This is a genomic window from Burkholderia sp. APQ4-4ca, from assembly GCF_057837105.1.
The window spans coordinates 1-44,396 of record NZ_JBYQCG010000219.1; the positions used below are offsets into that span (position 1 = coordinate 1).

The 44,396-nt window shown below is 68.0% G+C and carries 39 protein-coding genes and 2 rRNA genes; 16 read left to right on the plus strand and 25 right to left on the minus strand.

From position 1 onward, the window contains the following. Together groL and AC3IFE_RS23425 are read right to left on the minus strand one after the other, a co-directional pair. Positions 1-1,518: chaperonin GroEL (gene groL / locus AC3IFE_RS23420; protein ID WP_489192283.1), on the minus strand; the 1,518-nt coding region annotated here is incomplete at its 3' end. Positions 1,519-1,598: 80 nt separating this feature from the next. Then, on the minus strand, positions 1,599-1,916 hold the full coding sequence (locus tag AC3IFE_RS23425) for a co-chaperone GroES (RefSeq protein ID WP_006482399.1): 318 nt from the start codon (positions 1,914-1,916) through the stop codon (positions 1,599-1,601). 443 nt (positions 1,917-2,359) lie between these two features. Here AC3IFE_RS23425 and AC3IFE_RS23430 point away from each other — a divergent pair, with 443 nt between their 5' ends. Both AC3IFE_RS23430 and AC3IFE_RS23435 read left to right on the plus strand, forming a co-directional pair. Beyond that, entirely contained in the window at positions 2,360-2,674 is a 315-nt protein-coding gene (locus AC3IFE_RS23430; protein WP_489192286.1) for a hypothetical protein, read from the plus strand. A gap of 2 nt (positions 2,675-2,676) precedes the next feature. Beyond that, a complete protein-coding gene (locus tag AC3IFE_RS23435; protein ID WP_301740140.1) occupies positions 2,677-2,955 on the plus strand; it encodes a hypothetical protein in 279 nt (92 codons plus the stop codon). Between the two features lie 232 nt (positions 2,956-3,187). On the opposite strand, the gene AC3IFE_RS23440 is transcribed toward AC3IFE_RS23435, so the two are convergent. Genes AC3IFE_RS23440 through AC3IFE_RS23450 form a run of 3 tightly spaced genes read right to left on the minus strand, consistent with a single transcriptional unit; the run spans position 3,188 to position 6,802 of the window. Continuing rightward, positions 3,188-4,159, minus strand: a complete 972-nt coding sequence (locus AC3IFE_RS23440; RefSeq protein ID WP_489192288.1) for a PDR/VanB family oxidoreductase — start codon at positions 4,157-4,159, stop codon at positions 3,188-3,190. Between the two features lie 22 nt (positions 4,160-4,181). Next, complete coding sequence (locus AC3IFE_RS23445; RefSeq protein ID WP_489192290.1) at positions 4,182-5,579, minus strand: SLC13 family permease; 1,398 nt, start codon at positions 5,577-5,579, stop codon at positions 4,182-4,184. Next, entirely contained in the window at positions 5,576-6,802 is a 1,227-nt protein-coding gene (locus AC3IFE_RS23450; protein WP_301740143.1) for an aromatic ring-hydroxylating dioxygenase subunit alpha, read from the minus strand. Before AC3IFE_RS23450 ends, AC3IFE_RS23445 begins: the two co-directional genes overlap by 4 nt. A 273-nt stretch (positions 6,803-7,075) precedes the next feature. On the opposite strand from AC3IFE_RS23450, the gene AC3IFE_RS23455 reads away from it, so the two are divergent. Beyond that, complete coding sequence (locus tag AC3IFE_RS23455) at positions 7,076-7,636, plus strand: SLOG cluster 4 domain-containing protein (RefSeq protein WP_301740144.1); 561 nt, start codon at positions 7,076-7,078, stop codon at positions 7,634-7,636. 57 nt (positions 7,637-7,693) lie between these two features. On the opposite strand, the gene AC3IFE_RS23460 is transcribed toward AC3IFE_RS23455, so the two are convergent. The 6 genes from AC3IFE_RS23460 to AC3IFE_RS23485 form a co-directional block, all read right to left on the minus strand. After that, positions 7,694-9,010, minus strand: a complete 1,317-nt coding sequence (locus tag AC3IFE_RS23460) for a hydantoinase/carbamoylase family amidase (protein WP_489192293.1) — start codon at positions 9,008-9,010, stop codon at positions 7,694-7,696. Further along, the gene (locus AC3IFE_RS23465; protein WP_489192295.1) at positions 9,010-9,987 is read right to left on the minus strand and encodes a dihydroorotate dehydrogenase; all 978 of its coding nucleotides are present in this window, start codon (positions 9,985-9,987) and stop codon (positions 9,010-9,012) included. The genes AC3IFE_RS23460 and AC3IFE_RS23465 overlap by 1 nt, the downstream gene beginning before the upstream one ends. Next, positions 9,980-10,840 (minus strand): dihydroorotate dehydrogenase electron transfer subunit, encoded by an 861-nt coding sequence (locus tag AC3IFE_RS23470; protein ID WP_489192297.1) that lies wholly within the window; start codon positions 10,838-10,840, stop codon positions 9,980-9,982. The genes AC3IFE_RS23465 and AC3IFE_RS23470 overlap by 8 nt, the downstream gene beginning before the upstream one ends. Before the next feature lie 39 nt (positions 10,841-10,879). Further along, positions 10,880-12,127: an MFS transporter gene (locus AC3IFE_RS23475; protein ID WP_089471007.1), complete on the minus strand. Its 1,248-nt coding sequence runs from the start codon at positions 12,125-12,127 to the stop codon at positions 10,880-10,882. A 151-nt stretch (positions 12,128-12,278) separates the two neighbouring features. Next, a complete protein-coding gene (locus tag AC3IFE_RS23480) occupies positions 12,279-12,602 on the minus strand; it encodes a hypothetical protein (RefSeq protein ID WP_489192300.1) in 324 nt (107 codons plus the stop codon). A gap of 104 nt (positions 12,603-12,706) precedes the next feature. Next, a complete protein-coding gene (locus AC3IFE_RS23485) occupies positions 12,707-13,780 on the minus strand; it encodes a porin (RefSeq protein ID WP_489192302.1) in 1,074 nt (357 codons plus the stop codon). 332 nt (positions 13,781-14,112) lie between these two features. Between AC3IFE_RS23485 and AC3IFE_RS23490 the strand changes: the two genes are divergently transcribed. Continuing rightward, a complete protein-coding gene (locus AC3IFE_RS23490; RefSeq protein WP_006754637.1) occupies positions 14,113-15,027 on the plus strand; it encodes a helix-turn-helix domain-containing protein in 915 nt (304 codons plus the stop codon). 259 nt (positions 15,028-15,286) lie between these two features. Here the strand turns inward: AC3IFE_RS23490 and AC3IFE_RS23495 are convergent, their stop codons facing one another. Beyond that, the gene (locus AC3IFE_RS23495) at positions 15,287-16,228 is read right to left on the minus strand and encodes a LysR family transcriptional regulator (RefSeq protein ID WP_089471003.1); all 942 of its coding nucleotides are present in this window, start codon (positions 16,226-16,228) and stop codon (positions 15,287-15,289) included. A 137-nt stretch (positions 16,229-16,365) separates the two neighbouring features. Here AC3IFE_RS23495 and AC3IFE_RS23500 point away from each other — a divergent pair, with 137 nt between their 5' ends. The 6 genes from AC3IFE_RS23500 to AC3IFE_RS23525 all read left to right on the plus strand — a co-directional run bounded on the left by AC3IFE_RS23500 (position 16,366) and on the right by AC3IFE_RS23525 (position 23,612). Beyond that, a complete protein-coding gene (locus AC3IFE_RS23500) occupies positions 16,366-17,664 on the plus strand; it encodes an MFS transporter (protein WP_489192338.1) in 1,299 nt (432 codons plus the stop codon). 67 nt (positions 17,665-17,731) lie between these two features. Further along, positions 17,732-18,655: an amidohydrolase family protein gene (locus AC3IFE_RS23505; RefSeq protein ID WP_489192304.1), complete on the plus strand. Its 924-nt coding sequence runs from the start codon at positions 17,732-17,734 to the stop codon at positions 18,653-18,655. A 370-nt stretch (positions 18,656-19,025) separates the two neighbouring features. Further along, positions 19,026-19,556, plus strand: a complete 531-nt coding sequence (msrB, locus tag AC3IFE_RS23510) for a peptide-methionine (R)-S-oxide reductase MsrB (protein WP_489192306.1) — start codon at positions 19,026-19,028, stop codon at positions 19,554-19,556. Positions 19,557-19,591: 35 nt separating this feature from the next. Next, on the plus strand, positions 19,592-21,436 hold the full coding sequence (locus AC3IFE_RS23515) for a cytochrome c biogenesis protein DipZ (protein ID WP_489192308.1): 1,845 nt from the start codon (positions 19,592-19,594) through the stop codon (positions 21,434-21,436). A 60-nt stretch (positions 21,437-21,496) separates the two neighbouring features. Next, on the plus strand, positions 21,497-22,240 hold the full coding sequence (msrA, locus tag AC3IFE_RS23520) for a peptide-methionine (S)-S-oxide reductase MsrA (protein ID WP_489192310.1): 744 nt from the start codon (positions 21,497-21,499) through the stop codon (positions 22,238-22,240). A gap of 256 nt (positions 22,241-22,496) precedes the next feature. Then, positions 22,497-23,612, plus strand: a complete 1,116-nt coding sequence (locus tag AC3IFE_RS23525; protein WP_089470998.1) for an aromatic ring-hydroxylating oxygenase subunit alpha — start codon at positions 22,497-22,499, stop codon at positions 23,610-23,612. Positions 23,613-23,645: 33 nt separating this feature from the next. On the opposite strand, the gene AC3IFE_RS23530 is transcribed toward AC3IFE_RS23525, so the two are convergent. The 8 genes from AC3IFE_RS23530 to AC3IFE_RS23565 form a co-directional block, all read right to left on the minus strand. Beyond that, the gene (locus tag AC3IFE_RS23530) at positions 23,646-24,035 is read right to left on the minus strand and encodes a cytidine deaminase (RefSeq protein ID WP_489192312.1); all 390 of its coding nucleotides are present in this window, start codon (positions 24,033-24,035) and stop codon (positions 23,646-23,648) included. Between the two features lie 25 nt (positions 24,036-24,060). After that, on the minus strand, positions 24,061-25,377 hold the full coding sequence (gene deoA / locus AC3IFE_RS23535) for a thymidine phosphorylase (RefSeq protein ID WP_489192314.1): 1,317 nt from the start codon (positions 25,375-25,377) through the stop codon (positions 24,061-24,063). 39 nt (positions 25,378-25,416) lie between these two features. Further along, on the minus strand, positions 25,417-26,691 hold the full coding sequence (locus AC3IFE_RS23540; RefSeq protein ID WP_011545785.1) for a NupC/NupG family nucleoside CNT transporter: 1,275 nt from the start codon (positions 26,689-26,691) through the stop codon (positions 25,417-25,419). Between the two features lie 248 nt (positions 26,692-26,939). Beyond that, positions 26,940-28,397 (minus strand): dihydropyrimidinase, encoded by a 1,458-nt coding sequence (gene hydA, locus AC3IFE_RS23545; protein ID WP_301740149.1) that lies wholly within the window; start codon positions 28,395-28,397, stop codon positions 26,940-26,942. A gap of 65 nt (positions 28,398-28,462) precedes the next feature. Beyond that, a complete protein-coding gene (locus AC3IFE_RS23550) occupies positions 28,463-29,971 on the minus strand; it encodes an NCS1 family nucleobase:cation symporter-1 (RefSeq protein WP_489192316.1) in 1,509 nt (502 codons plus the stop codon). A 100-nt stretch (positions 29,972-30,071) separates the two neighbouring features. Continuing rightward, on the minus strand, positions 30,072-31,388 hold the full coding sequence (preA, locus tag AC3IFE_RS23555; RefSeq protein ID WP_489192318.1) for an NAD-dependent dihydropyrimidine dehydrogenase subunit PreA: 1,317 nt from the start codon (positions 31,386-31,388) through the stop codon (positions 30,072-30,074). A 57-nt stretch (positions 31,389-31,445) separates the two neighbouring features. Next, a complete protein-coding gene (locus tag AC3IFE_RS23560; protein ID WP_489192320.1) occupies positions 31,446-32,783 on the minus strand; it encodes an NAD(P)-dependent oxidoreductase in 1,338 nt (445 codons plus the stop codon). A 129-nt stretch (positions 32,784-32,912) separates the two neighbouring features. Next, complete coding sequence (locus tag AC3IFE_RS23565; protein ID WP_089470991.1) at positions 32,913-34,193, minus strand: Zn-dependent hydrolase; 1,281 nt, start codon at positions 34,191-34,193, stop codon at positions 32,913-32,915. Positions 34,194-34,513: 320 nt separating this feature from the next. Between AC3IFE_RS23565 and AC3IFE_RS23570 the strand changes: the two genes are divergently transcribed. Beyond that, positions 34,514-35,206: a TetR/AcrR family transcriptional regulator gene (locus AC3IFE_RS23570; protein ID WP_489192322.1), complete on the plus strand. Its 693-nt coding sequence runs from the start codon at positions 34,514-34,516 to the stop codon at positions 35,204-35,206. 121 nt (positions 35,207-35,327) lie between these two features. Here AC3IFE_RS23570 and AC3IFE_RS23575 read toward each other — a convergent pair whose 3' ends face one another. Genes AC3IFE_RS23575 through AC3IFE_RS23585 form a run of 3 tightly spaced genes read right to left on the minus strand, consistent with a single transcriptional unit; the run spans position 35,328 to position 38,985 of the window. Beyond that, the gene (locus AC3IFE_RS23575; protein ID WP_089470989.1) at positions 35,328-36,518 is read right to left on the minus strand and encodes an acetyl-CoA C-acyltransferase; all 1,191 of its coding nucleotides are present in this window, start codon (positions 36,516-36,518) and stop codon (positions 35,328-35,330) included. 18 nt (positions 36,519-36,536) lie between these two features. Further along, positions 36,537-37,304 (minus strand): 3-hydroxyacyl-CoA dehydrogenase, encoded by a 768-nt coding sequence (locus AC3IFE_RS23580; protein ID WP_489192324.1) that lies wholly within the window; start codon positions 37,302-37,304, stop codon positions 36,537-36,539. Positions 37,305-37,317: 13 nt separating this feature from the next. Then, positions 37,318-38,985, minus strand: coding sequence for an acyl-CoA synthetase (locus AC3IFE_RS23585; protein ID WP_489192326.1), 1,668 nt, complete (start codon positions 38,983-38,985; stop codon positions 37,318-37,320). Between the two features lie 142 nt (positions 38,986-39,127). Here AC3IFE_RS23585 and AC3IFE_RS23590 point away from each other — a divergent pair, with 142 nt between their 5' ends. From AC3IFE_RS23590 to AC3IFE_RS23610, 5 genes are all read left to right on the plus strand, one after another. Next, complete coding sequence (locus AC3IFE_RS23590; RefSeq protein ID WP_489192328.1) at positions 39,128-40,171, plus strand: AraC family transcriptional regulator; 1,044 nt, start codon at positions 39,128-39,130, stop codon at positions 40,169-40,171. 79 nt (positions 40,172-40,250) lie between these two features. Continuing rightward, positions 40,251-41,504 (plus strand): SMI1/KNR4 family protein, encoded by a 1,254-nt coding sequence (locus AC3IFE_RS23595; RefSeq protein WP_489192330.1) that lies wholly within the window; start codon positions 40,251-40,253, stop codon positions 41,502-41,504. Positions 41,505-41,694: 190 nt separating this feature from the next. Then, entirely contained in the window at positions 41,695-42,294 is a 600-nt protein-coding gene (locus tag AC3IFE_RS23600) for a hypothetical protein (protein ID WP_489192332.1), read from the plus strand. A 53-nt stretch (positions 42,295-42,347) separates the two neighbouring features. Further along, entirely contained in the window at positions 42,348-42,719 is a 372-nt protein-coding gene (locus AC3IFE_RS23605; protein ID WP_489192334.1) for a nuclear transport factor 2 family protein, read from the plus strand. Between the two features lie 154 nt (positions 42,720-42,873). Next, the gene (locus AC3IFE_RS23610) at positions 42,874-43,338 is read left to right on the plus strand and encodes a GNAT family N-acetyltransferase (protein WP_489192336.1); all 465 of its coding nucleotides are present in this window, start codon (positions 42,874-42,876) and stop codon (positions 43,336-43,338) included. A gap of 227 nt (positions 43,339-43,565) precedes the next feature. On the opposite strand, the gene rrf is transcribed toward AC3IFE_RS23610, so the two are convergent. Continuing rightward, a 5S ribosomal RNA gene (gene rrf / locus AC3IFE_RS23615) occupies positions 43,566-43,678 on the minus strand. 225 nt (positions 43,679-43,903) lie between these two features. Continuing rightward, positions 43,904-44,396: ribosomal RNA gene (locus AC3IFE_RS23620) — 23S ribosomal RNA — on the minus strand; the annotation flags it as partial.

Sequence of the window (44,396 nt, forward strand, 5' to 3'; positions counted from 1 at the left end):
GTTCTGCAGCGCGGTACGCGTGACCTTGGTCGGGTCGACCACGCCCGCATCCACCAGATCGCCGTACTCGCCGGTCGCCGCGTTGTAGCCGAAGTTCCCGGTGCCTTCGAGCACCTTCGAGATCACGACCGACGGTTCGTCGCCCGCATTGGCCGCGATGACGCGCAGCGGCGCCTCCAGCGCGCGCAGCACGATCCGGATGCCGGCGTCCTGGTCCGCATTCGCGCCCCGGATGTCCGACAGCGCCGCGCGCGCACGCAATAGCGCGACGCCGCCGCCCGGCACGATGCCTTCCTCGACCGCGGCGCGCGTGGCGTGCAGCGCATCGTCGACACGATCCTTCTTCTCCTTCATTTCGACCTCGGTGACCGCGCCGACCTTGATCACCGCCACGCCGCCCGCGAGTTTCGCGACACGCTCCTGCAGCTTTTCGCGATCGTAGTCGCTCGTCGCTTCGTCGATCTGCACGCGAATCGACTTCACGCGCGCGTCGATGCGCGCCGCATCGCCCGCGCCGTCGATGATGATCGTATCGTCCTTGCGCACCTCGACACGCTTCGCACGACCAAGATCCTCGAGCGCGGCCTTGTCGAGCTGCTTGCCGGTTTCCTCCGAGACGACCGTCGCGCCGGTCAGGATAGCGAGATCCTCCAGCATGGCCTTGCGTCGATCGCCGAAACCCGGCGCCTTGACGGCGGCGACCTTCAGGATGCCGCGCATCGAATTCACGACGAGTGTCGCGAGCGCTTCGCCTTCGACATCCTCGGCGACGATCAGCAACGGCTTGCCGGCCTTGGACGCCGCTTCGAGAATCGGCAGCAGATCACGGACACTGGAGATCTTCTTGTCGTGCAGCAGAATCAGCGCATCGTCGAGATAGGCCGCTTGCTTCGCCGGATCGTTGATGAAATACGGGCTCACGTAACCGCGATCGAACTGCATGCCTTCGACCACGTCGAGCTCGTTCTCCAGCGACTTGCCGTCCTCGACGGTGATCACGCCGTCCTTGCCCACTTTCTCCATCGCATCGGCGATGATCTTGCCGATCGCTTCGTCCGAGTTCGCGGAAATCGCACCGACCTGCGCGATTTCCTTATGGGTCGAAATCGGCCGGGACAGCGCGCGCAGCTCGTCGAGCACCGCGCCGACGGCCTTGTCGATGCCGCGCTTCAGATCCATCGGGTTCATCCCGGCCGCGACGTGCTTCATGCCTTCCTGCACGATCGCCTGCGCGAGCACGGTGGCGGTGGTCGTCCCGTCGCCGGCCACGTCGGCCGTTTTGGACGCGACCTGCTTGACGATTTGCGCGCCCATGTTCTCGAAGCGGTCCTTCAGCTCGATTTCCTTCGCGACCGACACGCCGTCCTTCGTGATCACGGGCGCGCCGAAGCCGCGTTCGATCACGACGTTGCGGCCCTTCGGGCCGAGCGTCACCTTCACCGCGTCGGCCAGCACGTTCACGCCCTTGACGATCTGCTGGCGCGCGCCGTCGCGGAATTTCACGTCTTTTGCAGTCATTTTCCTGCTCCGGATACAGTCGTTGAACGGGATGCCGCGCGCATCGGGCAGCCACCCGTGCGACGCGGTCGAATCGGCATTCAGGCCGCTTTCCTGGCGGCCGGCGATTCGGGTTCGAGTACGCCCATGACGTCCTCTTCGCGCATCACGAGCAGTTCCTCGCCGTTCACCTTCACGGTCTGGCCTGCATATTTGCCGAAGAGAACCTGGTCGCCGACCTGGAGCTGCAGCGGACGCTGCGAGCCGTCCTGGAGCAGCCGGCCGCTGCCGACCGCAATCACTTCACCCTGCTCGGGCCGTTCGGCGGCCGAATCGGGAATCACGATGCCGGAGGCCGTCGTCCGCTGCTGTTCGATTCGCTTGACGATAACCCGGTCGTAGAGGGGACGAATCTGCATTTTCATCTCCTGAGCGATGAGATCACCTGGAAAAGGGAATCCGCTGGCGCCCGCACGCGCAAAAGCTGCGATGCGCCGGCGTGCCGTCGATTGGCGAAAAGCGAAATAGTGGCGCAGGACGCGTGCTTCAAGAGGCCGAAAAAAGCCTGTTTGTAACAAAATGTTTCACCAAGGAAGCGCCTTTTTGATGATCGTCGGTTGTCTCGCGACGCCCCGCGACGCGCGGCAAGAAGGCGTCGCCGGCCGCCGCACCGGGACATGCGAACCGTCGCGGAGCGGTGCTTGAAATCCGCGCTTCCCATCCTATTTTGGGTATCGCTCAAGCAGCCGCGGCTTATGCGCTGCGTGTTTCGATTTGTTTGTCAACGAGGCCTCTCGTGGATCGACGAACTGGAGCGCGTGGTCCGGTTCGTCCCCGTGCGAGGCCCAATCGGGAGCGAATCATGAACGATCCTTTCCTTGTCTTCGATCGGCTGCCGGAGGTCGGCCGCCGACCACGACGCGCCGCCCGCGCCTTCAAGGGTCTGCCGGCCGGCCTGCGGATGGCGCGCAACGGTACGGGCCGCGCGGCGCCGATCGGCGCTCGGGTACGTGCTGCCCGCAAGCCGTTCGCGTTGCGCGGCGCGGCCCAACCGGCCGCGATCGGCCGACCGAAGCTGCCGCGCCGTCGGGTCGCCGCGCGTGGGTGGGCGCTGCACCCTATTTCGTTTTTCTGGGCCGCGCCTAAGCGCGGCGGTGCCGTGCGCGACGGGGGGTAGCCATGCTGAGCCCGCACGAATTCGCGACGCTGATGCTGGTGTGCCAGGCACCGGATCAGCTCGACATGAATCGCGCCGAACTCGATGCGTTGCTCGAACGACAGCTCGTCATGCTCGAACATCGCGCGCCCGGCCGCCGACGCGCGTATCTGACGAAGAAGGGTCGATCGATTCTCCATGCGCTCGGGGCCGATATCGCTTCCCGCGGGAGCCACGGGGCGACGGCGAAGCGCGGCGGTCAAGGCGAAGCGCCCGGCGCGCTATCGGACGAGGCGGGATGACGCGGCTCGGTCGCCGACTCGGCGACCGACGTGCACATGGTCTGCCCGACGTACGCAGGGGCCGCGAAAACGCGCCGCCGACACGGAGCCTGCCAGCCGGCGACATACGGGCCCCGTGCGGCCTGCCTCATCGCGCAGGACGGGATCGAAGGCGCGCCGGCATGCGCGCCCCACGCGCCACATCCGTGGCTACCGACACACTTCCCCGGCCTCGCTCAGCCCCCGTGACGGCTCAGAGATCCAGCACCAGCCGTTCGCCGCGGCATCGCGACACGCACGGCATCATGCAATCGTTGCGGGCCTTTTCCGCCGCACTCAGGAACGCGTCCCGATGATCGGGCGTGCCCTCGAGCACGGTCGTCCGGCATGCGCCGCACACGCCCGCCTCGCACGACGTGGCGACCGCGATGCCGTGCTCGTACAGCACATCGGTGATCGACTGCCCCGGCGGCACGAGCAACGCGCGCCGCGAGCGCGCGAGCTCGATCCGGAACGCGTCGGCCTCGCCGTCGGCGGGCTCCGCGGCCGGCGCGGAAAAATACTCGTGATGAAGCCGCGCATCGCCGAGCGCCGGCCGCGCGATCGTGTCGACGGCCGCCATGAACGGCGCCGGTCCGCAGAAATACAGATGCGAGCGCGGCTCCATCGCGCCGACGATCGTCGCGATCGCGTCGCGGGTCGCGTCGGGCGTCAGCCCCGTGTGCACCGTCGCGACGTCCGCGAGCCGCGACGCGAGCGTCGCCCCGTACGCGGCCGCGTCGGCCGAACGCACAAAGTAGTGGAACGCGAGCGGCCGGCCCGCGCGCACCAGGCTATGCGCCATCGCGAGCAGCGGCGTCACGCCGATCCCGGCGGCGAGCAGCACGGCCGGGCTGTCGTCCGGCGCGAGCGGGAAGTAATTCAGCGGCGCGCCGATCCGCAGCACGTCGCCGACCCGGATCGCATCGTGCACGTACGCGGAGCCACCGCTCGACGCCGGCTCGCGCTTGATCGCGATCTCGTACACGCCGTGCTCGACCGGATCGTTGCACAGCGAATACTTGCGCGTGAGCCCGTCGCGCAGATGCAGGTCGATATGCGCGCCGGCTTCGAACGCCGGCAGGCAGCGACTCGGCGCGTCGCTGACGAGCCGCAGCGAAATCACGTCGCACGCGACGCGCTCGCGCGCAATCACGCGCGCGGCAAGCAGATCGTTTTCGATCATTGGATTCACCATTCAGGAAAACTCACAACAGCCCGATCAGCCGCCACCACAACGCATTGATCGGGATCACGAACACCACGCCCAGCAGCGCCGTCGCGATGCAGTACCGCAGCACCGCACGCCGGTCCAGCTGCGCGAGCGCGTTGCCGAACACGATCGGCGGCGACTGGTACGGCAGGACCGTGGTCGCATAGCCCATCACCTGCGCGAGCAGGCCGGCCTTCAGGTGCAGCCCCTGCGCGAGCAGGCGCGACACGATCGGCACGTATAGCGCCGGTTCCGCATTCGACGTGACCGCGAAACAGACGACGATCGACAGCGCGGTCAGCGCGAAGTACATGAGCATCGGGCTGTCGCGCAGCGCGTCGAGCGCGAGCGTGTCCGGCACGCGCATGTCGAGATGGTTGACGAGCGCGGTCAGCCCGATGATCGCCGCGATGAACCACAGCAGGTCCATCTTCAGCGTCGCGGTGAAGCGCTCGAGCTGCGCGGGCGGCGACGTGCCGAAGTAGACGAGCGCGAAGCCGAGCCCGACCCAGCCTGGCGCGATGCGATGCACGGCGTCGGTAAACCAGAACGCGAGCGTGATCGCCAGCAGCACGATCGCGTGCCATTCGCGCCGGCCGAGCGCGCCGCGCACCGCCGGTATCTCGACTTCGCCCACCGTATCCGCGAACAGCCACCAGGACGCGAGCACCAGCACCGCGCCGCGCACGATCACGCCGGCCGGAAAGAACAGCAGCAGATACTCGGAGAAGCGCAGATGCATCCCGTGCGACTGCTCGAGAATCCCCGCCATGATCACGTTCGGCAGGTTCGCGGGCAGCACCGCGGCCGCCAGCTCGTACGAGCCGACGATCACGAGCAGCAGGATGCCGCGCCGCCCGTTCGCGTGCGCGCCGAGCTTCACGACGTCGCAGTAGCCGATCGCGATCGGAATCAGGATCGCGATCCGCCCGAACGTCGACGGCATCACGAGCGACAGCAGGAAGCTCAGGATCGCGAATGCGAGCAACGCCTTCAGGTACGAGCCGCCGATCCGGCGCGCGAGCGCGATGCCGATCCGTTCGCTCAGGCCGCTCTCCTTCAGCGCGAAGCCGATCGCCGCGCCGCTGAACACGAGCCAGAACGCGCTCGACCCGAAGCCGGAGAAGATCTCGGCGGTGGGCACCGTCGTGCAGGTCGCCGCGAGGAAGAAAAACAGCAGCGACACCCACAGGCTCGCGACCGCGCCCGTCGCCCACAGCACGATGCAGGTGAACACGATCGCGACGATGCGTGCGTCGCCGGCCGACAGCGCGCCGCGCGCGCCGAGCGCGGCGACGCTCGCGAGCCCCGCCGCGAGCAGCGCGGCCGTGACGCGGCCGGCCGTCAGCATGCCGGCGCCGCGGCCCGGCCCGCCGAGCGCACCGCCGCTCAAGCGCGCATCACCGGCGAGTTCGCCGGGATCTCGTATTCGACGTGCGACTCGTCGAAGATGTCGCCGAATTCGCGCTGCTGGCGGAACGTCGGGTCCGGCGCGCAGCTCATCGGCAGATAGCCGCCCATCCATGCGCGCAGGTCGGTCACGTCCGGCGCGCCGCCGTACACGTTCGCGACCGGCCGCTCGCCGCGCGCGACCGCGTCGATCTGCTCCTGCAGCATCTGGCGGAACATCACGATCCCGCGATCGGACGCGCCGAGGTTCTCGCGCGAACGATCGAAGATCGGGCCCTGCGTCTCCACCGCCATCGCATCCTGGCTCATGAACGTGTTCATCAGGTAGCGGCCCGCCGCGTCGGTGCGCGCCGGCTGCCGGACGATCTTCGGCGCCTCGTCCGCGGGCGGCCGCGCGCCGTCCGCGTTCGGCGTGAACGACACCCAGACGATCCGCGTCGTCGTATCGTCGACCGGCACGCGCCAGTGCATCTCGGTCATGATCCGCAGCATGTTCGGGAACACCATCAGGTTGCCCCAGCCACGACCCTCGCCTTCGTATTCCCAGCTCTTCACGATGCCCCAGTCGAAGCGCTGGAAGCCGAACCGCTTGAACGGCTTGCCGAACCCGGACGCGTCGCGCATGCCGAGGTGCTCGAAGTATTTCGAGTGCGTATAGAAGGTGTGCGTGACGTCGACCGCGTTTTCCTGCACCTGGAACCAGTTGCACGCGAGATCGTCCTGCACCTCGAAATGGCGGACGCCGTCGTTGCGCACGAGGATGTCCCAGTTCGGAAACGCGGGCTTCTGCTCCGCCGGCCCCATGTAGGCGAAGATCAGCCCGCCGCATTCGTGCGTCGCATAGCTGTCGATCAGCTTCTTGCACACGCGGCTCGCCTTCGCCGATTCGAACGGCCGCTCCACGCATTCGCCGGCCGCGTTGTACTGCCAGCCGTGATACGCGCAGCGGATCGTGGCTTCCTCGACGAAGCCGTACAGCAGCGATGCGCCGCGATGCGGACAACGCTCCTGCACGAGCAGCACGCCGCCGTTGCCGGTGCGCGCGAGCACCAGATCCTCGCCGAGAATCCGCACGCGTTTCGTCTGGCCGGCTTCGGCCAGCTCCGACGAATAACCGACCGGATGCCAGTAGCGACGCAGCAATTCGCCGCACGGCGTGCCGGGCCCCACGCGGGTCAGCAATTCGTTGGTGGCGTGGTCAAGCATGAATACACCTCTCTCTCAGGTTGTAGCGGGCTGTATCGCCCCGGAGACGTCCGCGTACCGGCGAACCCTCAGTTCCGATACGCCCGTCGATAAATCTATTTTTTTAGACTAAATAAAGTGAAGGAAAAATGCAAGGCGGGAAAATCCACAATTTTCAGCCCGTCATCGCCGCCGCATCGCCAGAAATCGATCGATGTGTATAATTAAAAAGACGAACGGTACGCGCGATCGCCGAGATCGACGCGCCGCGCGTCGGCCAACCAGGAGGACAAGATGGCGATCATTGGCGTGATGGGCTCGGGCACGAACGAATGGCCGGAGTGGGCGACGCCGCTCGGAACGTGGATCGCCGCGCAAGGGTTCGACCTGCTGACCGGCGCCGGCCGCGGCGTGATGCTGTCGGTCGCGCGCGCCTACGCGACGACGCCGGGGCGCCGCGGCCGCTCGATCGGCATCGTGCCGAGCGAAGCGCACCCGCTGTTCGGCTTCGTGCCGATCGCCGGCTATCCGAATCCGTTCATCGACCTGCCTATCGTCACGCCACTGCCGCGCAAGGAAGCGGACGCGCCGGACGACGCATTGAGCCGCAACTACGTGAACGTGCTGACGAGCGACGTCGTCGTCGCGCTGCCGGGGAGCAAGGGCACGCTCGACGAGATCCGCCTCGCGACGCGCTTCGCGAAACCGTTGATCTGCACCGGGCCCGCGAGCGCGTTCGATGGCGTCGCGGCCGGCACGCGCATCGTGTCGGCGCTCGATGACGTCTATGCCTTCGTGCTCGCGCAGGTGAACCGCGCGCAAGGCGGCGCGGGCGCGCCCGTTCCGTCGGCGTGAACCGCGCGCCCTCCGGATCCCCGGCGCGTCGGCCGCCATCGTTTCCCGTGTCGCCGGTCACAGCCGCGCGATCGTGTCGGCGAGCACGCGCACGCCCAGCATGAAATCATCGATCGACATCGCCTCGCGCGGGTTGTGCGACCCGTGATCGTTGCGCACGAACAGCATCCCGCTTGGCACGCCCGCGTTCGCGAACAGCGCCGCGTCGTGGCCCGCGCCGCTCGGCAGCGTCGCATACGGCACGTCGAGCCGCGTGCACGCGTCGGCAAGCGCGGCGCGCAGGGTGGCATCCATCCGCGCCGGCGCGCTCGCCAGCCGCCGGTCGAAATCGAATCGCACGCCACGCTCGCGCGCGATCGAATTGCATTCGGCGATCAGCAGCTCATGGAAGACGTCGAGCGTCTCCGTGCTCTCGCTGCGCGCCTCGAAGCTGAAATGCACCTGGCCGGGAATCCGCGAAATCGAATGCTCGTCCTGATCGGTCGACACGATGCCGGTCGTCACGACGAGATCGATGTTGCGTTCGAGCAGCCGGCGCCAGTGCTCGTCGAGCCGCGTGATCAGCTCGGCGACCGCGAAGATCGCGTCGTGCCGCAGGTCGCGCGGCACCGCGCCGGAGTGGCCGGCCTCGCCGATGCAACTGATGGAGTTGTGCCGCACGTTGCCGCGAATGCCGGACACGACCGCGACCGGCAGCCCGCGCGCGACCATCACGGGCCCCTGCTCGATGTGGAGCTCCAGATATGCATGCGCGCCCCGCACGTCGAACAGCGGCTTGCGCGCCCGCACCGCGTCGATGTCGACGCCCGCCGCCGCCATGCAGTCGGCCAGCGGCCGGCCGGTGCTGCGATGCTTCATCGCGAGATCGTCCGGCGTCAGCCGGCCGAACAGCGCGCTCGATCCCATGTAGGCCTTGCCGAACCAGGCGCTTTCTTCGCCGCGCAGCGCGATCACGTTCAACGGGCGCGGCGACGTCGAGCCGCTGCGCCGTTGCGCGACGAGGCACAGCAGCCCCGCGACGATGCCCGCGAGCCCGTCGTAGTTGCCGCCATGCGGCACCGAGTCGAGATGCGAGCCGACCCAGATCGCACGCGCATGCGGGTCCGCGTCGGGCAGGCTGAAGACCAGGTTGGCCGCGCGATCGGCGCGCACCGCGATGCCCTCGCGTTCGGCGTGCGCCGCCAGCCGCTGCGCGGCCGCCGTTTCGCTGTCGCCGTAGCTCTCGCGCGTGACGCCCACGCCGTCGGCCGACAGCACGCGGATCTCGTCGAACCACTGCTCGGCGAGCGCCGTCAGTTCGGCAAGCGGCAGCGCCGCCGCATCATGCGCTTCGATGTCCGCCTGCGCGTCCGGCGTGTCGGTATGCGCGTTCATCAGGCCCCCGCCGTCGTGCCGCCCGCGCGCGCCGGCGCCGCGCAAAAGCGCCGCCAGCGCTCGCTCAGCTCCGCGTCGAGCCTGACCTGCCCGGTCAGCGACGCGATCGCGCCGATGCCCTCGTCCGCGCAAAACTGCTCGAGCCCGTCGACGATCGTGCGCATCACGCCCGGATCGCGGAACGACGCCGTGCCCACCTGCACCGCGCTTGCGCCGGCGAGCAGGAACTCGATGGCGTCGGCGGCACTCCGGATGCCGCCGCAGCCGATCACCGGAATCGACACGGCGCGGTAGCACTGGTGGACGAGCCGCAGCGCGATCGGCTTGATCGACGGCCCGGACAGGCCGCCCATCACGTTGCCGAGCGACGGCCGGCGCGTGCGCACGTCGATCGACATGCCGAGCACCGTGTTGCCCATCACGATCGCATCGGCGCCCGCGTCCTGCGCCGCTTGCGCGATCTTCGCGATGTTGCCCGCGTTCGGCGTCAGCTTCACCCACAACGGATGCCCGGTGCGCGCGCGGATCGCGTCGACGACCTGCCGGGTCATGCCCGCGTCCATTCCGAACGCCATGCCGTCCGCCTCGAGATTCGGGCACGAGATATTCGCCTCGATCGCCGCGACGTCCGGCCGCGACAGTGCCTCGCACGCGCGCGCGAACGCGTCCGCCGTATCGGCGGACACCGACGCGACGACCGGCGTGCCGTGGCCCGTGTACGCGGGCAACACGTGTTCGAGATAGTCGTCGATGCCGCGGCTCGGAATGCCGATCGAATTCAGCATGCCGTCACCCGCATCGGCGACGCGCGGCGTCGGGTTGCCCGGGCGGCTGGCGGGCGACACGCTCTTGATCACGAGCGCGCCGAGCCCGGTCAGGTCGAGCGCATCGCGATACTCGATCGCGAAACAGCCGGATGCCGGCATCACGGGATTGCGCAGGCGCAACTCGCCCACGCGTACGCTCAGGTCAGCCAACTTCCACCTCCGTCACCACGTCGCGAATCGCGAACACCGGGCCCTCGCGGCACACGCGCCGGAATGCGCGGGTCGCGCCGTCGTCGAACATCCGCACGCACGACAGGCAGACGCCCATCCCGCATGCCATCCGCTGCTCGAGCGCGACCTCGCCGCGCATCGACGGATGGTCGGCGAGCACGCGCTGCAGCAGCGCGAGCAGCCGTTGCGAGCCGCACGTATAGACCGCGTCCGGCCGGTCGCGCGCGATTGTCGCGCGCAGCAGCGCGTCCACGTTCGCGACCGCCGACGAGCCGTCGCTGTCGAACACCGCATGCACGTCGGCCGGCGCGCCGCGCAGGAATTCCGCGGTCATCAGGTCGTCCGGCGTGCGCGCCGACATCACGATCGTCAGCGCGATGCCCGCCGCCGCCGCGCGCTGCACGAGCGGCGCCATCGTCGCGAGACCGACGCCGCGCGCGACGAGCAGCAGCCGTCGCGCGCCGGCGTCGAGCGTGAACGGGCGGCCGAGCGGCCCGACGATCGACAGCCGCGCGCCGACGTCGAGCTGCGCGAGCGCACGCGTGCCTTCGCCGGTCACGTTGTACAGGAACTCGATCTCGCTGGCGCCGGGGCCGACGCCGTACACGCTCATCGGGCGCGGCAGGAATGGCCGGTGCAGATCGCTGACGGGACAGACGAGCTGATAGAACTGGCCGGCCTGCGTGACGCTCGCGAGCGGCGCGTCGGCGCGCACGCGCAGATAGCGATAGCGCCGGTTCACCGCGCGATGCGCGACCACGTCGCACGCATGCGCGGCGACCGTGGCCGCCCACGGCTGCGCGCAGGCGCGCGCCCCGTCGATCACGTCCATCGTTCTCTCCTCGTTACGGTTGGGCGGGAGGCACGCGCGTCAGTCGAGCGCGCGGTCCTTCAGTTCCGGAATCAGCGTGACCGTGACGATCATGTCGAGCACGTACAGCGCGGCCAGCATCGCGATCGCGATCTGAAACGAATAGCGCGCGGCGAGCGCGCCGACGACGAGCGGCCCGAGGCCGCCGATCGCACGGCCGACGTTCCACAGCACGTTCTGCGCGGTCGCCCGCACCGCGGTCGGGTACGCTTCGGACATCAGCGTGCCGTAGCCGCCGACCATCCCGTTCACGAACATCCCCATCAGCGCGCCGGCCCACAGCATCGTGGCCGGGTCCGTCAGCCGCGAATACGCGAACACCATCGCCACCGCGCCGAGCTGGTACAGCAGGAACGTCGGCTTGCGGCCGATCCGGTCGGCCAGGTGTCCGAACAGCCAGACGCCGACCATCATCCCGAGCACGGTCACGGCGGTCCACAATCCGGATTTCGTCAGCGAGAAGCCGAGCTGCTTCGACAGGAACGTCGGCATCCAGATCATGATCCCGTAGTAGCCGAAGTTCTGCACCGCGCACAGCACGACGATGCCGATGCTCGTGCGGGTCGTGCGCGCATCGGCGAACAGCAGCCGGAAACGCGCGCCCGTGCGCGCCGGCTGCCGGCTCCGGACGAACACTTCCGGCTCGTGCAGCTTGTTGCGCAGCACCCAGGCGACGATCGCGGGCAGCACGCCGATCGCGAACATGCCGCGCCAGCCGACGCTCTGCAGCAGCAGCGGCGTCAGCAGCGACGCCGCGAGCACGCCGCTCTGCCAGCCGAGCGCCACGTACGACGACACGCGGGCGCGCTTGGCTGCAGGCCACGCTTCGGCCGCGAGCGCCATGCCGATGCCGAATTCGCCGCCGAGGCCGATGCCGGCGATGGTCCGGTACGCGAGCAGATCCCAGAAGCCCTGTGCGAACGCACACAGCCCGGTGAACACCGCAAAAAGCAGGATCGTCCAGGTCAGCACGCGCACGCGGCCGTAGCAATCACTGAGCGCGCCGAAAATCACGCCGCCCGCGACCGCGCCGACCAGCGTCCACGTGACGAGCGCCCCCGCCTGCTGCGCGCCGAGTTGCAGCGATGCCGAAATTGCCGGCAGCATGAAGCCGAGGATCAGCAGGTCGAAGCCGTCCATCGCATAGCCGATGGCCGAGCCGGCCAGCACTTTCCACGCGTAGCGCGACACCCGTTCGGGCGGTGCGCCGGCGGGCGCGGCCGCCGAGGGTCGAAGGTTCGCTTCCATGATTGTCCGTATCGTGAGGAGGGAATATCGATGCCGGTGGTCCGCCTCGCGGTCGTTTGTCGTTTTTTTTGGACAGACTGACCGCAACCCGATCGTCGGCATCGCGCAACTTAAGGGCGTGGCCCGCGCAGATTCGCGCCGGCGCCGCGCATCAGACGACCAGTTCCTTCGACACCCGCGCGGCGACGCCGTTGAGCGCCGCGAGCAGCGCGTCGTCCGAGCCGCGGCTCGCATCGCTCAGCCGCCGCGCGTGCTCGCGCAGCTCGGCGAGAAACGCCTGCACCGTCTCCGTGCAGACCGCCACGCCCTCCTGCCGTTCGGCGAACGTCGCGGCCGCCTGTGCGAGCAGCACCAGCGCCGCCGATTCCCGCCCGTGCGGCGCCGCCGCGTCCCGGCAGCGCGTCGCGAACCGGTGAATGTCGGAAAAGCCGACGACGTCCTGTGCCAGCCACTGCGTGGCGTCCATAAGGTTCATGCTTTCCTCCTCGTCTAAATATTTAGACTACCCGCATCAAAAACGGAATGCAAGCGTCCGATGTATCGGGGTAAACCGCGAAGCCTCGCATCGCGACGCCTGCGTCAGAAACGCGTGCGCAGGCCCGCGCCGTACGTGATGCCGGTCGACAGCCCGCCGACGTGATCGACCCTGATCGCCGAATAGAGGTCGGTGCGCTTCGACAGCAGATAGTCGTAGCCGAGCGCGCCGGTGTTGCGATGCGCGCCGTCGGCGAGCGCCCCGCTCGAATGCGTATATGCGTAGCTCGCCAGCAGCGAACCCACGCCGATCGGCACGCTGACGCCGGCCTGCAGCGTATCGCCGTGGAAGTTGCCGCGCTGCGCGCGGTTCGCGACGTTCATGTACTGCGCGAACAGCTTCACGACACGCCAGTCGTACCACGCGCCGACCTGCACCGTGCGCTGGCTCGACAGGCCCGGCGCCGCGGCGAGCGCGCCGCCGAGATCGCCGGGCGTCGCGCTGAAGTTCACGTACTGGAAGACCACGGCGGCCGCGAACGCGCCGCGCGCGTAGTTCGCGTTGACGCTCCATTTCTTCGCGCCGTTCCGGCCGGCCGTATTGCCGAGTGCATACAGCAGCCCCGCATTGAATCCGCCGAACGTCGGGCTCGTATAGGCGAGCGCGTTGTTCCAAGCCGAATCGCCGACCACGCCCTCGGCGCCCACGCCCTTGAACGTGTGGAAGATCATCGGCGAGAACGTGTACGAATTGAACAGCGGGTTGAACTGGATCGTCGCGAGATACAGCGGCGTCGTGATCCGGCCAAGACGAAGCTGGCCGAACCGCGTCTGCAATCCCGCGTACGCATTGCGCGAAAACAGGCTGTCCCCGGCGTAGCGGCCGTACGCGCCGCTTTGCGGTTGAAAGTAGCTTTCGAGCACGAAGAACGCCTTGTTGCCGTTGCCGAGATCCTCGCTGCCGCCGAGCCCCCAGAACGACGTCGTCATCCCGCCGCCCGACTGCACGAACGCCGTGCGCCCGCCGGGTTGCTTCACCGAACCGACGAAAGCGTCGGCGACGCCGTACAGCGTCACGCTCGACTGCGCGTGCGCGAGCGGCGCGATGCCCATGGCGCCTGCCGCGCCGGCCATCAGGAATCCTGCCCGAAATCGGGCGCACGGGGTGCGCAACGTCATGCTTTTCTCCTCCCGGCGCAATGGGCCGGCACGTGGGAATCTCTGGAAGGTGCGATGCCTCTATCGCCGACGGCGTCCGCGCGCGCCGTTCGTCCAAATATTTAGACGACGTGCACGCGCACGGACACGATCCGGTCGCTGGCCGTGACCGCGCACAAGACGAGCGCAAGCCACGGGCGTGCGACCATCCGTTGTCGGCTACGTTAAAATACCCGATACAAAAAAATAGACAAACATCGATCTTCGCGATGCCCCCCGGGCAGGATGACGGCGCGGCGCGGTCGCGCAAACCGGTGTCTGTCGATTTTTCACCCGTCACCTAGAGGTACTTCATGTCCACCGCCGGTTCCCGAAAAACGCGTCTGCGCGGCGCGCGCTTCGACTTCGACAGCATTGGCGAGCGCTTGCGCGCGTACCGGATGGCTGCCGAGTTGCGCAGCGAGGACGTCGCCGAGCGCCTGAACATCTCGCGCGCGGCGGTCTACAAGCTCGAACGTGGCGAGATTGTGAAGATCGATACGCTCGAGCGGCTCGCCGCGCTGTTCGGCGTGTCGCTCGCGAACCTGATGGGCGTCGAGGTCGAGTATCACGATTCGGCGATCAGTTATTTCGAGCGCATGCGGCAGATCGAGAGCCGCTCGCAGCGGATCTTCGCGCACTTCGATCCGTTCTCGTTCCTGCTGACGTCCGACGATTACGAAGGCTGGCTGCGCCAGATGCTCGAGGAAAGCATCCCGCCGTCGCTGACCGATGCCGCGTGGCGGCAGACGCTGTCGAAAGTGATGGCGATCCTCGCGGACCGGAAAGCCGCGTTCCGGCGCGCACCGCTGAACGTGACGAGCCTGATCGGGCTGCGCCAGATCGAGCAGTTCCTGCACCACGGGCTGGTCGGCCGCCTCGGGCTGCCGCCGGGCGTGCAGCTCGAGCGCAAACTCGCCGCGCGCCGCGAAGTGATGCGCATCGTCGGGATGCTCGAGGACGATGCGAAAGGCGTGCGTATCGGTATCGTCAGCGACAATCTGCCGAACGAGACCTTCCAGATCTTCGAGGACGACGACAGCGCGCATATCGCGGTGTCGCCGTTCCGGCTCGGCGAGCTGCCGAACATTCGTACCGGGATCGCGACGATCACCACGTCGGCGGATGCCGTCGCGATGTACCGGAAGATGATCGACCGGCTGTGGGCCGATTCCACGAAGGGGGCCGACGGGGCCAGGCTGCTCGTCGACCTGCTCGACCGGGCGTAGCGCGGCGTCGCATCGACCACGCGCGATCGCGGTCGGCCCGCATCGCGCGCGTTCCTGCGCTGCTCTTCCTTTTGCGCCGAACCAGCCAGGAAGAAGGCCCATGACCGACTTCTCAACGCTCGCGCTGTTTTCGGGGGGACGGGTGCGCCGCTATTGCGCGGTTACATAGATCATGGAGATCTACAGCGATGCCCGCTGGCACGTCCGATCAAACGCCCAAACTCACAGCCGAGGCCGGTCGACCTGCGTGACATCGACATCAGCGTGCACGACGCCGCGCACGCTGCGCCTTGCCGCCCGCGTCCGCCTTTTCGGCAACGCGATCGAGTACCGCCGCGAACCGATCGGCCAGCGTCGGTCGCGAGCGATTGGGCCAGACCGCACTCAGTTCGAAGAAGGGCAGCGCATCTCCGTCGCGCACCTCGCAGACGCGCACGCCCGAGAAGTGCAGGGCCTGCACCGAAGCCGGCAGCAAGGAGGCGCCACAGCCGGCCGCGACGCAGGCGAGCACCGTCAGCGAGCGGTTCGCGTCCTGCACGATGTTGGCCTCGCAGCCGGCCTTGCGGAACGCGCTGAGGATACCGGCGCGCACCACCGGCAATTGCCCCTGTGGGAACCACACCAGACCGATGCGTGCCAGGTCGGCCAGCGCGAGCCGGCCGTCGGCGTCGAGCACATGCGTGTCGTGCACCACCGCGTGCAGCCGCTCGCGCGCGATCAGCTTCTCGTGCATGCGCCCGCGTACCACCACCGGCGTATGCAGCAGGCCGATGTCGATCTCGCCCGACTCCAGCGCGGCGGCCTGCTCGGCATTGCTCATCTCGCGCAGCGCCAGCTCCACGTTCGGTACTTCGGCGCGTAGCGCCGCGATCGCGCGCGGCAGCACTTCAAACAGCGCCGCCGAGACGAAGCCGATCGTGAACCGCCCGCCGCGCTGCGCGCCGATATCGCGCGCGCGCGTCTCGGCGGCCTCAATGCGCGCCACGCTTAGGCGGATGTCGTCGATGATCGCCTCGCCGGCTGCGGTTAGCGCCGCCCCGCGCCGCGTGCGCGAGAACAGCTTGACGCCGAGTTCGCGCTCGAGCCGCGTGATGGCCTGGCTTAGCGCCGGTTGCGCCAAGCCGAGCAGGTCGGCCGCACCAGTCACGCTGCCGGCGTCGGCTACGGCCACGAAGTATTTGAGGATACGGGCGGATTCCATAACGCAATGCAATGAAAGATCAACGTTTCCATAGTATGCGAGCCAGCCTCATCCCGCCAGAATGCATGTATCAATCAATCGCCGCCGGCGCATCAGCCGGCGCGCCGCAGCCAAGCTGCGCGCAAAGGGAGACGATCATGCGCTGGTACCGGGACATTACCCCCATCGAGAAACGAACCCTATGGGGCTGCTTTGCAGGCTGGGCGATCGACGCCGCCGACACGCAAATATTCTCGCTCGTGATCCCGACGCTGCTGACGGTATGGGGCATCTCCAAGGCGCAGGCCGGCCTGATCGGCGGCGCCACGCTGGTGGCGGGCGCCCTCGGCGGGCTGCTGGCCGGTGTACTGTCGGATCGCATCGGTCGCGTGCGCGCGCTGCAGATCACCGTGATCTGGTTCTCGCTGTTCACATTCCTGAGCGCCTTCGCGCAGAACTTCGACCAGTTGCTGGCGCTGAAGGCGCTGCAGGGCATCGGCTTTGGCGGCGAATGGACGGCCGGGGCGGTGCTGCTCAGCGAGATCGTCAGCGCGAAGCATCGCGGCAAGGCGATGGGCATCGTGCAGAGCGCCTGGGGCTTCGGGTGGGGCGGCGCGGTGCTGATCTACACGGCGATCTTCTCGCTGGTGTCGCAAGATTGGGCCTGGCGGCTGCTGTTCGCGGTCGGCCTGCTGCCGGCACTGCTGGTGCTCTACCTGCGCCGCAACGTGGTCGAGCCGCCGCGCGAGCCGCTGCCGGTCGACGCGAACGGCGAACGCCCTGGCGCGCTGGCGACGGCGGCCGGCATCTTCGCGCCTTCGGTGCTACGCACCACGGCGGTCGGCGGCCTGATCGGACTAGGCGCACACGGCGGCTACTACGCGATCAACACGTGGTTGCCCACCTACCTGAAGACCGAGCGCCACCTATCGGTGCTCGGCACCGGCGGCTATCTGGCCGTGGTGATCGTCGCCTTCATCGTCGGTTGCTTTGTCAGTGCCTGGCTGCAGGATCGCATCGGCCGGCGCTTGAACGTGATCGTGTTCGCCATCGGCTGCGCGGTAATGGTCAACCTCTATACCTTCCTGCCGATCGGCGACACCACCATGCTGGTCCTTAGCTTCCCGCTCGGCCTGGTCTCGGCCGGCATCCCGGCCACACTCGGCGCGCTGTTCAACGAGCTCTATCCGCAGGGGGTGCGCGGCACCGGGGTGGGCTTCTGCTACAACTTCGGACGCATCGTGTCGGCCGGCTTCCCGGTGCTGATCGGCCATATGAGCAGCTCGATGTCGCTGGGCACGGCGCTCGGCATCGATGCCGGCATCGCTTACGGGCTGGTGGTGATCGCCGCGCTGATGCTGCCCGAGACGCGCGGCCGCCGGATCGCGGCGCCGCTCGCCGTCGGCGAACCGGCCCGGGACGACGACGGCCGCGCGCCGAGCGGATCGCGAGGTTGAAGCCCTTGCTTGAAGTTGAAATGCGCTGCCGGTTTCCTTTTCCTTGATGTCTTCGTCTCTCTCCACCATGAGCACCACGCCTGACGATTGCGCGATGCAGGCCGAGTCGGGCCTGAGCCCCGGCGGCGCGGCATGGCTCGCGGCCGCGGCGCCAGCGCCCGCCGGCATCGACAGCCATGCCCACCTGTTCGTGCGCGGCCTGCCGCTGGCCGCACACCGACGCCACGCGCCTGACTACGACGCCACGCTCGATGCGTATGTCGCGCATCTGTCGACGCATGGGTTCTCTCAAGGCGTACTGGTGCAGCCGAGCTTCCTCGGTACCGACAACGGCTGGCTGGCCGCTGTCGCGCGTCGTTATCCGCAGCGCTTTCGCGGCGTGGCCGTGGTCGAGCCGGAGATCGACGAGGCGCAGCTGGCCGTGCTCGCCGCCAGCGGCATCGTCGGCGCGCGTCTGAACCTGATCGGGCTGCCGCTGCCCAACCTGAACCAGGGCCCCTGGCCGCGTTTTCTTGCGCGCCTGAACGCGCTGGGCTGGCATGTCGAGATCCATCGCGACGCGGCCGACCTGCCGGTGCTGCTTGACGCGTTGCTGGCGCAACGCTGTACCGTGGTGGTGGATCATTTCGGGCGGCCCGATCCGGCGGCCGGCCTGCGTGATCCGGGCTTTCGCGCGCTTCTCCGACGCGCCGACAGCGGCCGCATCTGGGTCAAGCTGTCGGCGGCCTATCGGAGCGTCGATGCGAACGCGAATGCCGATGCGGGTGGGGTGGGCGGCGACGGTATGGCATTGGGCACGATGCTGGCCGCCCAGCTGCTGGAGGCGTTTAGCCCCCAGCGTCTGGTCTGGGGCAGCGACTGGCCGCATACGGAGCATCGTCACCTCGTCGACTACGCGTCGACGGCGCACGCGTTGCGGCAATGGGTGCCCGACGAGGCACAGCGGCGCACCATCCTGGTCGATTCAGCACGCGAGCTGTTCCGCTACTGACCCTGTACGGCGGGCGATTGTCCGCGGCTCGCTCCAGATTTCGTTGATTGCGGTCACGATGTGCCTGGCTGTCGCAGCCGGGCCGCTTTGTTACGTCGCCGCCGCCTGTGCCGCAGTGACAGGCCCTCCGCACGATACAACCTGTCGACGCGCTTGCATTGTCTCGCCAGCCTTCCCGTCGCGGGACCACGTGAACGCGCCGATACCCGCAGTGCACAAATGGGACAGTTTTGTGGGCTAGGGGCATTTCATAGCACGGCGACGGAACATTCCAATCATCACGATTCATTTAACTTTCCGTGAGGACTTCGACACCGGCCGCCGCCTACGATGGGCGCATGTTTTCAGCACCTGCTTCCAGGAGTCCGTCATGCCCACCCGCAGACATCTGCTGTTCGCCGGCGCCACCGGCCTCGCCGCGCTCGCGGCGCTGTCGTCCGCCGGCCGCCGCGCGCTGGTCGCCCGCGCCTTCGCCACGCCGCCGGCCGGCTCGCCGAAGGGCGCCCCGTTCGAGATCACGCTCAGCGACGCCGAATGGCATCGCCGGCTCACGCCCGCCCAATACACGGTCCTGCGCGAAGCCGGCACCGAGCGGCCGTTCAGCAGCCCGCTGAACGACGAGCACCGGCACGGCACGTTCGCGTGCGCCGGCTGCGACCTCGCGCTGTTCTCGTCGGCCACCAAGTTCGACAGCCATACGGGCTGGCCGAGCTTCTGGAAACCGCTCGACCACGCGGTCGGCACCGACGCCGACGCGTCGTTCGGGATGGTCCGCACCGAAGTGCACTGCCGCCGCTGCGGCGGCCATCTCGGCCACGTGTTCGACGACGGCCCCGCGCCGACCGGCCTGCGCTACTGCATGAACGGCCTCGCGCTCGCGTTCCACCCAGCCGCCGCCTGATCCGGCCCCACGCCCATTCGACTGGAGAACGCATCATGCTGCTCATCGTCCTTGCCTATCTCGGCGGCGTGCTCACGATCCTGAGCCCGTGCATCCTGCCCGTGCTGCCGTTCGTGTTCGCGCGCGCCGACCAGCCGTTCGTGCGCACCGGCCTGCCGCTGCTCGCGGGCATGGCGCTCACGTTCGCCGTCGTCGCGACGCTCGCCGCCGTCGGCGGCGGCTGGGTCGCGCAGGCCAACCAGGCCGGCCGCTGGATCGCGATCGTGCTGCTCGCCGTGTTCGGCCTGACGCTGCTGATGCCGCGCTTCGCGGAACACCTGACGCGCCCGCTCGTCGCCGCCGGCAACCGGCTCACCGGGCTCGCGCAACGCGACGGCCGTCCGGCCGGCCCGGCGTCGTCGCTGCTGCTCGGCGTCGCGACGGGCCTGCTGTGGGCGCCGTGCGCGGGCCCGATCCTCGGTCTCGTGCTGACCGGCGCCGCACTGCGTGGCGCGAGCGTCGGCACGACGCTGCTGCTCGTCGCGTATGCGGCCGGCGCGGCGACGTCGCTCGGCGTCGCGCTCGTGATCGGCGGCAAGGTGTTCGCCGCGATGAAGCGCTCGCTCGGCGCCGGCGAATGGATTCGCCGCGGGATCGGCGCGGCGCTCCTGGCCGGTGTCGGCGCGATCGCGCTCGGCCTCGATACGGGCGCCCTCGCGCAACTGTCGACGGTCACCACGGGCGGGCTCGAAACCAAGCTCGTCGACCGTCTCGGCGGACGCTCGAACGGTGCGCCGGCGGCCCCGGCCGCGACCGGCGCCACCGACAACGCGCCGGGCGGCGCGATGATGGCCGCCGCAGCCGATGGCGCCCAGGCCAGCGGCGGCGCGATGATGCGCGTGGCCGACGCCACCGCGGCCGCGCTGCCGGTCGAAGGCACGCTGCCGTCGCTCGACGGCGCGGTGCAGTGGCTGAACTCGCCGCCGCTGACGGCGGCCGGGCTGCGCGGCAAGGTCGTGCTGGTCGATTTCTGGACGTATTCGTGCATCAACTGCCTGCGCACGCTGCCGTACACGACTGCCTGGGCACGCAAGTACGCGCCGTACGGGCTCGTCGTGATCGGCGTGCACGCACCGGAGTTCGCGTTCGAGCGCGATATCGGCAACGTGAAGAAGGCCGTGCACGACCTCGGCATCGACTACCCGGTCGCGATCGACAACGGCTATTCGATCTGGCGCGCGTTCAACAACGAATACTGGCCCGCGCACTACTTCATCGACGCGCAAGGGCGGATCCGCCATCACCACTTCGGCGAAGGCGAATACGCGCAGTCGGAACGCGCGATCCAGTCGCTGCTCGCCGAAGCCGGCCATCCGGACGCGCTGAACGTGCCGCTCGGGCTCGCCGGCGCGCCCGCGAAGGGTGCGCTCGCGGCGGCCGACAGCGCGGACGTCCGTTCGCCCGAAACGTATGTCGGCTATGCACGCGCGGAAAGCTTTGCGTCTGCGGGCGGCGTCGTGCGCGATGCCGCGCACCGCTACGACGCGCCGGCCCGCCCGGACCTCAACGACTGGGGCCTTGCCGGCACGTGGAACGTCGGCGCCGAGCGCGCGGCGCTCGCCGCCCCGGATGGCCGGATCGTCTACCGCTTCCATGCACGCGACCTGCACCTCGTGCTCGGCCCCGGCGCGGGCGGGCGGCCCGTGCGCTTTCGCGTGACGCTCGACGGCGCGGCGCCCGGCGTCGCGCATGGCGCCGACGTGGACGCGCAGGGCTACGGCACCGTCACCGGCCAGCGCCTGTACCAGCTCGTCCGCCAGCCCGGTGCGATCGCCGATCGCACGTTCGCGATCGAGTTCCTCGATCCGGGTGTCGATGCGTACGCATTCACTTTCGGCTGATCGCGCGCGCCGCCGCCATCCGGGCGCCGCTTTTCCCCACGCATTCCGAAGGAGCAAAACATGAATCCGATCCCTACCCGCGATGCCGCCGCCCGTCGGCGCGCCGCCGTGCTGCGCCGCATCGGCGCGATCGCCGTCGCGGCGGCCGCCGTGTTCGGCTACCAGCGCATCGTCCATTCCGCCGAGCCGATGCGTACCGTGCCCGCGCCGACGCTCGACGAAACGCCCGGCGCATCGCACGACGAGACGGCCGTGCTCGCCGGCGGCTGCTTCTGGGGCGTGCAGGGCGTGTTCGAGCACGTGAAGGGCGTGAAGCAGGTGACCGCAGGCTACGCGGGCGGCGCGTCCGAAACCGCGCACTATGCGCTCGTCGGCTCGGGGCTGACGGGGCACGCGGAATCGGTGCGCATCGTCTACGATCCGACCCAGGTCACGTACGGCCGGCTGCTGCAGGTGTTCTTCTCGGTCGCGCACGACCCGACCGAACTGAACCGGCAGGGCCCCGACGAAGGCTCGCAGTACCGCTCCGCGATCTTCCCGACCACCGCGCAGCAACGCGCGGTCGCGACCGCGTACATCGCGCAGCTCGGCGGCGCGCATGTGTTTCCGGCGCCCGTGGTCACGCGCGTCGAAGCCTACCAGGGCTTCTATCCGGCCGAGGCCTATCATCAGAATTACCTCGAACTGCACCCCGACGCGCCGTATATCGCGTTCAACGACCTGCCGAAGGTCGCCGGGCTGAAACAGCGCTTCCCGACGCTGTACCGTGCGGACCCGGTGCTGTGGCGCGAAGCCCGCTCGTGAGCCGCTCATGAGCCGCTCGTGAGCCGCTTGCGACCGTCTGCTCGCTGCATGACGGGGCTGCCGCCCACCGCCCAGCAGAGCCGCAGACACCACGCCCCAGCGGCGTTCCGTTTGCGCCGGATCAACGAACCGGCGGATGCGATGCCGGGGCAAACCCGCATCGCCTCCGCCGCGACCGGCAACTTCGCGTAGACTCTCCTGATTCCCGCCGCTTCTTGCGGCGCTCGACATTCAGTCCAGCCAGGAGGCGTCACGCATGCGCGCAGTGCCTTTGCCTGACAGCAACACCCTCGAAGAACCGTCCACCGGCGCGGCCGTCCGCGACCTGCGCCGCGTGCCCATTCACCCGGATCACTGGTACCCGCTCGCGTGGTCGCGCGAACTCAAGCGCGGCAAGACGCTCGGCGTGCGCTTCGCCGGCGATCCGATCGTGCTCGTGCGTACCGAATCGGGCGCCGTGTATGCGCTCGAGGATCGTTGCGCGCACCGCCAGGTGCCGCTGCACGCGGGCGTCGTGAGCGGCGAAACGCTGCGCTGCTGCTACCACGGCTGGACCTACGCGTGCGACAGCGGCCGCTGCGTCGACGTGCCCTACCTCGGCCGCGAGCGCCTGCCCAACGGCGTGCGCGCGTATCCGTGCCGCGAGGCGCACGGGCTGATCTTCGTGTTTCCGGGCGATGCCACGCTCGCCGACGAACGGCCGTTCCCCGCGCTCGAATCGGCGGACAACCCCGCGTACAAGACGCGCCGCTTCGGCCGCGAGGTCAAGTGCCACTACTCGTTCATGCACGAGAACCTGATGGACATGAACCATCAGTTCCTGCATCGCAAGCAGATGGGGCAGATGCGCGCGCGCTCCGTGGGCCGCCGCCGCGGCGACGACTGGGTCGAGGTCGACTACACGTTCGCGCGGATGGAAGGCAAGCAGCCGGTCGGCGAGGCGCTCGTGTTCGGCGCGAGCAAGAAGCCGGCCGACCAGTCCGACAAGAGCGTGATGACGGTGCGCACCGGCTACCCGTACCAGACGCTGCAGATCCGCTCGAGCGAAGGCACGCTCGTGATGGATCTGTGGATCGTGTACGTGCCGCTCGACGCCGAGCAGCGCACCAACCGCACGTTCGGGCTGCTGTCGATCCACAAGCCCGGCATCCCGTTCGCGCTCGATCTCGCGTGGCCGCTGCTCGTGTGGTTCACCGAGCGCATCTTCCGCGAGGATCGCTGGATCGTCGAGCGCGAGCAGGAAGCGCACGATCGCCAGGGCGCCGACTGGAACCACGAAGTGTTTCCGGTCATCAACGAGCTGCGCGACCTGCTGCGCCAATGCGGCGCACGCACCGTGATCCCGATCCGCGACGCACGCGACAGCGCGTGACGTGACGCATGCGGCTCGCCGCGGCGCGCGCCGTTACAGCGTGAACGCGCCCGGCAGCAAGGCGCGGGCCGTCGTGATCTCGACGGCCCCTTTCAGGTTCGCGAGGATCACCTCGATGTCGGGCGTGCCGATCTCGATGATCACCTGACGACACGCGCCGCACGGCGCGATCGGACCGTCCGTGTCGCCGACGACCGCGAGCCGCGCGAAATCCGCCGGCCGATAGCCGGCGGCGATCGCCGCGAACATCGCCGTGCGTTCCGCGCAATTGCACAGCCCGTACGACGCGTTCTCGACGTTGCAGCCGTGGAAAACCGCGCCGTCGCGCGCCAGCAGCGCCGCGCCGACCTTGAAGCGCGAATACGGCGCATACGCGCGCTCGCGCGCCGCCTTCGCCTGTTCGATCAGTTCGTCTCGTTCCATCGTGGTGAGGCCTCCGGGGGCAGGGTCAGCCGATCTGCTGGTAAAGGGTCGGCGGCGCTTCGCCGGTCTCGCCGAGCACGTAGCTGCGGCGCACCGCGTCCGCCGCGTGAGCCGCGGCAGCTTCGTCGCGGGCGTGCACGAAGCCGAGCGGCTCGCCGGCCTCGATGCGCTGCCCGATCTCGGCGAGCGCCGTCAAGCCGACGCTGACGTCGATCGCATCCTCCGCGCGCGTGCGGCCGCCGCCGAGCGCGACCACCGCCAGCCCGAGCGCGCGGCAATCGACCCGCTGCACCACGCCGCTCGCCGGCGCCGCAACCGGCACGATCACCGCCGCGCGCGCCAGATGCCGTGCAGGCGCGTCGATCAGGTCGGCCGGGCCGCCGAGCGCGACGACCATGCGCGCGAAACGCTCGGCCGCCGCGCCGGAATCGAGCGCCTGCCGCAGCTTCTCGCGTGCGTGGGCGACATCGGGCACGAGCCCGCCGGTCACGAGCAATTCGGCCGACAGCGCCATCGTCACGTCGTGCAGACGCGCGGGACGCGACTTGCCCGTCAGGTAGTCGATCGCGCACGCCACTTCGAGCGCATTGCCCGCGCACGGCGCGAGCGACTGGTTCATGTCGGTGAGGATCGCGGTCGTCTTCATGCCGGCGCCGTTGCCGACGTCGACGATGCTGCGCGCCAGTTCCGCCGATTTCTCCGCCGTCGGCATGAACGCGCCGGAGCCCACCTTGACGTCCATCACGAGCCCGTCGAGCCCCGCCGCCAGTTTCTTCGACAGGATCGACGCGGTGATCATCGCGACCGATTCGACGGTCGCCGTCACGTCGCGGATCGCATAGATGCGCTTGTCGGCGGGTGCGAGCCGCGCGGTCTGCCCGATGATCGCGACGCCCACCTCGCGCACCGTGCGGCGAAACGCGTCCGTCTCGGGCATCACGTCGTAACCGGGAATCGCGCTGAGCTTGTCGAGCGTGCCGCCGGTATGGCCGAGCCCGCGCCCCGAGATCATCGGCACGTAGCCGCCGCACGCGGCCACCATCGGCCCGAGCATCAGCGACACGACATCGCCGACGCCACCCGTCGAATGCTTGTCGATCACCGGCCCGCCGAGATCGAGCGCGCGCCAGTCGAGCACGTCGCCGGAATCGCGCTGCGCAAGCGTCAGCGCGACGCGCTCGTCCGTGCTCAGGTCGTTGAAATACACGGCCATCGCGAACGCGGCCACCTGGCCCTCGGTCACGCTGCCGTCGGTCACGCCGCGCACGAACGCGGCCATCCCGTCGCGATCGAGCGGCTGCCCGTCGCGCTTCCTGCGAATGAATTCCTGCGGTAGAAACATCGTTGCCTCGCGTCAAACGGTCGGAGTCTGCTGCACGGTTCAATGCAGCGAGAAAAACAGCCCGGCAATCGCCGCGCTCATCAGGTTCGACAGCGTCGCGGCCGTCAGCGCGCGCAAGCCGAGCCGCGCGACGTCCGAGCGGCGCTCGGGCGCGACCGCGCTGAACCCGCCCGCGAGAATCGCGATCGACGAGAAGTTCGCGAAGCCGCACAGCGCGAACGACACGATCGCGAGCGTCTTCGGGTCGAGCACCTGCAGGCCGGCCGCCGCCGCGTGCGCGCCGCCCTTCAGGTACGGCGACAGGTCGCCGTACGCGACGAATTCGTTGAAGATCAGCTTCTCGCCGATGAAGTTGCCGGCCAGCGTCGCATCGTGCCACGGCACGCCGATGATCCATGCGAGCGGCGCGAACAGGTGGCCGATGATGCCGACCAGCGTGACCTGCGGAAAGCCCGCGAACGCGGCCGCGCCGCCGACGATCAGGTTCATCAGCGCGATGAGCCCGACGAACGCGATCAGCATCGCGCCGACGTTGATCGCGATGCGCAGGCCGACCGACGCGCCCGATGCGGCCGCCTCGATCACGTTGGCGGCGCGCTTGTCGTCGAAATCGAGGCCGTCGACCACCACGCGGCTCGGCTCGACGGTCGGAAACAGCAGCTTGCCGAACAGCAGCCCGCCCGGCACCGCCATGAACGACGCGGCGAGCAGGTACTCCATCTTCACGCCGAGGCCGGCGTAGCCGACCAGCACCGAGCCGGCGACCGACGCCATCCCGCTCGCCATCACCGTGAAGATCTCGGCGCTCGTCATGTTGCGCACGAACGGCTTCACGAGCGCGGGCATCTCGCTCTGCCCGAGGAAGATCGTCGCGACGGCCGAGCACGCCTCGATGCGGCTCACGCCGAGCACCTTCGCCAACCCCGCGCCGAGGATCGCGACGATCCACTTCATCACGCCGATGTAGTACAGCACCGAGATCAGCGCGGTGACGAAGATGATCATCGGCAGTACGCGCAGGCCGAACACGAACCCGCCGTCGCCGAACAACTGGAACATGCGCGCGTCGACGAGCCCGCCGAATACGAACGCGATGCCGTGATTGCCCATGTCGAGCACGCGATTGACGCCGTTCGCGGCCCCGGCGAGCGCCGCGCGGCCGGACGGCACGAACAACACCAGCGCGCCGATCGCGAACTGCGTGAGCAGCGCGGCGATCATGGTCCGCGCGCTGACCGCGCGGCGGTTGTTCGACAACAGATACGCGACCAGCAACAGAAACAGCATACCGAGGAGACTGCGCAGAATATCCACCTTTGTGCTCCTTTCTCACTATTTGAACTGTCCGGCGGGCGGCCCGTGCCCGCGACCCGCGTGATGGGGTGGGTGGATGTTACTCGCTCGATATGCACGCCGGCAACGTCGCCAAAATCGCCGCGATCAATGGCATCGATCGTTTCCGTTTTCGTCTTCGACAATTTGATCAGGTGTTCTATCTACGCAGCTAAAACAGGCGCGGGGCGTGCCGTCGGAACGGACACGCCCCGCGCGACGCGTATCGTTCAACCCGCGCGCTCGACCGGATGCGGCTCGCGCAGCCGGTTCGCGATCCGTGCGGCCTCGTAGTAGCCGGCCGCCGGCGGACGCTTCAGGTAGCGGCCCGCGCCGCGCACCGCGCGCAAATCGCCGTCGGCCCACGCGAGCGCGCCGCGCGTGAGCGTGTGCGTCGCGACGCCCTGCACCGTCATCCCCTCGAACACGTTGAAGTCGACCTGCTGATGATGGGTCTTCACCGAGATCGTCTTCGTCGCGGCCGGATCCCACACGACGAGGTCGGCATCGGCGCCGACCTGCACCGCGCCCTTGCGCGGATACAGGTTGAAGATCTGCGCGGCATTGGTCGACGTGATCCGCACGAACTCGTTCGGCGTGATGCGGCCGTGGTTCACGCCGTGATGCCACAGCACCGACATGCGATCCTCGACGCCGCCACAGCCGTTCGGGATCTTCGTGAAATCCTCGCGGCCCATCGCCTTCTGCGATGCGCAGAACACGCAGTGATCGGTCGCCGTCGTATGCAGCTGCCCCGACTGCAGCCCGCGCCACAGCGCCTCGCGATGCTCGGCCGAGCGGAACGGCGGGCTCATCACGTGGGCCGCCGCGCGCGTCCAGTCCGGGTCGCGATAGACGGCCTCGTCGATCACCAGGTGCCCCGGCAGCACTTCGCCGAATACGCGCAGCCCTTCGCTGCGCGCGCGCGTGATCACGTCCACCGCGTCCTTCGCCGACACGTGCACGATATACACGGGCACGCCGAGCACCTGCGCGATGCGGATCGCGCGGTTCGCGGCTTCGCCCTCCACCTCCGGCGGCCGCGATAGCGGGTGAGCCTCCGGCCCCGTGATCCCGCGCGCGAGCAGCGCCTTTTGCAACTGGAACACGAGCTCGCCGTTCTCCGCGTGCACGGTCGGCAGTGCGCCGAGTTCGAGCGAACGCGTGAAGCTGTTCACGAGGACTTCGTCGTCGGCCATGATCGCGTTCTTGTACGCCATGAAGTGCTTGAAGCTCGAGACGCCATGCTCGCGCACGAGCGTGCCCATGTCGCGGTGCACGCTCTCGTCCCACCACGTCACGGCCACGTGGAAACCGTAATCGGAAGCCGCCTTCTCGGCCCAGCCGCGCCATTCGTGGAATGCCTCCATCAGCGGCTGCTTCGGACTCGGAATCACGAAATCGATGATGCTCGTCGTGCCGCCCGACAGCCCGGCAGCGGTGCCCGAATAGAAATCGTCGCTCGCGGTCGTGCCCATGAACGGCAGTTCCATGTGCGTATGCGGATCGATGCCGCCCGGCATCACGTACTGGTCGTGCGCGTCGACGACGGTCGCGCCGGCCGGCGCGTCGATCTGCTCCGCGATCTGCAGGATCGTGCCGCCGTCCTGCGGATCGGCGCAGAGCACGTCCGCGCGATAGGAGCGGTCCGCATCGACCACGGTGCCGCCGCGAATCAGGATTGCCATTTCGTTGCCTCCTCGTTGACTGTCGGGTGCCGCATGCCGCGCGCGAGTCGCCGCCGGCTCGCGCGTCATGCGCTTACAATCCGCGCGCGCGGTCCGGCGCGCCACTTCATCCAGGTGCCGTATACGCCGGACGCCAGCACGAGGCCGACGAACCACGCATACGTGTAAAGCGTGTTGAAGAACGCCGGCACGTTCGGAAACGACGCCGGAAACGCCGTATGCAGGAAGCCCGGCAGGTTCGGCAGCACGCCGACGGCGAGCGCGACCAGCGCGGCCGGGTTCCAGCCGCGCGCGTAGCTGAAATCGCCGCGCTCGTCGAACAGCGCGCGCGTGTCGAGCTGCGTGCCGCGAATCAGGAAATAGTCGACCATCAGGATGCCCGCGACCGGCCCGAGCAGCGCCGAATAGCCGACGAGCCAGGTGAAGATATAGCCGTCCGTCGTCGCGAGGATTTTCCACGGCATCATCACGATCGCGATCGTCGCGGTGATCATCCCGCCCGCGCGGTACGAAATCGCCTTCGGCCACAGGCTCGAAAAATCGTAGGCAGGCCCGACGAGATTCGCGGCAAGATTGCAGCACATCGTGTCGAGCGTGAGGATCACGAGCGCGATGCCCACGCCGATGCCGGTCATCCGGCTCGTCAGGTCGATCGGATCCCAGATCGCGTTGCCGTAGATCACGACGGTCGCCGACGTGACGACGACCGACACCACCGACAGCAGCGCCATCGGCAGCGGCAGCCCGATCGACTGGCCGATCATCTGGTCGCGCTGCGAATGCGCGAAGCGCGTGAAATCGGGAATGTTCAGCGCGAGCGTCGCCCAGAAGCCGACCATCGCGGTCAGGCCCGGCCAGAAGGTCGCCCAGAAGAGTCCCGCCTTCTTGCCGCCCGCCGCGAACTGCGACGGCGCCGACAGCATCGAGCCGACCCCGCCCGCCTTCGACGTCGCCCACCAGACGAGCGCCACGCACATCACGACCTTGATCGGCGCGGACCAGCTTTCGAGCCAGCGGATCGAATCGGTGCCGTGCAGGATGAAGTACAGCTGCAGCGCCCAGAACACGAGGAAGCACGCGAGCTGTCCGAACGAAATGCCGACGAGCGGCAGCGCCGCGCCGTGCAGCGCATTGCCGGTCAGGATGTTTAGCAGCGTGTAGATCGCGCTGCCGCCGAGCCAGGTCTGGATGCCGTACCAGCCGCAGGCGACGATCGCGCGCAGCAGCGCCGGCAGCTTCGCGCCCTGCGTGCCGAACGACGCACGCACGAGCACCGCGTACGGAATCCCGTGCTTCGCGCCGGCATGGCCGATCAGCAGCATCGGCACGAGCACGATCAGGTTGCCGAGCAGCACCGTCATCACCGCCTGCCACGGCGACATGCCTTCCTGGATCAGCCCGGCCGCGAGCATGTACGACGCGATGTTCATCACCATCCCGACCCACAGCGCCGCGAAGTGGTACCACTTCCACGTGCGCTGCGCCGGCGTCGTCGGCGCGAGGTCGTCGTTGTACAGGCTGCCGCCGTGCGCCGCGGCGCTGTCGGGTTCGGCGGGAATCGCTGCTGGTTTCATTGAACGCGCTCCACGAAAACGTCGGCGCCGGCATCGCACGATGCCGGCCCGGGAAAACGAAAAGCGGCGGCGCAAGCTCTCCCGCGCCGCCGGACGCCGGTCAGGCCGCCTTCGCGTGCTTCTCGGGCGCGGCCGCCGGGCCGCCGCTCGCGCCGGCATCCGCGCTCGCCGGATTGTTCGGATGCGTGGTCCAGTTCGCGTAGTCGCCCGAATCGACGCGCTCCATCGTGATGCATTGCTCGACCGGACACACATGCATGCAAAGATTGCACCCGACACATTCCGAATCGACCACTTCGAAGTGCCGCACGCCGTCCTTCGTCGCCGTGATCGCCTGGTGCGACGTGTCCTCGCACGCGATATGGCACAGCCCGCACTGGATGCAGCGGTCCTGGTCGATGCGTGCCTTGATGTCGTATTTCAGGTTCAGGTATTTCCAGTCGGTCACGTTCGGCACCGCGCGGCCGCGAATGTCGTCGAGCGTCGCGTAGCCCTTCTCGTCCATCCAGTTCGACAGGCCGTCGGCGAGATCCGACACGATCCGGAATCCGTAATGCATCGCGGCGGTGCACACCTGCACGCTGCCGGCGCCGAGCACCATGAACTCGGCCGCGTCGCGCCACGACGAGATGCCGCCGATGCCCGAGATCGGCAGGTTCGGCGTTTCCGGATCGCGGGCGATCTCCGCGACCATGTTCAGCGCGATCGGCTTGACCGCCGGGCCGCAATAGCCGCCGTGCGTGCCCTTGCCGTCGACGGTCGGCATCGGCGCCATCTGGTCGAGATCGACCGCGACGATCGAGTTGATCGTGTTGATCAGCGACACGCCGTCCGCGCCGCCCTTGTATGCGGCGCGCGAGCCCATCCGGATGTCGCTGATGTTCGGCGTGAGCTTCACGAGGCACGGCAGCCTCGTGCCTTCCTTCACCCAGCGCGTGACCATCTCGACGTATTCGGGCACCTGCCCGACCGCCGCGCCCATCCCGCGCTCGCTCATCCCGTGCGGGCAGCCGAAGTTGAGCTCGACCGCATCGGCGCCGGTATCCTCGACGAGCGGCAGGATCCATTTCCAGTCGCGCTCGTTGCACGGCACCATCAGCGACACGATCAGCGCGCGGCCCGGCCAGTCGCGCTTCACCTGCGCGATCTCTCTCAGGTTCACGTCGAGCGGACGGTCGGTGATCAGCTCGATGTTGTTCAGCCCCGCGATGCGCTGGCCGTTCCACTGCACCGCGCCGTAGCGCGAACTGACGTTGACGACGTGCGGATCGAGTCCGAGCGTCTTCCAGACGACGCCGCCCCAGCCCGCCTCGAACGCGCGGTTGACGTTGTAGGCCTTGTCGGTGGGCGGCGCGGACGCGAGCCAGAAGGGGTTCGGCGAAGTGATGCCTGCGATGGTGCAGCGGAGATCGGCCATGTTCGGCTCCGTGAGAAGGGGTCGTGTTCCTCGGTGTGCGTGCGGTGCGTCGCGCGTTCAGGCCGCCTTCGCGTCACGCGCGGCAAGCGTCGCGTCGATCGACGCGGCCGCGCGCTTGCCGTCCTGCACGGCCTGCACCGTCAAGTCGATGCCGTCCGTCGCCGCGCAGTCGCCGCCGGCCCATACGTCCGGCAGCGCGGTGCGCCCGTCCGCCCCCACCGCGATACGCGTGCGGTCCGCGGTCAGCAGCGCGGCTTCGATACCGTCCGGCACGAGCGTCTGGCCGATCGCCTTCAGCACCATGTCCGCATCGACGGTGAAATGCTCGCCCGACGCGGCCTCGAATTCGACGCCCGTCACCTGCCCGTCCGTGCCTGCGATGCGCACCGGCTTCGCGTGCGTGACGAGCGTGACGCCGCACTTCTGCGCGAATTCGCGCTCGGCCCACGTCGCGCTCATCGCGTCCACCCCGCGCCGGTACACCATCGTCACACGCTCGGCGCCTAGCTTGCGGCTCTGCACGGCCGCATCGATCGCCGTATTGCCGCCGCCGATCACGACCACGCGCCGCCCGACCGCCACCTTCTCCAGCCCGTCGGCCTGCCGCACCTCCTCGATGAAATCGACCGCGTTCATCACGCCGCCCAATTGCTCGCCGTCGATCGCGAGCGCACGCACGCCGCCGAGGCCCATCGCGAGGAATACCGCGTCATGCCGTTCGCGCAATGCGTCCAGCGTGACGTCGCGACCGAGCGCGATACCCGTTTCCAGCGTGATGCCCCCCACCGACAGCAGCCACTCGACTTCACGCTGCGCGAAATCGTCGACGGTCTTGTACGCGGCGATCCCGTATTCGTTGAGGCCGCCGGCCTTCGGCCGTGCATCGAACAGCGTGACGCGGTGCCCGGCGAGCGCGAGCCGGTGCGCACACGCGAGCCCGGCCGGCCCCGCGCCGACCACCGCCACATGGCGGCCCGTCTCGGGCGCGCGCCGGAACTGCACCGCGCCAGTCTCCATCGCCCAGTCGGTCGCGTGCCGCTGCAACGCGCCGATCGCGACCGGCTGCGCATCCTGATGGTTGCGCACGCACGCGCCTTCGCACAGGATCTCGGTCGGGCACACGCGGGCGCACATCCCGCCGAGCGGATTCGCGGACAGGATGTCCATCGCCGCGCCTTTCAGGTTGCCGTTGCCGATCTTGCGGATGAAGCTCGGGATGTCGATCTGCGTCGGGCACGCGTGCACGCACGGCGCGTCGTAGCAATAGTGGCAGCGGCTGGCCGCCGCCGCCGCGGCGGTCGGATCGAGCAGCGGCGCGATATCGGCGAATTCGCACGAGAGTTGCGTGGACGACAGGCGATGCGCGGCGATATCGCCGGTTGGCTGGGTGGTCATACGCATTCCTTCGACTGGGTGGAGACAAAGCCGTCCCCGCCGGCTGCGGATGCACAGTCGGGGCGGTCGTGCTTAGGATTGCTACGGTCGAACTATGCGCGGTCTACCGGCCGCGCTATACCCGATTCGTCATGAAGCCGGCTCGCACGCACGCGACAGCATCGCGTGCAGCAGCACGTTCGCGCCGGCCTCGATCCATGCGGGCGTCGCGTCCTCGATCTCGTTGTGACTGATGCCGTCGATACATGGCACGAACACCATCGACGTCGGCGCGACCTGCGCCAGATAGCACGCGTCGTGGCCGGCCCCCGACACGATGTCGCGATGCGAGTAGCCGAAGCGATCGGCCGCGTCGCGTACGGCTGCCACGCAGGCGGGGTCGAACGCGACCGGCTTGTAGTAGAAAATCTGCTCGAGTTCGGTGTCGAGCCCAATGTCGCCCGCGATGCGCGCAACGCCGTCCCGCAGCGCCGCGTCCATCTTCGCGAGCACGGCGTCGTCCGGATGGCGGAAATCGACGGTGAAGAATACGCGGCCCGGAATCACGTTGCGCGAGTTCGGGTGGACCTGCATCATGCCGACCGTCGCGCAGCCGAACGGCGCATGATCGAGGCCGATCCGGTTGACGAGATCGACCACGCGCGATGCGCCGAGCAGCGCGTCGCGGCGGCGCGGCATCGGCGTCGGCCCCGCGTGCGCCTCCTGGCCGGTGAACGTGATCTCGTACCAGCGCTGCCCCTGCGCGTCGGTCACCACGCCGATCGTCTTGCATTCCGCTTCGAGAATGGGCCCCTGTTCGATATGCAGTTCGAACGCCGCGTGCAGCTTGCGCCCGCCGCACGGCACGTCGCCCGCGTAGCCGATGCGCGCGAGTTCCTCGCCGATCGTCTTGCCGTCGACGTCCTTGCGCGACAACCCGTAGTCGAGCGTGAACACGCCCGCGAACACGCCCGATGCGACCATCGCCGGCGCGAAGCGCGACCCCTCCTCGTTGGTCCAGATCACGACCTCGACCGGATGCTCGGTCTCGATGCCGTGATCGTTCAGACTGCGAATCACCTCGAGGCCGCCCAGCACGCCGTAGATGCCGTCGAAGCGCCCGCCGGTGGGCTGCGAATCCGCGTGCGAGCCCGTGACGACCGGCGCCGCGTCGGCCACGCGGCCCGCGCGGCGCATGAACACGTTGCCCATCGTATCGACCGTCACCGTGCAGCCCGCAGCCTTCGCCCAGCCGACGATCAGGTCGCGGCCGGCCTTGTCGAGATCGGTGAGGGCGAGACGGCACACGCCACCCTTCGGCGTCGCGCCGATTTTCGCGACTTCCATCAGGCTGTCCCACAACCGCCTGCCGTCGATCTTGATCGACGTGTCGAAAGCTGCCCGCTTCACTGTTTCCGATACCGCGTTCATTCGTATCGCTCCTGTGGGGTCGGTGATGTCGTCAGCCCGGTCCGTGCCGGTGCATGTGAGGCCTGTTTCGGGGCACGCCGCCCGGATGCGGTGCATGCTCGGTCGGTGCGTGAAACGCGTCAAATCCTGTCCGATTGGACAGGTTTTAGACGATCAAAATGAGCAGCGCAACGTCTTTCTTGCGCGACGCACCGGAGCGAGAAACGTGCCATCGCAACGCAGCATCGCGGTGGCGTGGCGGCATCCGGATGCGTGCGCGCGACGCGAATCAGCGGCTAGAATGAAGCCCAACGCGGCATGGCCGCCGCGCGAGGGTAACGATGAGACATGACGAGGCGACGATCGAAGCCACCGACCGGGATGAAACGGCGGCGCCTTTGCGGCGACGCAAGGCGCACATTCGCGAGTCCAACGAAGCGCATCTGCTCGCGTGCGCGGAGGCCGTATTCGCGGAGCGCGGGCTCGCCGGCGCCAGCACCGCGATGATCGCGGAACGCGCGGGCCTGCCGAAGGCGAACGTGCACTACTACTTCCCGACCAAGCTCGCGCTGTACCGCCGCGTGCTCGAAGATCTGTTCGAGGACTGGCACCACGCGGCCGGCTCGTTCGAGGCCGGCGACGATCCGGTGGAGGCGATCGGCGGCTACGTGCGCGCGAAGATGGCGCTGTCGCAGCGGCGCCCGCTCGGCTCGAAGGTGTGGGCCAACGAGATCATCCACGGCGCGGAGCACATGCAGGACATCCTGTCGCAACGCGTGAAGCCGTGGTTCGACACCCGCGTGAAGGTGATCGAAGGCTGGGTCGCGCGCGGATTGCTCGCGCCGATCGATCCGCATGCGCTGATGTACCTGATCTGGGCGACCACGCAGCACTATGCGGATTTCGATGCGCAGATTCGCGCGCTGAGCGGCAAGCGCGCGTTCACGAAGAAGGCGTTCGACGAAAAAACCGAGCAGGTCGTGCAGCTCGTGATTCGTGCGTGCGGCGCGGTGTCGCCGAACGCGAAGCCGTAGCGCGACACGACGCTTCCATCGAATAAAAACGGGCGGCGCGCATCGCACGGGGATGTCCCGTGCGATACGCGCCACCCGTGATGCCACGTTCGCGCGTGCGAGCGATGCGATGCGCGATGTATTACGCGATGCGTTCGATCGCAATGGCCGTCGCTTCGCCGCCGCCGATGCACAGCGATGCGATGCCGCGCGTCAGGCCATACGTTTCGAGCGCGGCCAGCAGCGTCACCATCACGCGCGCACCCGACGCGCCGATCGGATGCCCGAGCGCGCATGCGCCGCCGTGCACGTTCACCTTCTCGTGCGGCAGATCGAGGTCGCGCATCGCGGCCATCGGCACCACCGCGAACGCTTCGTTGATCTCGAACAGATCGACGTCGCGCAGGTTCCAGCCGGTTTTCTCCGACAGCTTGCGCAGCGCGCCGATCGGCGCGGTCGCGAACAGGCCGGGCTTGTCCGCATGAGTCGAATGCCCGACGATCACGGCCTTCGGCGTGAGGCCGAGGCGCTCGGCTTCCGAGCGGCGCATCATCACGAGCGCGGCCGCGCCGTCCGAGATCGACGAGGCATTCGCGGCCGTCACCGTGCCGCCGTCGCGGAACGCCGGCTTCAGTGTCGGGATCTTGTCGAGTTTCGCCTTGCCCGGCTGCTCGTCGATCGACACGACGCTTTCCGTCTTGCCGGCCTTCACGGTCACCGGCGCGATCTCCGACACGAAACGCCCTTCCGCGATCGCGCGCTGCGCCCGCGTCAGCGACGCAATCGCGAACGCATCCTGCGCTTCGCGCGTGAACTGGTAGGCCTGCGCGCAATCCTCGGCGAAGGTGCCCATCAGGCGGCCTTTTTCATACGCGTCCTCGAGCCCGTCGAGGAACATGTGATCGAGCACCTGCCCGTGCCCCATGCGCATGCCCGCGCGCGCCTTCGGCAGCAGGTACGGCGCATTCGTCATGCTCTCCATCCCGCCTGCCACCGCCACGCCCGCCGAACCCGCCAGCAGCAGGTCGTGCGCGAACATCGCCGCCTTCATCCCGGAACCGCACATCTTGTTGACCGTGGTCGCACCCGCCGCGAGCGGCAGCCCGGCCTTCAGCGCGGCCTGTCGCGCCGGCGCCTGGCCCTGGCCGGCCGGCAGCACGCAGCCGAACACTATTTCGTCGATGCGTTCGGCCGGCACGTTCGCGCGCTCGAGCGCGGCGCGAATCGCCACCGCGCCGAGGTCGCTGGCGCTGGCCGCCGCCAGGTCGCCCTGAAAACCACCCATCGGCGTGCGCGCCGCGCCCACGATTACGATCGGATCCTGAGTCGTCATGATTCGCTTCCTCCAGTGTCAGCGCGGTGCCATGCGCAACGCGCCATCGAGACGGATGACCTCGCCGTTCAGCATCGTGTTCTCGGCGATGTGGCGCACCAGCGCCGCAAATTCTTCCGGGCGGCCGAGCCGCGGCGGAAACGGCACGCTCTTGCCGAGCGCGTCCTGCACGTCCTGCGGCATGCCGGCCATCATCGGCGTCGCGAAAATGCCGGGCGCGACCGTCACGACGCGAATGCCGAAGCGCGCGAGCTCGCGTGCGATCGGCAGCGTCATGCCCACCACGCCGCTCTTCGACGCCGCATACGCGGCCTGTCCGATCTGCCCGTCGAACGCCGCCACCGACGCGGTGTTGACGATCACGCCGCGCTCGCCTTCCGCGTCGGCGTCCTGCTTCGACATCGCTTCGGCGGCCAGCCGGATCATGTTGAACGTGCCGACGAGGTTGATCGACACCGCCCGCGCGAAGCGGTCGAGCGAATGCGGGCCGTCGCGGCCGACGACCTTCTCGCCCGGTGCGACGCCCGCGCAGTTGACGAGCGCATCGATGCGGCCGAACGTGTCGCGCGCGGCCGCGACGGCCGCCTGGCCGTCGGCTTCGCTCGTCACGTCGGTCTTCACGAAGCGCGCGGCCGCGCCGAGTTCGTTGGCGAGACTCGCCCCCGCCTCGTCGTTGACGTCCAGCAGCACGGCCTTGCCGCCTTGCGCGACGACCATGCGCGCCACCGCGGCGCCGAGGCCGGAACCGGCGCCCGTAATCAGAAAAACGCGATCCTTGATGTTCATTCGCAGTCCGTATTCAGGGTTGAGCGACCTTCTCGGCTTCCATCTTGCGCAACACGAAGCGCTGGATCTTGCCGCTCGGGGTTTTCGGCAGCGCGTCGACGAAGTCGATCGCGCGCGGATAGGCGTGAGCGGACAGCCGCCGCTTCACGTGCAGACTCAATTCCTCGACCAGATCGGGCGTGCCGTCGAACCCTTTCGACAGGACGACGAACGCCTTCACGATTTCCGTGCGTTCCGGGTCGGGCACGCCGATCACGGCGGCCTCGCTGACGGCCGGATGCTCGATCAGCGCGCTCTCCACGTCGAAGGGGCCGATCCGGTAACCGGACGACGTGATCACGTCGTCCGCGCGGCCGATGAAGCTCACGGCGCCGTCCGGCTCCAGCTCGACGTTGTCGCCGGTCCGGTAGTAGCCGCCCGCGATCGCCGGCGTGTCCTGCTGCCAGTAGCCGCGGAACCACAGCAGCGGCGAGCGCGCGATGTCGATCGCGAGGTTGCCGGGCTCGCCGGGGCCGAGCTCGCGGCCCGCTTCGTCGAGCACCGCGACCCGGTAGCCGGGCATCGCGAAGCCGGCCGAGCCGACGTGCACCACGTGCGCGAGGCCGTGATGGTTGTTCACCACCATCCCGAGTTCGGTCTGGCCGTAGTGATCGTGGATCGGCGCGCCGAGCGCCGCGTCGAACCAGCGCACGACTTCCGGGTTCAGCGGTTCGCCCGCGCTGCTCACCACCCGCAGCTTGCCCTTCACGCGCGCGGCCACTTCGGGCCCGGCCGCCATCAGCATCCGGAACGCGGTCGGCGAACCGGCGAGGCTCGTGATGCCGAGCCGCTCGATCACGTCGTACGTGCTGTCGACCGTGAAGCCGCCCTCGTAGAGCGTCGTCGCATGGCCGAGCAGGAGCGGGCCCGTGATCGCGTAATAGAGGCCGTACGCCCAACCCGGGTCGGCGATGTTCCAGAATCGGTCGCCCGCGCGCAGATCGACTGCTTCGCGCATGTACGCACCGAACGCGAGCAACGCGTACAGCGGCACCGGCACACCCTTCGGCAAGCCCGTCGTGCCGGACGTCGACATCATCATGAACAGGTCCGACCCCTTGCGCAGCACGGGCTCGAACGTATCGGGCTGCGCATCGAGCGCCGCGCGGAAATCGATGTCGTGCGCCGACAGCGTCTCGGCTGCTTCGCGCACCGTCGCCACCGGCGGGCAATCGGCAATTTCGTCGAGCTTCGCGCGATTCGGGACGTTGGTCACGACGAGCCGCGCGTCGCTCATGCGCAACCGGTGCTCGATCGCCTTCGGGCCGAATGCGGTGAACAACGGCTGATACACGGCGCCCGCGCGCCACGTGCCGAGGATCGTCGCGACGAGTTCCGGCGTGCGCGGCAGCAGCCCGGCCACCACGTCGCCCGGCTTCACGCCCTGCGCGACGAGCAGGTTCGCGACCCGGGCCGACAACGCCTGCATCTGCGCGAACGTGAAGCGGCGGTGCTGCCCGCCGGCGTCGATCCAGTCGAGTGCGATCGCGTCCGACTTCGCGTGCCGGTCGCAGCATTCGACGCACGCGTTCAAGCCGCGCTCCAGGTCGCCGCTCAGTTGCGCGGCGGCGGTCTCGATACTGAATCGGGCCACGGTGTCGGCATAAGCCGGCACCGGCCGGGCGGTAGCTCCTTCAGGCATGCGTGTCTCCTGTTCGTTATGGCCGCCGTCGAGCCGGGGCGCGACGGGGATACATCGATAGTAGACAGCCCATACATTGCAATCAATGACAAACGGAATCTAGAATCATGATCGCTTTTGCCATGTCGGAGGACGCAGGAAAATGGGGCCGCAGATGATTTCGCCGGATTTCGTCGACGATGCGCTCGCGTGCCTGCGCCGGCACGACCTGCCGACGGCGCCCGTGCTGCGCACCGCCGGGCTGCCGGCCGTCGTGCACGACCCCGTCACGCCGCAGCAGTACGGCCGCCTGTGGCTCGCGATCGCGGGCACCCTGGACGACGAATTCTTCGGGCTCGCCGCGCGCCCGATGCGCCGCGGCAGCTTCACGCTGCTGTGCCACGCGGTGCTGCATGCCGGCACGCTCGACAAGGCGCTGCGGCGCGCGCTGCAGTTCCTCCGGGTCGTGCTCGACGAGCCGCACGGCGAACTCGTCGTGGCCGACGGACACGCGCAGATCGTGCTGGCGCAATCGGGCACGCCGTACCCGGCGTTCGCGTACCGGACGTTCTGGCTGATCCTGCTCGGCGTCGCGTGCTGGCTGATCGGCCGGCGTATCCCGCTGCAACGCATCGATTTCGCGTGCCCGAGCCCCGGCCAGCGCAGCGACTATCACCAGTTCTTCGGCGTCCCCGTGCATTTCGACCGGCCCGACAGCCGGCTCGCATTCAACGCCGCCTATCTCGCGCTGCCGACGATCCGTTCGGAGCAGGCGCTGAAGGCTTTCCTGCGCGGCGCACCCGGCAATCTCCTTGTGCGCTATCGGCACGACACGGGCTGGGTCGCGAAGACGCGCGCATATCTGAAGGCGCGGCCGGCCGCCGAGTGGCCCGACTTCGACGCGCTGGCCGCGCGCCTCGACACGACGCCCGCGACGCTGCGGCGGCGTTTGCGCAGCGAAGGGCAAAGCTTCGCGGCGATCAAGGACGAGTTGCGCGGTGCGCTGGCTCAGTCGCTGCTGCGCGGTCGCGCGCTCAGCGTCGCGGAAATCGCGGCCGAGCTCGGCTTCACCGAGCCGAGCGCGTTTCATCGCGCGTTCCGGAAATGGACGAGCACGAGCCCGGGGGCATTTCGGCGCGACGTGCAGCGGCGAATGCGGAGTCTTGAATGGTGTGCGGATACGCCACGTCTGGTCACGCGCGGCTGATACGATGCGGACATCCGGCTGCCGCCTGCCGTTCCTGATCCGCGGCAAACACCGATCAACCCTTACCGCTCCCGCTCCGATGCAAACATCCGTCTTTTCCGACACCGAACTGGCCGATCTGCGCGCACACGGTATCGTGCTGTTTGCCGGCCGCGTGATATTCGACGCACAGCCGCCGATGGCGACCGACCAAATCGCGGCCGTGCAGGCCTGCTGCCACGGCGACATTCCGCTCCCGTTGCTCGAGCTGTGGCGCGTCACGGCCGGCGGCAGCCTCGACTACGACCTGACGCTGGAGATGAACGGCAATGTCGAAGCCATCAGTTGGAGCGAGCTGTTCTACAACGGCAGCGACGGTTATCGCGACCTGCAGGGCTGGATCGACCACGAGCTCGAACTGGCCGAAGAAGCCGCGCAAGAGAACACGCGCACGTGGAACGGCAAAATCGATGCGCTGCCGTTCGGCGGCTTCGAATATTGCGACCGCATCTACGTCGTGACGGAGCCCGGCGCGCCCGACTATGGCCATGTGCTTGCATGGAAACAGGGGTTGCCGCCCGCGTGGCGCGGCGCGATGCACGAGGACGGTCTCGCGACGATCGCCCCCGATCTGTACGCGGCATTCGGCGCGCTGCAGCTTCATGTCGATCCGCTGGAGCCCGGCGTCGAACCAGGCACCGGTGTCACGCTGCTCGAATACGTCGATGAACGCCGCGACGATCATGGCCTGTCGCCATCGTTGGCCGACAAGCTGATCGCGTTCTATCGACAAGCTGCGATCGACTGGCGCACGCCGCTCGCCGACGGCAGCCTCGGCGCGCAACCGGTGCTCGCACGTCACGCATTACGCCATGCGATCGAGCAAGACGATGCGGCACTCATCGCGCGGCTGGCGCCGCTCGTCGCCGATCTCGGCGTGGCGCTCGCCGGCAGTTCGATCCCGACGGATTATGCGCTGCGACGCCGGAAGTTTTCCGCCGCCGCCGCGTTGCTCGCATCGGGCGCACCGGTCGTGTCCGATGCGCTGGCATCCGTGTCCGGCGCCGTACCGCTCGAGCTCATGCGCATGCTGCTTGACGCCGGCGTCCAGCCGGATGCCGACGCAATGGCGCGTTGCGTCGCGGACGGCGGCACCGATAGCGCACGGCTGATCGGCGCAGCGCTGTCGGCCCGTGGCGTCGACACGGCAGTTGCCTACCGCGCCGCGAGCGAGAAACTGCTGGCCCAGTTGAAGGCCGACATCCACAAGGTTCGCGCCGGCAAGCTCAGCCACTATCTCGGGCTCGACGGGCTCGAAGCACACGCCGAGCGTCTGCGGACGTTCGATTACTGACGTCACGCTGGCGCGACGCGCCGTGGGTTTTCCTGCAGTATCGCGGTCCGGAGGCCGTTTGTTTGGATTGGGTCTCTTCCGCGTTCCGGCGCGAATCTGCATGGTACCGAACGCACCGCCGCGCGCGTGACGTTGCGCCCCGTTCCGTCAGACCACATACTGGTCAGCCAGCCTGAGCGAGGGGGCGTCGATGGTGAATGTCGATGGGAGCGCCGCTTCGATCTTCGGCGCAATCGGGACGGCCGTGTCGTTGCTGGCGGCGATCCCTTACGCGCTCGCGATCTACCGGCGCACCGTTCGCCCGCATCTGTTCACGTGGCTCGTGTGGTCGGTCGTCACCGCGATCGCGGCCGCCGGCCAGTTCGCCGCGGGCGCGGGGCCCTCCGCGTGGTGCACGGCGGCGATTGCGGTCACGTGCTTTCTGACGCTGATCGCCAGCCTGTTTCGCGGCGAGCGCGGCTGGACGGGCCTCGACTGGCTGTTCCTGTGCGCGGCACTGTCGGCCATTCCTCTGTGGATGCTGACCGACGATCCGACGGTGTCGATCTGCCTGGTTACGCTGATCGAGCTTGCCGGCCTCGGCCCGACCGTGCGCAAGACGATCCGCGATCCGTGGAGCGAGAGCCTCGCGTATTTCGCGCTGTGCGTGCTCAAGTACGCGCTGGCGTTGCTGGCGCTGAGCACGTGGAGTATCGCGGTCGCGTTCTATCCGGCCGTCAACCTCATCGCGTCGATCGGCATCTGCCTGATGATGCTGGTCCGGCGTCAGTCGTTGCCGAATGCGCGGTAGGCTGCGTTTGTCGCCGCCTGCCACCTCCCCTCCGAAATGATGCGAGGTCTGACATGAATGCAATCCGTACCGTCATCGAACCCTGCGAAACCGCACTTCGCGCAGCGATGCTCGCCAACGACGTCGAAGCGCTCGACGCGCTGCTGGACGACGATCTGGTGTTCACAATTCCGACCGGCCAGATCGTCTCGAAAGAGGACGACCTGGCCGCGCATCGCGCGAAGCTTTTGCGTCTCGACGCGCTCGACGTCCACGAAATGCGTGCATCCGCGATCGACGAAATGATCCTCACCACGACGCAAGCGACCCTAGCGGGCCATTTCGATGGCACGGCCTTCACCGGTACGTTTGCCTATACGCGGCTCTGGCGTCGCTCGGGCGCCAACTGGCGCGTCGTCGCCGGACATGCATCGCAGGTCGTGTAGCTGCGCCGCGTGTGCGGTTGAATCGCGTCAGGCAATGCTGCGGCGAACGGGCCGGCTGTCGATCGGCGGCGAGACCGGGCGACGCGGGTGATGCGGGTGATGCGGGTGATGCACTGATGAAAACGCCGAGACCGGAGCCTGATGAGCGCCAAAAATGGACAAGCGATTTACCGTGCGCGCCGCGCGTGTCGCGGATGCGGACGAACTCAGTCGACTGGCGCGCCTTTCGAAGGCGCACTGGGGCTATCCGAAGGAATGGCTCGAGCTGTGGCAAAGCGATCTCACGATTTCGCCGGAAACGATCGAAGGGGCGATCGGTTACGTCGCGGAATCGGCCGAGTCGATCATCGGATTCTGGGTCCGAGCATCAGTGGATTCGGATCGACCGACGCCCGGATGGCTGTTCGTTCATCCCGATCACATGGGCCGGGGTATCGCCCGTGCGCTGTGGGAAGCAGTTCGGACTGAGGCCGCTGCGAGAGGCATCAAAAGCTTTGTGATCGAAGCGGATCCGAATGCTGCGCCGTTCTATCTGACGCTCGGAGCTGAAAAGGTCGGCGAGAAGGAATCGAGCGTCGTGCCGGGCAGGTTTTTTCCGATCTTGCGGATCACGGTCTGATGGGTGGTGAAAGCAGCAAGATGGCCCGCGGTGCGTATGGCCTGGGAGATTGAGCTGTCGGCGGTTACAAGTGAGGTTCCGGCTGAGAAATGCCTGGGTTCGAGCAGCCCGGCAGAAGCGGCCTGATGGCGCTTGTTACGCCTTGCCTCGCATGCCATCCGACATGTTTTTCGACGCTGAAATGCAAAAACCCCCGCCTTGTCGGGCGGGGGTTCTTGGCTAAGGGAGCCTGACGATTACCTACTTTCACACGGGAATCCGCACTATCATCGGCGTAGAGTCGTTTCACGGTCCTGTTCGGGATGGGAAGGGGTGGGACCGACTCGCTATGGTCATCAGGCAAAGGGGGTTGTTGTGCTGGCTTCGCAGCACAACCAATCTTGGAAGAAGCAGTAATTAGGTTGTGTGTATCACACACGAGAATCCAACTTGTCTCATCTTGCTACGCAGGTCACCGGTACTTCAACCGGCGCGCCGCATCGATCAGCTTCGCTGCTCGACGCTCTGCGTGGGATGCTCGTCAGTGCTGAAGCACTAACGATCATCGACAAGGCAGACTTGTTATAGGATCAAGCCTTACGGGCAATTAGTATCAGTTAGCTGAACGCATTACTGCGCTTACACACCTGACCTATCAACGTCCTGGTCTCGAACGACCCTTCAAGGAGGTCTAGCCTCCAGGGATATCTCATCTTAAGGCGAGTTTCCCGCTTAGATGCTTTCAGCGGTTATCTCTTCCGAACATAGCTACCCGGCGATGCCACTGGCGTGACAACCGGTACACCAGAGGTTCGTCCACTCCGGTCCTCTCGTACTAGGAGCAGCCCCCTTCAAATATCCAACGCCCACGGCAGATAGGGACCAAACTGTCTCACGACGTTTTAAACCCAGCTCACGTACCTCTTTAAATGGCGAACAGCCATACCCTTGGGACCGGCTACAGCCCCAGGATGAGATGAGCCGACATCGAGGTGCCAAACACCGCCGTCGATATGAACTCTTGGGCGGTATCAGCCTGTTATCCCCAGAGTACCTTTTATCCGTTGAGCGATGGCCCT

Bases quoted from the DNA above. Each gene is read 5' to 3' on its own strand.
- AC3IFE_RS23425 (WP_006482399.1), bottom strand. From the start codon at position 1,916: ATGCAGATTCGTCCCCTCTACGACCGGGTTATCGTCAAGCGAATCGAA.
- AC3IFE_RS23430 (WP_489192286.1), top strand. From the start codon at position 2,360: ATGAACGATCCTTTCCTTGTCTTCGATCGGCTGCCGGAGGTCGGCCGC.
- AC3IFE_RS23435 (WP_301740140.1), top strand. From the start codon at position 2,677: ATGCTGAGCCCGCACGAATTCGCGACGCTGATGCTGGTGTGCCAGGCA.
- AC3IFE_RS23440 (WP_489192288.1), bottom strand. From the start codon at position 4,159: ATGATCGAAAACGATCTGCTTGCCGCGCGCGTGATTGCGCGCGAGCGC.
- AC3IFE_RS23450 (WP_301740143.1), bottom strand. From the start codon at position 6,802: ATGCTTGACCACGCCACCAACGAATTGCTGACCCGCGTGGGGCCCGGC.
- AC3IFE_RS23455 (WP_301740144.1), top strand. From the start codon at position 7,076: ATGGCGATCATTGGCGTGATGGGCTCGGGCACGAACGAATGGCCGGAG.
- AC3IFE_RS23460 (WP_489192293.1), bottom strand. From the start codon at position 9,010: ATGAACGCGCATACCGACACGCCGGACGCGCAGGCGGACATCGAAGCG.
- AC3IFE_RS23470 (WP_489192297.1), bottom strand. From the start codon at position 10,840: ATGGACGTGATCGACGGGGCGCGCGCCTGCGCGCAGCCGTGGGCGGCC.
- AC3IFE_RS23475 (WP_089471007.1), bottom strand. From the start codon at position 12,127: ATGGAAGCGAACCTTCGACCCTCGGCGGCCGCGCCCGCCGGCGCACCG.
- AC3IFE_RS23480 (WP_489192300.1), bottom strand. From the start codon at position 12,602: ATGAACCTTATGGACGCCACGCAGTGGCTGGCACAGGACGTCGTCGGC.
- AC3IFE_RS23485 (WP_489192302.1), bottom strand. From the start codon at position 13,780: ATGACGTTGCGCACCCCGTGCGCCCGATTTCGGGCAGGATTCCTGATG.
- AC3IFE_RS23490 (WP_006754637.1), top strand. From the start codon at position 14,113: ATGTCCACCGCCGGTTCCCGAAAAACGCGTCTGCGCGGCGCGCGCTTC.
- AC3IFE_RS23495 (WP_089471003.1), bottom strand. From the start codon at position 16,228: ATGGAATCCGCCCGTATCCTCAAATACTTCGTGGCCGTAGCCGACGCC.
- AC3IFE_RS23500 (WP_489192338.1), top strand. From the start codon at position 16,366: ATGCGCTGGTACCGGGACATTACCCCCATCGAGAAACGAACCCTATGG.
- AC3IFE_RS23505 (WP_489192304.1), top strand. From the start codon at position 17,732: ATGAGCACCACGCCTGACGATTGCGCGATGCAGGCCGAGTCGGGCCTG.
- msrB (WP_489192306.1), top strand. From the start codon at position 19,026: ATGCCCACCCGCAGACATCTGCTGTTCGCCGGCGCCACCGGCCTCGCC.
- AC3IFE_RS23515 (WP_489192308.1), top strand. From the start codon at position 19,592: ATGCTGCTCATCGTCCTTGCCTATCTCGGCGGCGTGCTCACGATCCTG.
- msrA (WP_489192310.1), top strand. From the start codon at position 21,497: ATGAATCCGATCCCTACCCGCGATGCCGCCGCCCGTCGGCGCGCCGCC.
- AC3IFE_RS23525 (WP_089470998.1), top strand. From the start codon at position 22,497: ATGCGCGCAGTGCCTTTGCCTGACAGCAACACCCTCGAAGAACCGTCC.
- AC3IFE_RS23530 (WP_489192312.1), bottom strand. From the start codon at position 24,035: ATGGAACGAGACGAACTGATCGAACAGGCGAAGGCGGCGCGCGAGCGC.
- deoA (WP_489192314.1), bottom strand. From the start codon at position 25,377: ATGTTTCTACCGCAGGAATTCATTCGCAGGAAGCGCGACGGGCAGCCG.
- hydA (WP_301740149.1), bottom strand. From the start codon at position 28,397: ATGGCAATCCTGATTCGCGGCGGCACCGTGGTCGATGCGGACCGCTCC.
- AC3IFE_RS23550 (WP_489192316.1), bottom strand. From the start codon at position 29,971: ATGAAACCAGCAGCGATTCCCGCCGAACCCGACAGCGCCGCGGCGCAC.
- preA (WP_489192318.1), bottom strand. From the start codon at position 31,388: ATGGCCGATCTCCGCTGCACCATCGCAGGCATCACTTCGCCGAACCCC.
- AC3IFE_RS23560 (WP_489192320.1), bottom strand. From the start codon at position 32,783: ATGACCACCCAGCCAACCGGCGATATCGCCGCGCATCGCCTGTCGTCC.
- AC3IFE_RS23565 (WP_089470991.1), bottom strand. From the start codon at position 34,193: ATGAACGCGGTATCGGAAACAGTGAAGCGGGCAGCTTTCGACACGTCG.
- AC3IFE_RS23570 (WP_489192322.1), top strand. From the start codon at position 34,514: ATGAGACATGACGAGGCGACGATCGAAGCCACCGACCGGGATGAAACG.
- AC3IFE_RS23575 (WP_089470989.1), bottom strand. From the start codon at position 36,518: ATGACGACTCAGGATCCGATCGTAATCGTGGGCGCGGCGCGCACGCCG.
- AC3IFE_RS23580 (WP_489192324.1), bottom strand. From the start codon at position 37,304: ATGAACATCAAGGATCGCGTTTTTCTGATTACGGGCGCCGGTTCCGGC.
- AC3IFE_RS23585 (WP_489192326.1), bottom strand. From the start codon at position 38,985: ATGCCTGAAGGAGCTACCGCCCGGCCGGTGCCGGCTTATGCCGACACC.
- AC3IFE_RS23590 (WP_489192328.1), top strand. From the start codon at position 39,128: ATGGGGCCGCAGATGATTTCGCCGGATTTCGTCGACGATGCGCTCGCG.
- AC3IFE_RS23595 (WP_489192330.1), top strand. From the start codon at position 40,251: ATGCAAACATCCGTCTTTTCCGACACCGAACTGGCCGATCTGCGCGCA.
- AC3IFE_RS23600 (WP_489192332.1), top strand. From the start codon at position 41,695: ATGGTGAATGTCGATGGGAGCGCCGCTTCGATCTTCGGCGCAATCGGG.
- AC3IFE_RS23605 (WP_489192334.1), top strand. From the start codon at position 42,348: ATGAATGCAATCCGTACCGTCATCGAACCCTGCGAAACCGCACTTCGC.
- AC3IFE_RS23610 (WP_489192336.1), top strand. From the start codon at position 42,874: ATGGACAAGCGATTTACCGTGCGCGCCGCGCGTGTCGCGGATGCGGAC.